The organism is Psychrobacter sp. Choline-02u-9 (genome assembly GCF_002836505.1).
Lineage (GTDB): Bacteria > Pseudomonadota > Gammaproteobacteria > Pseudomonadales > Moraxellaceae > Psychrobacter.
In genome coordinates, this window is the sequence record NZ_PJBF01000048.1 from 1 (window position 1) to 56,167 (window position 56,167).

At 42.7% G+C, this 56,167-nt stretch carries 66 protein-coding genes and 1 tRNA gene; 53 read left to right on the top strand and 14 right to left on the bottom strand.

Going from position 1 to position 56,167, the window contains the following annotated elements:
• The 5 genes from CXF69_RS06420 to gatC form a co-directional block, all read right to left on the bottom strand.
• Positions 1-911, bottom strand: a 911-nt coding sequence (locus CXF69_RS06420) for a hypothetical protein (RefSeq protein ID WP_145990074.1), incomplete at its 3' end; no start/stop codon positions are given.
• Between the two features lie 216 nt (positions 912-1,127).
• Positions 1,128-1,204: transfer RNA gene (locus CXF69_RS06425), tRNA-Pro, on the bottom strand.
• Positions 1,205-1,318: 114 nt separating this feature from the next.
• On the bottom strand, positions 1,319-2,845 hold the full coding sequence (gene gatB / locus CXF69_RS06430; RefSeq protein ID WP_101204875.1) for an Asp-tRNA(Asn)/Glu-tRNA(Gln) amidotransferase subunit GatB: 1,527 nt from the start codon (positions 2,843-2,845) through the stop codon (positions 1,319-1,321).
• Positions 2,845-4,341 carry an Asp-tRNA(Asn)/Glu-tRNA(Gln) amidotransferase subunit GatA gene (gatA, locus tag CXF69_RS06435; RefSeq protein ID WP_101204874.1) on the bottom strand — a complete coding sequence of 499 codons (1,497 nt, stop codon included), beginning with the start codon at positions 4,339-4,341 and terminating at the stop codon, positions 2,845-2,847. Before gatA ends, gatB begins: the two co-directional genes overlap by 1 nt.
• Positions 4,342-4,422: 81 nt before the next feature.
• Positions 4,423-4,737: an Asp-tRNA(Asn)/Glu-tRNA(Gln) amidotransferase subunit GatC gene (gatC, locus tag CXF69_RS06440; RefSeq protein ID WP_057758683.1), complete on the bottom strand. Its 315-nt coding sequence runs from the start codon at positions 4,735-4,737 to the stop codon at positions 4,423-4,425.
• 681 nt (positions 4,738-5,418) lie between these two features.
• On the opposite strand from gatC, the gene CXF69_RS06445 reads away from it, so the two are divergent.
• From CXF69_RS06445 to CXF69_RS06610, 34 genes are all read left to right on the top strand, one after another.
• The gene (locus tag CXF69_RS06445; protein WP_057758685.1) at positions 5,419-6,456 is read left to right on the top strand and encodes a rod shape-determining protein; all 1,038 of its coding nucleotides are present in this window, start codon (positions 5,419-5,421) and stop codon (positions 6,454-6,456) included.
• A 313-nt stretch (positions 6,457-6,769) separates the two neighbouring features.
• The gene (gene mreC, locus CXF69_RS06450; RefSeq protein ID WP_102077941.1) at positions 6,770-7,630 is read left to right on the top strand and encodes a rod shape-determining protein MreC; all 861 of its coding nucleotides are present in this window, start codon (positions 6,770-6,772) and stop codon (positions 7,628-7,630) included.
• 120 nt (positions 7,631-7,750) lie between these two features.
• Positions 7,751-8,236 carry a rod shape-determining protein MreD gene (gene mreD, locus CXF69_RS06455; protein ID WP_102077940.1) on the top strand — a complete coding sequence of 162 codons (486 nt, stop codon included), beginning with the start codon at positions 7,751-7,753 and terminating at the stop codon, positions 8,234-8,236.
• A gap of 105 nt (positions 8,237-8,341) precedes the next feature.
• Complete coding sequence (locus tag CXF69_RS06460) at positions 8,342-9,025, top strand: Maf family protein (RefSeq protein WP_180952609.1); 684 nt, start codon at positions 8,342-8,344, stop codon at positions 9,023-9,025.
• A 120-nt stretch (positions 9,026-9,145) separates the two neighbouring features.
• The gene (locus CXF69_RS06465) at positions 9,146-10,747 is read left to right on the top strand and encodes an Rne/Rng family ribonuclease (RefSeq protein ID WP_102077938.1); all 1,602 of its coding nucleotides are present in this window, start codon (positions 9,146-9,148) and stop codon (positions 10,745-10,747) included.
• Positions 10,748-11,157: 410 nt separating this feature from the next.
• Entirely contained in the window at positions 11,158-11,469 is a 312-nt protein-coding gene (gene rpsJ, locus CXF69_RS06470; RefSeq protein WP_010196670.1) for a 30S ribosomal protein S10, read from the top strand.
• A 49-nt stretch (positions 11,470-11,518) separates the two neighbouring features.
• Positions 11,519-12,157, top strand: coding sequence for a 50S ribosomal protein L3 (gene rplC, locus CXF69_RS06475; protein WP_057758696.1), 639 nt, complete (start codon positions 11,519-11,521; stop codon positions 12,155-12,157).
• Between the two features lie 14 nt (positions 12,158-12,171).
• Entirely contained in the window at positions 12,172-12,774 is a 603-nt protein-coding gene (gene rplD / locus CXF69_RS06480; protein WP_057758698.1) for a 50S ribosomal protein L4, read from the top strand.
• Positions 12,771-13,121: a 50S ribosomal protein L23 gene (gene rplW / locus CXF69_RS06485; protein ID WP_057758700.1), complete on the top strand. Its 351-nt coding sequence runs from the start codon at positions 12,771-12,773 to the stop codon at positions 13,119-13,121. The genes rplD and rplW overlap by 4 nt, the downstream gene beginning before the upstream one ends.
• An 11-nt stretch (positions 13,122-13,132) precedes the next feature.
• Positions 13,133-13,960, top strand: a complete 828-nt coding sequence (rplB, locus tag CXF69_RS06490; RefSeq protein WP_057758702.1) for a 50S ribosomal protein L2 — start codon at positions 13,133-13,135, stop codon at positions 13,958-13,960.
• Between the two features lie 12 nt (positions 13,961-13,972).
• Positions 13,973-14,248, top strand: coding sequence for a 30S ribosomal protein S19 (rpsS, locus tag CXF69_RS06495; RefSeq protein ID WP_010196682.1), 276 nt, complete (start codon positions 13,973-13,975; stop codon positions 14,246-14,248).
• A 10-nt stretch (positions 14,249-14,258) separates the two neighbouring features.
• Positions 14,259-14,588, top strand: a complete 330-nt coding sequence (gene rplV, locus CXF69_RS06500) for a 50S ribosomal protein L22 (protein WP_021813373.1) — start codon at positions 14,259-14,261, stop codon at positions 14,586-14,588.
• A gap of 3 nt (positions 14,589-14,591) precedes the next feature.
• Positions 14,592-15,314 carry a 30S ribosomal protein S3 gene (gene rpsC / locus CXF69_RS06505; protein WP_057758704.1) on the top strand — a complete coding sequence of 241 codons (723 nt, stop codon included), beginning with the start codon at positions 14,592-14,594 and terminating at the stop codon, positions 15,312-15,314.
• Between the two features lie 3 nt (positions 15,315-15,317).
• On the top strand, positions 15,318-15,731 hold the full coding sequence (rplP, locus tag CXF69_RS06510; RefSeq protein WP_025644399.1) for a 50S ribosomal protein L16: 414 nt from the start codon (positions 15,318-15,320) through the stop codon (positions 15,729-15,731).
• Positions 15,731-15,928, top strand: coding sequence for a 50S ribosomal protein L29 (gene rpmC, locus CXF69_RS06515; RefSeq protein ID WP_025644397.1), 198 nt, complete (start codon positions 15,731-15,733; stop codon positions 15,926-15,928). The genes rplP and rpmC overlap by 1 nt, the downstream gene beginning before the upstream one ends.
• On the top strand, positions 15,925-16,200 hold the full coding sequence (gene rpsQ / locus CXF69_RS06520) for a 30S ribosomal protein S17 (RefSeq protein ID WP_021813375.1): 276 nt from the start codon (positions 15,925-15,927) through the stop codon (positions 16,198-16,200). Before rpmC ends, rpsQ begins: the two co-directional genes overlap by 4 nt.
• Positions 16,201-16,383: 183 nt before the next feature.
• Positions 16,384-16,752 (top strand): 50S ribosomal protein L14, encoded by a 369-nt coding sequence (gene rplN, locus CXF69_RS06525; protein ID WP_010196702.1) that lies wholly within the window; start codon positions 16,384-16,386, stop codon positions 16,750-16,752.
• 8 nt (positions 16,753-16,760) lie between these two features.
• Entirely contained in the window at positions 16,761-17,078 is a 318-nt protein-coding gene (gene rplX, locus CXF69_RS06530; RefSeq protein WP_101204866.1) for a 50S ribosomal protein L24, read from the top strand.
• A gap of 21 nt (positions 17,079-17,099) precedes the next feature.
• On the top strand, positions 17,100-17,636 hold the full coding sequence (gene rplE / locus CXF69_RS06535; protein ID WP_101204865.1) for a 50S ribosomal protein L5: 537 nt from the start codon (positions 17,100-17,102) through the stop codon (positions 17,634-17,636).
• 12 nt (positions 17,637-17,648) lie between these two features.
• Positions 17,649-17,954, top strand: coding sequence for a 30S ribosomal protein S14 (gene rpsN, locus CXF69_RS06540; RefSeq protein ID WP_010196705.1), 306 nt, complete (start codon positions 17,649-17,651; stop codon positions 17,952-17,954).
• Positions 17,955-17,965: 11 nt separating this feature from the next.
• Positions 17,966-18,364, top strand: coding sequence for a 30S ribosomal protein S8 (rpsH, locus tag CXF69_RS06545; protein WP_101204864.1), 399 nt, complete (start codon positions 17,966-17,968; stop codon positions 18,362-18,364).
• Positions 18,365-18,540: 176 nt separating this feature from the next.
• A complete protein-coding gene (gene rplF / locus CXF69_RS06550; protein WP_057758710.1) occupies positions 18,541-19,074 on the top strand; it encodes a 50S ribosomal protein L6 in 534 nt (177 codons plus the stop codon).
• Between the two features lie 11 nt (positions 19,075-19,085).
• Positions 19,086-19,436 (top strand): 50S ribosomal protein L18, encoded by a 351-nt coding sequence (gene rplR / locus CXF69_RS06555; protein WP_057758713.1) that lies wholly within the window; start codon positions 19,086-19,088, stop codon positions 19,434-19,436.
• A gap of 2 nt (positions 19,437-19,438) precedes the next feature.
• Positions 19,439-19,954: a 30S ribosomal protein S5 gene (gene rpsE, locus CXF69_RS06560; protein ID WP_057758716.1), complete on the top strand. Its 516-nt coding sequence runs from the start codon at positions 19,439-19,441 to the stop codon at positions 19,952-19,954.
• Between the two features lie 20 nt (positions 19,955-19,974).
• Positions 19,975-20,154, top strand: a complete 180-nt coding sequence (gene rpmD / locus CXF69_RS06565) for a 50S ribosomal protein L30 (RefSeq protein WP_057758718.1) — start codon at positions 19,975-19,977, stop codon at positions 20,152-20,154.
• Positions 20,154-20,594, top strand: a complete 441-nt coding sequence (gene rplO / locus CXF69_RS06570; RefSeq protein WP_102077937.1) for a 50S ribosomal protein L15 — start codon at positions 20,154-20,156, stop codon at positions 20,592-20,594. Before rpmD ends, rplO begins: the two co-directional genes overlap by 1 nt.
• Before the next feature lie 19 nt (positions 20,595-20,613).
• Positions 20,614-21,945 carry a preprotein translocase subunit SecY gene (secY, locus tag CXF69_RS06575; RefSeq protein ID WP_166739245.1) on the top strand — a complete coding sequence of 444 codons (1,332 nt, stop codon included), beginning with the start codon at positions 20,614-20,616 and terminating at the stop codon, positions 21,943-21,945.
• 31 nt (positions 21,946-21,976) lie between these two features.
• Entirely contained in the window at positions 21,977-22,093 is a 117-nt protein-coding gene (rpmJ, locus tag CXF69_RS06580; RefSeq protein ID WP_010196721.1) for a 50S ribosomal protein L36, read from the top strand.
• 247 nt (positions 22,094-22,340) lie between these two features.
• Complete coding sequence (rpsM, locus tag CXF69_RS06585; RefSeq protein WP_102077936.1) at positions 22,341-22,697, top strand: 30S ribosomal protein S13; 357 nt, start codon at positions 22,341-22,343, stop codon at positions 22,695-22,697.
• A 20-nt stretch (positions 22,698-22,717) separates the two neighbouring features.
• The gene (rpsK, locus tag CXF69_RS06590) at positions 22,718-23,107 is read left to right on the top strand and encodes a 30S ribosomal protein S11 (RefSeq protein ID WP_010196728.1); all 390 of its coding nucleotides are present in this window, start codon (positions 22,718-22,720) and stop codon (positions 23,105-23,107) included.
• A gap of 48 nt (positions 23,108-23,155) precedes the next feature.
• Positions 23,156-23,797 carry a 30S ribosomal protein S4 gene (gene rpsD / locus CXF69_RS06595; protein ID WP_102077935.1) on the top strand — a complete coding sequence of 214 codons (642 nt, stop codon included), beginning with the start codon at positions 23,156-23,158 and terminating at the stop codon, positions 23,795-23,797.
• Positions 23,798-23,877: 80 nt separating this feature from the next.
• On the top strand, positions 23,878-24,885 hold the full coding sequence (locus CXF69_RS06600; protein WP_021813386.1) for a DNA-directed RNA polymerase subunit alpha: 1,008 nt from the start codon (positions 23,878-23,880) through the stop codon (positions 24,883-24,885).
• A gap of 19 nt (positions 24,886-24,904) precedes the next feature.
• Positions 24,905-25,264 carry a 50S ribosomal protein L17 gene (gene rplQ, locus CXF69_RS06605; RefSeq protein ID WP_021813387.1) on the top strand — a complete coding sequence of 120 codons (360 nt, stop codon included), beginning with the start codon at positions 24,905-24,907 and terminating at the stop codon, positions 25,262-25,264.
• 160 nt (positions 25,265-25,424) lie between these two features.
• Positions 25,425-26,176 (top strand): IS5 family transposase gene (locus CXF69_RS06610; protein ID WP_145990073.1). Its coding sequence is split into 2 segments (ribosomal slippage): positions 25,425-25,653 and positions 25,653-26,176, totalling 753 coding nucleotides; the frame shifts between segments, so codons are not numbered across the junction.
• A gap of 40 nt (positions 26,177-26,216) precedes the next feature.
• On the opposite strand, the gene CXF69_RS06615 is transcribed toward CXF69_RS06610, so the two are convergent.
• Both CXF69_RS06615 and CXF69_RS06620 read right to left on the bottom strand, forming a co-directional pair.
• Entirely contained in the window at positions 26,217-26,837 is a 621-nt protein-coding gene (locus CXF69_RS06615) for an L-threonylcarbamoyladenylate synthase (protein ID WP_102077934.1), read from the bottom strand.
• Positions 26,838-27,069: 232 nt separating this feature from the next.
• Positions 27,070-27,813, bottom strand: coding sequence for an elongation factor P hydroxylase (locus CXF69_RS06620; RefSeq protein WP_102077933.1), 744 nt, complete (start codon positions 27,811-27,813; stop codon positions 27,070-27,072).
• A gap of 182 nt (positions 27,814-27,995) precedes the next feature.
• On the opposite strand from CXF69_RS06620, the gene CXF69_RS06625 reads away from it, so the two are divergent.
• From CXF69_RS06625 to lysM, 6 genes are all read left to right on the top strand, one after another.
• Complete coding sequence (locus CXF69_RS06625; RefSeq protein WP_102077932.1) at positions 27,996-28,589, top strand: YceD family protein; 594 nt, start codon at positions 27,996-27,998, stop codon at positions 28,587-28,589.
• A 318-nt stretch (positions 28,590-28,907) separates the two neighbouring features.
• The gene (rpmF, locus tag CXF69_RS06630; protein ID WP_057758809.1) at positions 28,908-29,090 is read left to right on the top strand and encodes a 50S ribosomal protein L32; all 183 of its coding nucleotides are present in this window, start codon (positions 28,908-28,910) and stop codon (positions 29,088-29,090) included.
• Between the two features lie 425 nt (positions 29,091-29,515).
• Entirely contained in the window at positions 29,516-30,484 is a 969-nt protein-coding gene (gene fabD / locus CXF69_RS06635) for an ACP S-malonyltransferase (protein ID WP_101204861.1), read from the top strand.
• A complete protein-coding gene (gene fabG, locus CXF69_RS06640) occupies positions 30,481-31,209 on the top strand; it encodes a 3-oxoacyl-ACP reductase FabG (RefSeq protein ID WP_057758813.1) in 729 nt (242 codons plus the stop codon). Before fabD ends, fabG begins: the two co-directional genes overlap by 4 nt.
• Before the next feature lie 270 nt (positions 31,210-31,479).
• Positions 31,480-31,716, top strand: a complete 237-nt coding sequence (gene acpP, locus CXF69_RS06645; protein ID WP_057758815.1) for an acyl carrier protein — start codon at positions 31,480-31,482, stop codon at positions 31,714-31,716.
• A gap of 283 nt (positions 31,717-31,999) precedes the next feature.
• Positions 32,000-32,509 carry a peptidoglycan-binding protein LysM gene (gene lysM / locus CXF69_RS06650; protein WP_057758817.1) on the top strand — a complete coding sequence of 170 codons (510 nt, stop codon included), beginning with the start codon at positions 32,000-32,002 and terminating at the stop codon, positions 32,507-32,509.
• A gap of 178 nt (positions 32,510-32,687) precedes the next feature.
• On the opposite strand, the gene queG is transcribed toward lysM, so the two are convergent.
• Entirely contained in the window at positions 32,688-33,845 is a 1,158-nt protein-coding gene (gene queG, locus CXF69_RS06655) for a tRNA epoxyqueuosine(34) reductase QueG (protein ID WP_227522897.1), read from the bottom strand.
• Positions 33,846-34,089: 244 nt separating this feature from the next.
• Here queG and CXF69_RS06660 point away from each other — a divergent pair, with 244 nt between their 5' ends.
• Positions 34,090-35,913, top strand: a complete 1,824-nt coding sequence (locus CXF69_RS06660) for an NAD(P)H-hydrate dehydratase (protein ID WP_101204859.1) — start codon at positions 34,090-34,092, stop codon at positions 35,911-35,913.
• Between the two features lie 22 nt (positions 35,914-35,935).
• On the opposite strand, the gene CXF69_RS06665 is transcribed toward CXF69_RS06660, so the two are convergent.
• A complete protein-coding gene (locus tag CXF69_RS06665; protein WP_101204858.1) occupies positions 35,936-36,433 on the bottom strand; it encodes a DUF4124 domain-containing protein in 498 nt (165 codons plus the stop codon).
• 976 nt (positions 36,434-37,409) lie between these two features.
• Between CXF69_RS06665 and CXF69_RS06670 the strand changes: the two genes are divergently transcribed.
• The 8 genes from CXF69_RS06670 to CXF69_RS06705 all read left to right on the top strand — a co-directional run bounded on the left by CXF69_RS06670 (position 37,410) and on the right by CXF69_RS06705 (position 45,210).
• Positions 37,410-39,122 (top strand): acetolactate synthase 3 large subunit, encoded by a 1,713-nt coding sequence (locus CXF69_RS06670; RefSeq protein WP_198551526.1) that lies wholly within the window; start codon positions 37,410-37,412, stop codon positions 39,120-39,122.
• Positions 39,122-39,619 (top strand): acetolactate synthase small subunit, encoded by a 498-nt coding sequence (ilvN, locus tag CXF69_RS06675; RefSeq protein WP_057758828.1) that lies wholly within the window; start codon positions 39,122-39,124, stop codon positions 39,617-39,619. Before CXF69_RS06670 ends, ilvN begins: the two co-directional genes overlap by 1 nt.
• Before the next feature lie 134 nt (positions 39,620-39,753).
• Positions 39,754-40,770 (top strand): ketol-acid reductoisomerase, encoded by a 1,017-nt coding sequence (gene ilvC, locus CXF69_RS06680; protein ID WP_101204856.1) that lies wholly within the window; start codon positions 39,754-39,756, stop codon positions 40,768-40,770.
• 297 nt (positions 40,771-41,067) lie between these two features.
• A complete protein-coding gene (locus CXF69_RS06685; RefSeq protein ID WP_101204855.1) occupies positions 41,068-41,499 on the top strand; it encodes a hypothetical protein in 432 nt (143 codons plus the stop codon).
• A gap of 363 nt (positions 41,500-41,862) precedes the next feature.
• Entirely contained in the window at positions 41,863-42,075 is a 213-nt protein-coding gene (locus tag CXF69_RS06690; RefSeq protein WP_057758834.1) for a cold-shock protein, read from the top strand.
• Between the two features lie 267 nt (positions 42,076-42,342).
• Complete coding sequence (locus tag CXF69_RS06695) at positions 42,343-42,915, top strand: DUF421 domain-containing protein (RefSeq protein ID WP_101204854.1); 573 nt, start codon at positions 42,343-42,345, stop codon at positions 42,913-42,915.
• A gap of 445 nt (positions 42,916-43,360) precedes the next feature.
• On the top strand, positions 43,361-44,110 hold the full coding sequence (locus CXF69_RS06700) for an electron transfer flavoprotein subunit beta/FixA family protein (RefSeq protein WP_101204853.1): 750 nt from the start codon (positions 43,361-43,363) through the stop codon (positions 44,108-44,110).
• A 167-nt stretch (positions 44,111-44,277) separates the two neighbouring features.
• A complete protein-coding gene (locus tag CXF69_RS06705; protein ID WP_057758839.1) occupies positions 44,278-45,210 on the top strand; it encodes an electron transfer flavoprotein subunit alpha/FixB family protein in 933 nt (310 codons plus the stop codon).
• 206 nt (positions 45,211-45,416) lie between these two features.
• Here the strand turns inward: CXF69_RS06705 and CXF69_RS06710 are convergent, their stop codons facing one another.
• Both CXF69_RS06710 and CXF69_RS06715 read right to left on the bottom strand, forming a co-directional pair.
• Positions 45,417-46,211: a TrmH family RNA methyltransferase gene (locus CXF69_RS06710; protein ID WP_101204852.1), complete on the bottom strand. Its 795-nt coding sequence runs from the start codon at positions 46,209-46,211 to the stop codon at positions 45,417-45,419.
• Positions 46,212-46,316: 105 nt separating this feature from the next.
• Positions 46,317-47,300 (bottom strand): class 1 fructose-bisphosphatase, encoded by a 984-nt coding sequence (locus CXF69_RS06715; RefSeq protein ID WP_101204851.1) that lies wholly within the window; start codon positions 47,298-47,300, stop codon positions 46,317-46,319.
• Between the two features lie 389 nt (positions 47,301-47,689).
• Between CXF69_RS06715 and CXF69_RS06720 the strand changes: the two genes are divergently transcribed.
• Genes CXF69_RS06720 through CXF69_RS06730 form a run of 3 tightly spaced genes read left to right on the top strand, consistent with a single transcriptional unit; the run spans position 47,690 to position 50,574 of the window.
• Positions 47,690-48,763, top strand: a complete 1,074-nt coding sequence (locus tag CXF69_RS06720; RefSeq protein WP_101204850.1) for an aspartate carbamoyltransferase catalytic subunit — start codon at positions 47,690-47,692, stop codon at positions 48,761-48,763.
• A gap of 58 nt (positions 48,764-48,821) precedes the next feature.
• Positions 48,822-50,033, top strand: a complete 1,212-nt coding sequence (locus tag CXF69_RS06725) for a dihydroorotase (protein ID WP_180952607.1) — start codon at positions 48,822-48,824, stop codon at positions 50,031-50,033.
• A gap of 55 nt (positions 50,034-50,088) precedes the next feature.
• On the top strand, positions 50,089-50,574 hold the full coding sequence (locus tag CXF69_RS06730) for a DUF2127 domain-containing protein (RefSeq protein ID WP_371548220.1): 486 nt from the start codon (positions 50,089-50,091) through the stop codon (positions 50,572-50,574).
• A 78-nt stretch (positions 50,575-50,652) separates the two neighbouring features.
• Here the strand turns inward: CXF69_RS06730 and CXF69_RS06735 are convergent, their stop codons facing one another.
• The 3 genes from CXF69_RS06735 to CXF69_RS06745 form a co-directional block, all read right to left on the bottom strand.
• The gene (locus CXF69_RS06735) at positions 50,653-51,927 is read right to left on the bottom strand and encodes a cation:proton antiporter (RefSeq protein ID WP_101204848.1); all 1,275 of its coding nucleotides are present in this window, start codon (positions 51,925-51,927) and stop codon (positions 50,653-50,655) included.
• A gap of 154 nt (positions 51,928-52,081) precedes the next feature.
• Positions 52,082-53,698: a DUF2254 domain-containing protein gene (locus tag CXF69_RS06740; RefSeq protein WP_101204847.1), complete on the bottom strand. Its 1,617-nt coding sequence runs from the start codon at positions 53,696-53,698 to the stop codon at positions 52,082-52,084.
• Positions 53,691-55,274, bottom strand: coding sequence for a YihY/virulence factor BrkB family protein (locus CXF69_RS06745; protein ID WP_101204846.1), 1,584 nt, complete (start codon positions 55,272-55,274; stop codon positions 53,691-53,693). Before CXF69_RS06745 ends, CXF69_RS06740 begins: the two co-directional genes overlap by 8 nt.
• Before the next feature lie 256 nt (positions 55,275-55,530).
• On the opposite strand from CXF69_RS06745, the gene wrbA reads away from it, so the two are divergent.
• Positions 55,531-56,148, top strand: coding sequence for an NAD(P)H:quinone oxidoreductase (wrbA, locus tag CXF69_RS06750; RefSeq protein WP_101204845.1), 618 nt, complete (start codon positions 55,531-55,533; stop codon positions 56,146-56,148).
• Positions 56,149-56,167: the final 19 nt, after the last annotated feature.

A 56,167-nucleotide genomic window follows, 5' to 3' on the forward strand; every position in this document is an offset into this window, starting at 1 on the left:
TCATGGGCAAGTTTTAACCAATCTGCAATAACATCTTTACTAACTGTATTACCTTGTTTCTCAATGGCCGCCATTATTTTCCCATTACTGTCATTAGCAAATGGCTGTGTTAAGTCCATATGTAAAAGTTCACTAGCAAGAGCTGCTATTATTTTGCTAGCATTATTAGCAGTTCTAGGGTGCATGGGTTTATCATTAAGTGATATGGGTTTTTGCTCTAACAGCTCCACTTTACTGATTAAATCTTTGATCTCATCATCTTTTTTTGCTAACTGATCAATAGCAATATCATGCATATTAGGATCAATACTTTGACTTCTAGAAGCTTTTTTTTGTTCTGCTGCTAATCTTTCTTTAAATTCCTTTCTTTCTCTAATATAGCGAAGTGTAGCACTAGGAGAGCTATTTAATGCTTCGTAGCATTCTTCAAAAGCATTAAAATCTAACCCTATTTTGGATATACAATCTAATGATAGGACATCTTCAATTTTCCAATATTTGTTATCGAAGATGTTTTCTACATGGTCATCTAAAACTTGCTCTAAAAAAAATTCTGTTGGATATTGCTCTTCATTGCCACAGTCATCATATTTTTGCTTATGAAATCCATATTTACTAATTAGCTCGTCTAAGTTTGGGATCTCATGTAAAGAGAAACTTCCATCTTTGTTATACGGTATTTTAGGATTTGCTACTTTCGAAAAAAAGGAGTCGTAAATATAGTAATCTAGCTTCAAAAAATCATCATCGCCTATAAGGTAGTTAGCAACCATTTTTTCGCTATCATCTCCATATAAAGCAATAATAATTATGAACTCGTAAAATAGAACGTAGCTTTCGTGCTCATTATCATCAAAGACTTCTTTTTCACTTTCTTCCATTTTACGCATCATTTCGTAAATAATACCCACAGCACACACCTCTACACACTATTAAATCAAAGTAGATATAAGACAAGCTAGCCTAAAGCTATATGAACGACTGGCTTTCGATTGTTTATCATGCCTTGCAAGATTTTTATTATTATTTGCTCAATCAAAACATCATACAATTACCAGCCAAATTTAGCACAAAAAAAAGCCAACCATTGAAAACAATGATTGGCTTTTCTCTATTACTGCTATGTTTGGTCGGAACGGCAGGATTTGAACCTGCGACCACTACACCCCCAGTGTAGTGCGCTACCAGACTGCGCTACGCCCCGAGTGACTGACTATTTTACGCAAAATTATGTATATTGCAAGGGCTATTTATAGCAGCCAAACTCTACAATATTATTCTGCATAGCATAGTCAGTATAATCGCTTAGCAGCCAATATTAACCCAATAATTCTTTTAGAATTTGGTTCACTTGCTGTGGGTTAGCACTACCGCGACTGGCTTTCATGACCTGACCGACCAGACCGTTAAAGGCTTTTTCTTTACCGCCGCGATATTCTTCGACCATCGATTCATTTTTTGCGATGACTTCTTCAACGATGGCTTTGATAGCGCCAGTATCGGTTTCTTGTTTGAGGCCTTTATCTTTGATGATTTTATCTGCTGCATCATCGCCATCGCCGCCTTCGCGCTCATATAGAGCACTAAAGACTTTCTTGGCCAGTTTGCCAGATAGCGTGTCATCTTTGATACGCTTGAGCATGCCAGCCAATTGCTTGGCGCTGATAGGGGAGTCGATGATGTCTGTGTCATCTTTGTTCAGGGCGCCGAGCAAGTCGCCCATGACCCAGTTGCCAGCCATTTTAGCATCTTGCTGACCGATTTCAGCCACCACATCTTCGAAGTAATCAGCAATTTGACGACTACCAGTCAAGATACGAGCATCGTATTCTGACAGACCAAGCGCTTCTTCAAAGCGTGCGCGACGAGCCACTGGTAGCTCTGGCATCGCTGCTTTGATCGCATCAACCGTATGCTGCTCGATACGGACAGGTAGCAGGTCAGGATCAGGGAAGTAGCGATAGTCGTTGGCGTCTTCTTTGGTACGCATGGTACGCGTTTCATCACGCTCTGGATCATATAGCATCGTCGCTTGAACGACTTTGCCGCCATCTTCTAGGATATCGATTTGACGTTCGATTTCACGATTGATAGCACGTTCGATAAAGCGGAACGAGTTTAGGTTTTTTAGCTCAGTACGCGTACCGAGATCAGCGCCTGGCTTGCGCACAGAGACGTTACAGTCACAGCGGAATGAGCCTTCGGCCATCACTGCGTCTGAGATACCTAGCCACGTGACTAGCTGATGGATGGCTTTGATGTAGGCAAGTGCTTCGTGAGCTGAGCGCATGTCTGGCTCAGAGACGATTTCGATTAGTGGCGTACCAGCACGGTTCAAATCCACACCAGTCATACCGTCGACTGCGTCATGGACAGATTTACCCGCATCTTCTTCTAGATGCGCGCGGGTGATACCCATACGTTTAGGGTATTCGTTCTTTTCGCCTTCATTGACCACGACATCGATATAGCCTTCACCCACGATAGGATTAGCCATCTGAGTGATTTGATAGCCTTTAGGCAGGTCAGGGTAGAAGTAGTTTTTACGGTCAAACGTATTAAACAGCCCCAGCTCAGCATTGACACCGATACCGAATTTTAATGCACGATCGACCACACCAGCATTTAGCACTGGTAATACGCCAGGCAAACCCAAATCGACGATGCTAGCTTGGCTGTTTGGCTCATGACCGAAATCAGTCGGCGCACTTGAGAAAATCTTACTTTCCGTATTTAGCTGACAGTGAATCTCGATACCGATGACCACTTCATAGCCATCGACAAATAGCTCTTTACGCACGGCGTGTTCACGGACGGCATTGTTATCAGTAGTAGCTGTACTCATTATACCGTCTCCTTTGCGATGGTAGAGTGTTGTAGGTGATGGTCGGTATGCTGCTGGAACAGGTGCGCAGTCGTGAGCAGTTGACTCTCTTGCCAATGCTTACCGATTAATTGCAAGCCAATAGGGAGGCCTTCTGTCGTCAAACCAACTGGCTGACTAAGTGCAGGTAGACCCGCTAGGTTGACCGCGATGGTATAAACGTCACCCAAATACATCGTTGCAGGATCTAGGTCTTCACTGAGCTTATAGGCCGCAGTCGGTGCAGTTGGGCTAGCAATCACATCACAGCTAGCAAATGCTTCATCGAAGTCTTTAACGATCAAACGGCGAATCTTCTGTGCTTTAGTATAGTAAGCATCGAAATAGCCAGCAGACAGTGCATAAGTCCCTGTCAAAATACGGCGTTGTACTTCAGGGCCAAAGCCTTCAGAGCGTGAGCGCGTGTATAGATCGATAAGGTCCGTTGGGTTTTCACAGCGATAGCCAAAGCGTACGCCATCGAAGCGTGACAGGTTCGATGATGCTTCAGCAGGTGCTAGCATGTAGTAAGTGGCAAGTGTGATCTCAGGATCAGTGATGTTTACTTCTACAATCGTTGCGCCTAGCTCTTCGTATTTCTTGAGCGCAGCACGTGCTGCTTGCTCGACTTCACTATCAAGGCCTGTACCAAAGTATTCTTTGGCCACACCAATACGAAGACCTTCAAATGGCTTATCACCAGCAGCAGCTTGGGCATCATTGATGTCTTGTACGTAGTTAGGCATCTCGTACTTGATAGAAGTGGCATCGCGTGGATCATGACCAATCATCGGCTGGAGCAGATAGGCGCAATCTTTAGCGCTGCGTCCCATGCTACCCGCTTGATCCAAACTTGAGGCGTAGGCAATCATACCAAAGCGTGACACACGGCCATAAGTCGGCTTAATACCTGTTAGGCCGCAGAATGAAGCAGGCTGACGAATAGAGCCACCCGTATCACTACCGGTAGCAACAGGGACAAAACCTGCGGCAACAGCAGCAGCACTACCACCTGACGAGCCACCAGGGACGCGCTCTAGGTTCCAAGGGTTTTGTACCGTACCGTAGTAAGAGCTACTGTTGTCTGAGCCCATCGCAAACTCATCCATATTGAGCTTACCTAAGCTAATCATGCCAGCTTTGTCGATGTTAGAAACGATAGTCGCGTCATATGGTGAGACAAAGTTATGTAGCATCTTAGAGCCACAAGTGGTCAGTACACCTTGGGTACAAAAGATGTCTTTGTGCGCCATTGGTACACCAAGTAGTGGACGCTGATCTCCCTGAGCACGCATCTCGTCTGCCGCTTTTGCTTGTGCGCGTGCTGTCTCAGAAGTATGAGTGATAAAACTGTTAATCTTGCTGTCTAGCGCATCGATACGCTTGATGTAGTGTTCGGTTAATTCGGCGCTGCTAAATTGTTTGTTTTGCAAGCCAGTAATGAGCTGCTCGGTACTTAATAAATGAAGTTCAGACATAAGGTGTCGTCCGTCAAAATGTTAATAGCATAAAATAAAATGAGATAATGGCAAATGCGTGATTATATTATTCAGCCACTATTATTCAATCACCTGAGGCACTAGATACAAGCCTTCTTCTACGGCAGGTGCGACTGACTGATTACGCTCACGATTGATGTCGTGTTTTGCCACATCAGCACGCAACTCTTGGCAAGCTTCATGGATATTGGCTAGTGGCTTGATGTCTGTGGTATCAACGTTAGATAGCGTATTCATCAGTTTTAATACTTTACTGATATCATCAGCATAGCTATCGGCTGTACTTTCATCGACACCTAAGCGGGCAAGGTTGGCAACTTCTAGGATTTCTTCACGGCTGACGTTGCTGTCAGACGTTGCTGGCTGCTGAGACATAGTTTCTCCAGTTAAGGACAGTTTTTGTTAGAGTAGTTGATTACGAAAACGAAAATACGTAAGCGCTAAAATAGAAACAACTAAAATACAAACAAATAGTAAGTGGGCTTATTATAAAGCATCTGACTCAAGTTTACAGAGCATGACGCTTGATTGATGCACAATCTCAACCAAGAGACTGAATTGATAAAGACGTAATATTAAATAAGATATAGTGCTAGCCGAGCCATAATGCCAATTAAGACACAATGATTTACAGAGAATTGCAAAACTGACCCCCTAATTCATCATTGTTCCTTAATTGCTCTCCAATTAGCTTCTAAAATACGTTACAGTATGCATCTGCTATTAAGCAAAACATTCATCTGCCTGTAGAGCCTTGTTAGTTATCAGATTAAATGATGTTTCATTGAGTTGAATGATATTCACTACTATTTCAAACTTTGTAACAACTTTTGGCGTCTAAGACAAAAATCCTTACTTACTGATGCAAATATCTATGTTTTTTTTGAGCTAAATCGGTATAATTTAGCTCAGTTTTTTCATATCATCATTATTGTTTGAATTTTGACTTGTTGGAATGATAACTGTTGCCACAAGTAATGTTTAACGACGACCTGCTCAACACTGACGAGTAACACCTCAGTCAATCTCATTCGCCTCATTCGTAAGACGCTGGATATATTAGTCATGAACCTGTTTGGATTTTTATCAAATAATATCGCTATCGACCTCGGTACTGCGAACACCCTAATTTTTATTCCTAATAAAGGCGTCGTGCTTGACGAGCCTACGGTGGTCGCGTTACGAAGCAATCGTACTCAGAACCCGACCGTCGCCGCTGTTGGTATCGATGCCAAGCAGATGCTAGGTCGTACGCCTGCGAACATCACAGCGATTCGCCCGTTGAAAGACGGTGTGATTGCTGATTTTGAAGTGACGCAAAAAATGCTTAAGCACTTTATCGCTAAAGTAAAAGCCAAGCGTTTTATGGCACAGCCTAACGTCGTGGTTTGTGTACCATGCAAGTCTACTCTAGTTGAGCGCAAGGCGATTCGTGAGGCAGTATCATCAGCAGGCGCGAGCAAAGTACTATTGCTAGAAGAGCCGATGGCTGCGGCTATCGGTGCTGGTATGCCAGTTCATGAAGCCAGTGGTTCTATGGTTGTAGATATCGGTGGTGGTACGACTGAGATTGCCGTTATCGCGCTATCTGGTTGCGTATATGCTGAGTCTATTCGTATCGGTGGCGATATGTTTGATGAAGCGATCATCACTCATGTACGCCGTACGCATGGTTGTGTCATCGGTGAGACGACTGCTGAACGCATCAAAAAAGAAGTCGGTTCTGCATTGAATGAAGATAGCCAACTAGAAGTAGAAGTTCGTGGTCGTAGCATGGCAGAAGGTGTGCCAAAGACCTTTACTGTCAATTCAGAAGAAGTGCAAAAAGCGTTGACTGATCCATTGAGCGGTATTGTTAGCGCTGTAAAAGTAGCGCTTGAGCAGACTCCGCCAGAGTTGTCATCAGACATCGCTGAGCGTGGCATTGTATTGACAGGTGGCGGCGCACTATTACGTGACTTAGACAAACTTATCTCACAAGAGACCGGTTTACCAGTGACGGTAGCAGAAGACCCATTAACCTGCGTTAGTCGCGGTGGTGGTATCGCGCTTGATTTCATCAATAATAAAAGTTTAAACATGATTTTTGTTTAAGTCATCTTTATCCTTAATTGCCCTATAGTCTTGGCAATATATGATGATTTATGTGAAAGATGAAACTATAAATATAGTCGGTTCAATATAATTTGGATACAGGGAAGCCGAGCGAAAGTACTATAAGTATTAGGCTGAGCGAGACTGACACCTTACCTAATTTATAGAAAATTGACTATATATAAAATTAAAGGTAGCCGATTGTGCTACCTTTAATTGCATTCATTTGTGCTAGAACCCAATATCCTCGATAAACACTCATGCTGTAAATAAGTGCTATTGTTCATTTTAGAATCCTTAAATCAGACGACTTATGACTCCAAGTATTTTTGCGCGCCAGCCGTTATCACTTCGTAAGACTGTTATCGTATTGATAGCAGCCTTAATTTTGATGTGGTTTGATAGCAAAAACTCTGATTGGTTTAAGCCAGTACGTAGCACCAGTCATGCCGCCATGCAGCCAATCTATGAGCTGTCTCTATTACCAAGCTATGCCAAGCATTGGGCTGGTGGCAGCCTGCAATCAAAAGAAGCACTGCGTCGCGAAAACATGCAGCTAAAATCGCAATTGATACACGCGCATGCCAAGTTACAACAGCAAGATTATATCTTGGCACAGAATGCACGCCTGCAAGGTATTTTATCTACCACCAAGCCTGAGCAGTTTGATCTTAATTTGGCGCAAGTCATCGGCACAGATACCAACTTGCTCAGACAGATTGTCGTGCTTAATAAAGGGGAGCAAGATGGCGTACAAGTTGGGCAAACGGTCATCGATGAAGACGGTGTGTTAGGACAGATTATCAATGTCTACCCGAATACTAGCCGTCTGTTGTTGATTACAGATGAGCAGCAGTCAGTTGCGGTCACTGTCAAGCGTACCGGTCAGCGCGCCATTGTTACAGGCCAAGGCATTCCATCTTCATTAAGTCTCAATTACGTCTTCAAAACATCAGATGTGCGAGTAGGTGATGAGCTAGTGTCGTCAGGACTGGGCGGTCGTATTCCGGCAGGTTATCGAGTAGGGCGTATCGCGCATGTCAAAGATGAGCAAACCGATAACTTTAGAACGATCGAAGTTACTCCAGCGGCCAATTTTATCGATAATGCCTATGTCTTAATACTTCAAGACAAGCTGTTAAATGAGAACAATGCTGCTGCTATTGCTCCATAGATAACAACGTAAGTCACAGTATTAACGTTTTAAAGCTCTTTCCACTTATGGTATTCACCTTGCCAATATCCAATCAACAATATAACAGCAACCATCAAACACTCGCTAAGGTAAGTACCCATGTCGTATCCTGATTCTGAGAATGCCACGGTACTATTGATAGTTGTGATTGTTCTAAGTTTCATCGCTGCATCATCACTCAATGTCTATCCATTAAGCCCAAGCATGGCCACACTGCGCCCCATGGTCATGATTATGGTGCTGATTTATTGGTTGCTGTTTCAGCCGCGCTATGTCGGAATTTTCACCGCATTTACGGTTGGGCTAATTGCTGATTTATTGATGGATACCCATTTAGGGCAGCAAGCGTTCGCCGCTGTTGTTGTTGCACTGGTTATCAAAATTACCAGTATCTATGTCAGACAGTTGAATACCGTTAGCGCTTGGTTAATTGCTAGTCTAGGGTTGATTGTCTTTCAGTTAAACCTATGGATACTACAGATGTTTATTCAAAACGTCTTTGTCGCCCAGTCTGCTGTGTCATTGTTTATGAGTATCATTAGCTGGCCACTCGTGCTGTTTGCTTTGCGCAAGTTTTCGCGTTAATGAGTCACTAGCTATAGCTATTACTCTGATTGATAGATTAGTTTGCTCGGCCCACAATGCTGTATGACTACATACATCATAAATTTATAAATGAAGAGAATATCGATGGATATCGTTTTGGCATCTGGCTCTCCGCGTCGTCGTGAGCTACTAGAAAGAGCGCAATTAGATTTTACTATCTTAAGTATAGATATCGACGAGACGCCGTTAGATAATGAGTCGCCAACAGACTATATCGAACGCATGGTCGCAACCAAAGCCGATGCCGCGATACAACAATTAAGCGACACCTCTCAAGCAAATCACGATAGCCTTACATCACCGTTTATTATTTTGACTTCTGATACCATCGGTGTACTGTCGGATGGTAAGACAGTATTGGTCAAACCCGTCGATCGCGAGCACGCATATAGTATGTGGCAGCGTATGTCTGATAACGTCCACGAAGTATGGACTGCCGTTCAAGCGACTCAAGTACAGCTATTGCCCAAAGTAGAACGAAGCCCCTCAGAACCTACACAGTGCTTGCAAATTATCAACCAACAGCGAATTACTGAGCGTACGGAAGTGACTTTTATACCTCTGACGACACAGATGATGAGCGACTATTGGGACAGTGGCGAACCCGCTGATAAAGCTGGTGGATATGGCATTCAAGGACTGGGTGCTGCGTGGGTCAGTCGTATCAATGGTAGCTACACCAATGTTGTTGGTCTGCCACTGGCGCAAACACTGGCACTAATCAAAGAAATGACAGAAGGCAGTATGGACACAGTCAACCCGTTATAATGGGATATGCACATAATGACACGGTAGGGTAATGGGCAAGAGCAAGTCGCATTTGTTACACTGTCAATCTAATAGGCGATGACCGTCTAATAAGAAAGCTGAGAGATAAGAGAAAAAACTATGTCCGAAGAGCTGCTGATTAATATTAGTCCAATGGAATCCCGTGTTGCGGTTTTAGACAATGGTATTTTGGGCGAGATTTATATTGAACGACATCACAAACTGGGGTTGGTCGGCAATATCTATCTGGGGACGGTCGTACGTGTCCTTCCTGGTATGCAAGCAGCCTTTGTGGATATTGGTCAATCACGGACCGCATTTCTACATGTCAACGATATGCAGCGTGAAACACGACCCGTTGTAGAAAAAAACAAAGCGGCTAAGGCCACTAAGCGCGAGATAGATGAGGACGATGCCACTGCCAACGCTTCTGCTGATAGTTTGGCTGTGACACCGCCTATTGTCAGTGCACAAAGTACAGAGATCGTACCAGCGTCTAAAACATTGATTCAGCATCGCTTGCATGAAAGTCAGCGTATTTTGGTACAGGTAACCAAAGACCAGTTAGGAAGTAAAGGTGCTCGTTTAACGACCAATATCTCGCTGCCATCACGTTATCTAGTATATTTGCCATCGAGTGATCATATTGGTATATCGCAGCGTATTGATGGCGAAGAAGAGCGTAGCCGATTAAAGACCGAGCTTAGCAGCCTGATGCAGAAAGTCAATCTAAAAGGTGGACTGATTGCCCGTACCGCTGCTGAGCGTGTGCCTGTCGATAAGCTAGAAGAGGACATCTATTATCTATTGCAGCTATGGCGTACCATCTGTGCTCGCCGCCAAGAGATTAACCATCATCAGAGCTCAGAGCTGATCTATCAAGAACTGTCGCTACCATTACGTTCTATCCGTGACTTGGTTCACGCTGATACCGAAAAAGTCATTATTGATAATACACAGATTTATGAGCAAGTCAGATACTTTGCCAAAGAGTTTGTTCCATTCGTCTATGACCGAATCGTGCATTATACCGCTGAGCAGTCGCTATTCGATGTACACCGTGTAGAAGATGACTTACGTGACGCACTAAAGCGCCGTGTCGATCTAAAGTCTGGCGGTTATCTGATTATCGATCAGACCGAAGCTATGACCACGATCGATGTCAATACAGGTTCTTTTGTGGGTGGTCGCTCATTAGAGGATACGGTCTATAAGACTAATCTAGAAGCCACACATGCTATCGCTCGACAGTTACGACTACGTAACCTAGGCGGCATTATTATTCTAGATTTTATCGATATGCTTGAGCAACAGCACAAAGATGACGTGCTTGAGAGCTTACAGGCGCAGCTTACTCAAGATTATGCAAAAACTAAGATTACGCAGGTTAGTGAGCTTGGCTTAGTAGAGATGACACGCAAACGCACGCGTGAATCGTTGGGTCAGCAGCTCTGTGAGCCGTGCTCAACTTGCCAAGGTCGCGGGTTTGTCAAAACCGCAGAAACCGTTTGCTTTGAGATCTTCCGTGAGATTATGCGCTGCGCCCGCACTTATAACTCTCCTAAGAAATTCACAGTGGTGGCTCATGCAGCAGTCATTGATTTACTACTTACAACAGAGTCAGATACAGTGGCTGATTTAGAGTATTTACTGGGTAGGGTGATTACTTTTGATGTAGAGAACCTATATACCCAAGAGCAGTATGATATTGTTTTAGATTAATATTATTTAAAATAAATAATAATTTTAGATGAAAATATTTGTGTGATTAGTAGCCAGTATAAGATGGATCATCTCTAATGATACTAGAGATTGCTCTTGCAATACCTAAAATACTATGTATAATATACACCACTGAATTATATATGCGCAGCTGAATAAAAAAAGCTGGCGCTATGACAGCTAGAGCATCGTTTCTAGCACTATTTCATTATGCCTTTGCTACTTTCCATTTAATAGGAGGGTTGGCGGGGCTTTAAACTATTTTGCTTTTGGCACGCTATAAGTTCGGATAAAGAACTCATTCTGGTTAAGAACAGAAGGCCGCTTTAAGTGAATATTTAACCAAACTGCTTTTGATCATGGTCTTGCGACGCAAGAATGACAAAGGCACATATTAGGAGCTTGCTGGCATGGCTAACCAGAGAATCCGTATCCGTCTTAAGTCTTTTGATCATCGTCTGATTGATCAATCTGCACAAGAGATTGTTGATACTGCAAAGCGCACCGGTGCGCAAGTTTGTGGTCCTGTACCGTTGCCGACTCGCATTGAGCGCTTCAACGTTCTAACCTCACCACACGTTAACAAAGACGCTCGTGACCAGTACGAAATCCGTACTCATAAGCGTATGGTTGATATCGTTCAACCAACTGACAAAACTGTGGATGCGCTAATGAAATTAGATTTAGCGGCGGGTGTTGACGTTCAAATTGCTTTGGGTTAATGCACATTAAACACCCAACCCATTAATATAAGATATAAAGAGGTCTAAAATGGCGATCGGTTTAGTCGGTAAAAAGTGCGGCATGACCCGTGTCTTCACTGAAACAGGCGCATCTATCCCTGTAACAGTTGTTGAGGTCGATGCAAACCGCATTACTCAAGTAAAAAATACTGATGTAGATGGTTATCAAGCCATCCAAATTACCACAGGTACTCGTCGTGACAGCCGCGTAACAGCTGCACAAAAGGGTCACTTCGCTAAAGCTGGTGTTAAAGCTGGCCGTGGTGTTTGGGAGTTCCGTGCCAACGAAAGCGATCTTGAAGGTCGTGAGATTGGTGGCGAGATTCTAGCTGACTTGTTCGAACAAGGTCAGATGGTTGATGTGACAGGACAGAGCAAAGGTAAAGGTTTCCAAGGCCCTGTTAAGCGTCACAACTTTAGTATGCAAGATGCTACTCATGGTAACTCAGTGTCTCATCGTGCGCATGGTTCAACTGGTCAAAACCAGTCACCAGGTAAAGTATTCAAAGGCAAGAAGATGGCGGGTCAGATGGGTAACAAACGTGTTACCGTTCAGGGCCTAGAAGTGATTTCGGTTGATGCCGAAAAAGGGTTACTTGTCATCAAGGGTGCTATCCCAGGTGCCACCGGTGGCGATGTTATCGTACGTCCGTCAGTCAAAGCCTAAGCAAGGGGATTAACGTGGATTTAAAAACAGTTACAGGTGCGGCGGTTGAGCTTTCTGATACGGCATTTGGTCGTGAATTCAACGAAGCACTAGTGCATCAAGTCGTCACCGCTTATTTAGCTGGTGCTCGCCAAGGTACACGCGCACAAAAAACACGTGCCGAAGTTTCTGGCGGTGGTATTAAGCCATGGCGCCAAAAAGGTACTGGTCGCGCTCGTGCGGGTTCTATTCGTAGCCCAATCTGGCGTTCAGGTGGTCGTGCATTCGCTGCAAAACCACAAGATTGGTCACAGAAAGTAAACCGTAAAATGTATCGCGGTGCGATGCAGTGCATCCTAGCAGAATTGATTCGTCAAGAGCGTCTGATTTTGGTAGAAGAGTTGAGCGTTTCTGGGCCGAAAACCAAAGAACTGATTGCTAAGTTAAATGATTTAAATGCACCTCGTGCACTAATCGTTACTAAAGAAGTTGATGAAAACTTATACTTAGCTGCTCGCAACATTCCACACGTCAATGTACTTGGTACAAATGAAGTGGACCCAGTGAGCTTGATCGCATTTGATAAAGTGATCATGTCAGTTGAAGCTGCGAAACAATTTGAGGAAGCACTAGCATGAATAACGCAAGACTTTATCAGGTCTTAAGAGGGCCTGTATTCTCAGAAAAATCTCAAATGCTTGGCGACTCACTTGGTGTGCAGGTATTTAAAATTGATTCTAATGCTACTAAGCTTGAAGTCAAGAAAGCAGTTGAGTTGATGTTTGAAGGTGTTGAAGTCACTAAAGTAAACACTTTGAATGTTAAAGGTAAGACAAAGCGTTTTGGTAAAAGCATCGGCCGTCGTAACGACTACAAAAAAGCCTATGTTACCTTAAAAGCTGGTCAAGATGTACAAATGGCTGATGCTGGTGAAGAAGTAGCGAATACTACTGATTCTACTAGTGAAACAGCGAATAACGAATAAGGATTACACTCATGCCTATCGTAAGAGCAAAGCCAACATCACCAGGCCGTCGTTTTGTTGAAAAAGTAGTGCATCCACACCTGTACAAAGGTCGTCCGTTTGCAGCACTTCTAGAATCAAAAAGCAAGTCAGGTGGTCGTAACAATAATGGCCGCATTACTACTCGTCACATTGGCGGTGGTCATAAGCAACATTATCGCATTATCGATTTCAAACGTACTAAAGACAATATCCCAGCAACGGTAGAGCGTATTGAATACGATCCTAACCGTACTGCTCATATTGCTCTACTTAAGTATGCTGATGGCGAACGTCGTTACATTATCGCTGCTAAGAAACAAGTAGTTGGTGATACAGTAATGTCAGGCGAGACTTCTCCAATTCGTCCAGGTAACTGCTTACCGCTAAAAAACATCCCATTGGGTACTGTGATTCACAATATCGAGCTTAAAATCGGTAAAGGTGCACAGATGGCTCGTTCTGCGGGTGCTAGCGTTCAGTTACTAGGTCGTGACGGTGTTTATGCTATTCTACGTATGCGTTCTGGCGAAACTCGCCGTGTACACGTAAATTGCCGCGCTGTTATTGGTGAAGTTTCTAACACTGAAAACAACTTGAAATCACTTGGTAAAGCCGGTGCTTCACGTTGGCGTGGTGTTCGTCCTTCTGTTCGTGGTGTCGCTATGAACCCGGTTGATCACCCACACGGTGGTGGTGAAGGTCGTAACAAAGGTCGCCATCCAACCAGCCCTTGGGGTCAGAAGTCTAAAGGACTTAAAACGCGTCACAATAAGCGTACTGACAACATGATCATCCGCCGTCGCGCCAAGAAGAAATAAAGGAAGAATTTCATGCCTCGTTCATTGAAAAAAGGTCCATTCATAGACGCGCACTTGTTTGCTAAAGTTGAGAATGCATTAGACACCAACTCACGCAAGCCAATTAAGACTTGGTCGCGCCGCTCGATGATTCTGCCACAAATGGTTGGCCTAACTTTATCTGTTCACAACGGCCGTACTCATGTACCGGTTATCGTGAGCGAGCAGATGGTTGGTCATAAACTAGGTGAATTTGCCCCGACTCGTACGTATCGTGGTCACGGCATTGACAAAAAAGCTAAGAGATAAGGTGCTTACCATGGAAGTAACTGCAAAATTACGCGGTGCCGCCATATCGGCACAAAAAGTTAGACTCGTTGCTGATGAAGTTCGTGGCAAATCTATTGAGCGTGCTTTGGATATCCTAACGTATAGCAATAAAAAAGGCGCTGTGTTTGTTAAGAAATGCCTTAACTCAGCCATCGCCAATGCCGAACATAATCACGGCTTAGATATTGACGACCTAAAAGTCGCTACTATCTATGTTGATGAAGGCATTACGCTAAAACGTATCCTACCACGTGCCAAAGGCCGTGCTGATCGTATCAGCAAGCGTACTTGTCACATCACTATAAAGGTAGGAGAATAAGTTATGGGTCAAAAAGTACATCCAATCGGAATTCGTCTTGGTGTTGTAAAAAAGCATAACGCAAACTGGTATGCTAACCCTAAACAATACTCAGAATACCTAATCAACGACATTCAAGTTCGTGAATATCTACGCAAGAAGCTAGATAACGCTATGATCAGTAACATCATGATCGAGCGTCCTACTGGTGCTGCTAAGATTACCATCGCCACTGCGCGTCCTGGTATTGTTATCGGTAAGAAAGGCGAAGATATCGAAAGACTTCAAAAAGAATTGACCAAAATTATGGGCGTACCTGCTCAGGTCAACATTGAAGAAATCACGTCACCTGACCTTGATGCACGTTTGGTAGCAGACGGCATCGGTAGCCAGCTTGAGCGTCGTGTTATGTTCCGTCGTGCGATGAAACGCGCGGTACAGAACAGCATGCGTTCTGGTGCTAAAGGTATCAAGGTTGAGCTGTCTGGCCGTTTAGGCGGTGCTGAGATTGCTCGTAGTGAATGGTACCGTGAAGGTCGTGTGCCATTGCATACACTCCGTGCTGATATTGACTACTCGTCAATTCGTGCAGAGACAACTTACGGCACCATCGGTGTTAAAGTTTGGATTTTCCGTGGCGAAATCCTTGACGGTATGAACAGTGTATATAATCCCGTCAAAGAAGAGCAGACTCGTGCGCCAAAACGCCGTGGTCGTGGAAACCGTCGAAACTCAGACAGAGGTTAAACTATGTTACAGCCAAAACGTACCAAGTTTCGTAAAATGCACAAAGGTCGTAACACTGGGCTAGCTCATCGTGGAAGCACCGTTGCATTCGGACAAATTGGTCTAAAATCATTGACGCGTGGTCGTATGACAGCTCGTCAAATCGAAGCAGCACGTCGTACCATCACTCGTAAAATTAAGCGTGGCGGTAAGATTTGGATTCGTGTATTCCCTGACAAACCGATTACCAACAAACCATTAGAAGTACGTATGGGTAAAGGTAAAGGTCCAGTAGAATATTGGGTATGCGAAATCAAACCTGGTAAAGTGCTATATGAAATTGAAGGGGTATCTGAAGAGCTTGCTCGTGATGCATTAACGCTCGCTGCAGCAAAATTGCCCTTTAAAACTACCATTGTTAAGCGGACGATAATGTAATGAAGATCAGTGAATTACGTGATAAATCATTAGAAGAACTGACCCAGTTACTTGATGAAAAGCAACTTGATGCTTTCCGTATTCGTATGGCTAAAGCAACTGGTCAGTTGGGTAATACCCATGAAGTTAGAGCCAATCGTCGCACGATTGCTCAGCTTCAGACTTTGATTAACGAGAAACAACGAGGCGACTCATGAGCGATAACAATCAAACAGCTACCAATGCTAGCGTATTGACAGGACGAGTTGTCAGCGACAAGATGGACAAGTCCATCACAGTTTTGATTGAGCGTCTGGTTCGTCATCCTTTGTATGGCAAGCAGCTTCGTCGTTCTACGAAAATCAAAGCTCATGATGAGAATAACGTTTGCCAACAAGGCGACCTTGTCCGCATCAAAGAAACGCGTCCAATCTCAAAAACTAAGTCTTGGACTTTAGTTGATGTGGTTGAAAAAGTAGAAAAAATCTAAGTAAATTGCATTAAAAGCCAGAAGCTGTTAAAATAGCCGCCTTTTTAAGGATGCTGATTGCGCCGAGCGTATATCACTCACATTAAGAGTAAGTCGCGGTTATTTATATTAAAATGCCGTCCTACTCATTCTGTGCTAGCGGCAGCAACTGGTTTTTATTGCTCATACGTGTGGAGTAACGCTATGATTCAGGTTGAGTCAATGCTGGAAGTTGCAGACAATAGCGGTGCAAGGCGAGTTCAGTGCATTAAAGTACTGGGTGGTTCTCATCGTCGTTATGCATCAGTTGGCGACATTATTAAAGTAACGGTTAAAGAAGCCATTCCTCGTGGTCGTGTTAAAAAAGGCGACGTGATGAATGCAGTAGTTGTACGTACCAAAAAAGGCGTTCGTCGTCCAGATGGTTCTGTGTTACGTTTTGACGACAATGCTGCGGTATTGTTGAACCAAAACAAAGCGCCGATTGCAACTCGTATTTTTGGACCGGTAACTCGTGAACTACGTGGTGATCAGTTTATGAAAATTGTATCACTAGCACCAGAAGTATTGTGAGGTAATCCATGTCAAAATTACGTAAAGGCGATACAGTTATCGTGATTGCTGGGAAAGACAAAGGCAAGCAAGGTACTGTACAAGCTGTAAAAAACGATCGTATTAAAGTTGAAGGCATTAATATTGTTACCAAACATCAGAAGCCAAATCAGGCAACTGGCGTTGAAGGTGGCATTCTTAAGCAAGAAGCTTTTCTGCATATCTCAAATGTCGCAATCTTAAATGCGCAAACCCAAAAAGCAGACCGTATTACTTATCAGTTTGGCGAAGACGGCAAGAAACAACGCGTCTATCGTTCAAGCGGTGAAGTAGTGGCGACTGCGTAAGACACTAAGGGTGTAATGGTAATGGCAAGATTAAAATCTTTATATAACGATGAACTAAAGCAGCAAATCAAAGAAGAGCTTGGTTTGGCAAATGTGATGCAAGTGCCTAAAATCACTAAAATCACACTTAACATGGGTGTAGGCGGCGCGTCTCAAGACAAGAAATTGTTGGAAGGTGCTGTAGCTGATATGACCGCGATTGCTGGTCAAAAACCTGTTGTCACCAAAGCGCGTAAATCAGTTGCTGGCTTTAAGATTCGTGAAGAATGGCCAATTGGCTGTAAAGTAACGCTACGCGGTGAGCAAATGTACGAATTTTTAGATCGTCTTGTTGCCATTGCAATTCCTCGTATTCGTGATTTCCGCGGTTTTTCACCTAAAGCCTTTGACGGACGTGGTAACTACTCATTGGGTATCAAAGAACAAATCGTATTCCCAGAAGTAGATTTTGACAAGATTGATCGTATCCGTGGTATGGATGTGACAATCACCACGTCAGCTCAATCTGATGAAGAAGGTCGTGCGTTGCTTAAAGCATTCGGCTTCCCATTTAAATAAGGTAAAGACGTTATGGCAAAGAAGAGCATGATTAACCGCGAATTAAAGCGCGAAAAAATGGTTGCTAAATATGCTGAAAAGCGTATCAAGCTAAAAGAAACTATCAGTGATATGACTGCAAGTGACGAAACTCGTATGGAAGCGATGTTAGAGCTACAAGCTCTTCCACGCAATTCATCACCAGTACGTCTGCGTAATCGTTGTGCTATCACCGGTCGTCCTCACGGTTACTTCCGCAAGTTTGGCTTATCACGCAATATGCTGCGTGAGCGTGTCATGCAAGGCGATGTGCCTGGTGTTCGTAAAGCAAGCTGGTAAGGAGTAACTATATGAGTATGCAAGATACCGTTGGGGATATGCTAACCCGTATCCGTAACGCACAAATGGCTAACAAAGTATCGGTAGCAATGCCGAGCTCTAAATTACGTAAATCAATTGCTGATTTATTAGTTAGCGAAGGTTATGTGGCTAGCGCTGTTGTTGCTGAAGAAGAAAACAACAAAGCAACCCTTACTATTGAATTGAAATATTTCGAAGGCCGTGCTGTCATCGAAACTATCCAACGTTATAGCCGTCCTGGTTTACGCCAGTTCCGCGGTAAAGACGCTATCCCTACTGTTAAGCAAGGTATGGGTGTTGCTATCGTATCTACTAGCCAAGGTATCATGAGCGATCGTGCTGCACGCGCTGCTGGTATCGGTGGTGAAATCGTCGCATTTGTAGCGTAAGCTATACGACGATGAAGTCTATTTGATGGTTGTTAGGCTTCTATTGGTTGAGTAATATTAAATTATTTTGAATTGATAGATGTCTAACACAGTCAACTATGCTAAACTAACACGCTTTTTAGCCTGTTAGTTTTTTCGCTAATATAAAGAAGTTAAATTTTTTAAGGAATATTCCTATGTCTCGTGTGGCTAAAGCCCCAGTGACGCTGCCAAACGGCGTAAGCGTTACTTTGAACGATCGGCAGGTCGAAGTTAAAGGCAAGAACGGTTCTATGTCTTTACGCCTGCATGAATTGGTCGAGCTGAAACAGGAAGATGATGCTATCATTTTCTCACCTACAGTCGATTCAAAAGAAGCTATGATGCACACTGGCACCATGCGCGCTCTTGTTAACAACTATGTTACTGGCGTGAACGAAGGCTTTGAAAGACGTCTTCAGTTAATTGGTGTTGGTTATCGCGCGCAAGTTACTGGCAACAAAGTAACCTTGAACGTTGGTTATTCTCATCCAGTAGAGTATACGTTACCTGAAGGTGTATCAGCTGAAACGCCAACGCAAACTGAAATTGTTTTGAAATCAAACAATAAACAGCAGCTTGGACAAGCAGCCGCCAACATCCGTGGTTTCCGCCCACCTGAGCCTTACAAAGGTAAAGGTATTCGTTATAGTGACGAGCATGTGATTCGCAAAGAAGCTAAGAAAAAATAAGGTGAGTTGAAATGTTTGATAAAAAAGCAGCTCGTCTGCGTCGAGCTAAGAAAACACGCGCGCATATCCGTTTCTTAGGCGTTCATCGCTTAACGGTTAACCGCACGTCAAAACATATTTATGCCCAGATTATCTCTCCAAATGGTGGTGAAGTGATTGCTCAGGCATCTACCTTAGACAGCAGCTTGCGTTCAGGCGCGACTGGTAATGCTGATTCAGCAACGTCTGTAGGCCAAATGATCGCAGAACGCGCAAAAGCAGCTGGCATTACTAAAGTTGCCTTTGACCGTAGTGGTTTCAAATATCATGGTCGAGTTAAAGCTTTAGCAGAAGCTGCTCGCGAAAACGGATTGGAGTTTTAATCATGGCTAGAAATGATAAAAATGATAAAAATGAACAGACTGACGGTCTAGTAGAACGCTTAGTTACCGTTGATCGCGTAGCGAAAGTTGTTAAAGGTGGTCGTATTTTCTCTTTCACTGCATTGACTGTAGTGGGCGATGGCAATGGTCGTGTAGGTTTTGGTCGTGGTAAAGCACGTGAAGTGCCAGCTGCTATCCAAAAAGCACTAGAAGCTGCCAAACGTAATATGATTACTGTTGAGCTAAATGATGCAACTTTGCATCATCCAATCAAAGCACGTCATGGTGCTAGTAAAGTCTACATGCAACCTGCATCTGAAGGTACTGGCGTAATCGCTGGTGGCGCAATGCGTGCTGTATTAGAAGTTGCTGGTGTCAAAGATGTTTTGACTAAATGTTATGGTTCTACCAATACTGCTAACGTTGTTCGCGCAACGTTTAACGGTTTACGTGATATGTCAACTCCAGAGAAGATGGCAGCTAAACGTGGTAAATCTGTAGACGAAATCTTGGGTTAACTTAGACTAGGTGAGTTACGATGAAAAAAATGAAAGTCACTCAATTTAAATCGGGTGCCCATCGCCTAAAGAGCCACAAAGCGAGCTTGAAAGGATTGGGTTTACGCCGTATTAATCATACTGTAGTAGTAGAAGATACTCCTTCGACTCGTGGTATGGTCAATCGCGTTAACTACATGGTAAAAGTGGAGGAAGCGTAATGGGTCTTAGATTAAATGAATTATCACCAGGTATTGGCGCAAAGAAAACTGCCCAACGTCGTGGTCGTGGTATCGGTTCAGGTCTTGGTAAGACTGGTGGTCGTGGTGTAAAAGGTCAGAAATCTCGTTCAGGTTCTAGCATTCGCTCAGGATTTGAAGGTGGCCAAATGCCTTTATATCGCCGTCTACCAAAATTTGGTTTTACCAGTAAACTGGCTATGAAGACTGCTGAAGTACGTCTTTCTGAACTGAATAAAATTGAAGGCGATGTAGTTAGCCTTGAAACACTTAAAGCTGCTAACCTTATCCGTCACGATATGAAACGTGCTCGTGTAATGCTATCAGGCGAAGTCACTAAAGCTTATACTTTCAAAGGTATTAAAGTGACTAAAGGTGCTAAGCAAGCTATCGAAGCTGCTGGTGGTAGCATCGAGGAGTAGTAACGTGTCAAAACAATCAATGTCATCGGCTGGTATACCGCTTAATCCATTCGCATTTATACGTAAGTATGATGAGCTATGGACGCGTTTATTATTTTTAATCGGCGCATTGATTGTTTATCGTTTAGGGTCACATATTCCAGTTCCGGGTATTAACCCAGTTAACTTGGCTGATCTGTTTTCGCGCAACGAAAACACCATTCTGAGCATGTTTAATATGTTCTCAGGTGGTGCGCTAGAGCGTATGTCTATCATGGCGCTTGGCATTATGCCATATATCTCAGCATCGATTATCGTACAGATGATGTCTGCAGTATTGCCATCGCTTGAAGCCCTTAAAAAAGAAGGTGAAGCGGGACGACGCAAGCTAAACAAGTATACCCGTCAGGGAACGCTTGCTTTGGCCCTAGTACAGTCATTAGGAATGTGTGCCGGCTTAATCAGCCAAAACCTTACTTTATCTACTGGTCTTACCTTTTATATTCCAGCTGTTACTTCTTTAGTAGCAGGCGCAATGTTCTTAATGTGGCTTGGTGAGCAGATTACAGAACGCGGCGTAGGTAATGGTATTTCAATGCTCATTTTTGCGAGTATTGTGGCTGGTACGCCAGGTATGATTTCGCAGTCTATTGAACAGGTCAATCAAGGTCAGATGAACTTGATTGTGCTATTTATTTTTGTACTGCTAGGTATCGCGGTTACTGCGGGTATCGTTTATATTGAACGTGCTCAACGCCGTGTTCCTGTGAACTATGCTCAAAAGCAGCAACAAGGCCGCAAAATTTACGCTCAGCAGCAATCACATTTGCCGTTGAAGCTAAATATGGCAGGGGTTATCCCAGCTATTTTTGCCAGTTCTTTGTTATTGTTTCCTGCAAGTTTAGGGCAGTGGGTTGGTCAATCGACTGATCCCACCTTTGTACAGAAAATACTTCAAAATATGGCATTGGTACTGTCTCCAGGACAGCCGCTATATTTAGTACTGTTTGGCGCAATGATTATCTTCTTCTGTTATTTTTATACGGCATTGGTATTTAGTCCGCGTGAAGTAGCAGAGAACCTTAAACGTAGTGGTGCGTATATCCCAGGTATTCGCCCAGGACAACAAACTCAGCGTTACCTCGATCATGTATTAAACCGACTGACCTTTATTGGCGCGATGTATATGACGGTTATTTGTTTAATGCCAATGGTCGTCCAGTCATCGTTTGGTGTGCCGTTTCAACTCGGTGGTACGTCTTTACTGATTATGGTGGTTGTGGTAATGGACTTCATCTCGCAGATTCAAGCGCATTTGATGACCCATCAATATCATGATCAGACGTTAATTCAATCGCCCACTCAACCTTAAATGAGCGGTACGATATTTCAAGGAGCATGCTATGAAAGTTCAAGCATCAGTTAAAAAGATTTGTGGTAGCTGTAAAGTTGTGCGCCGTAAAGGCCGTGTACATATTATTTGTACAGCAGAACCTCGCCACAAGCAACGTCAAGGTTAATATTTAGTATTGGAAAACATCTAGTTTTCGCTGCTAATTAAATTAATACTTGAAAAATAACGGCGGATGCGATATCATCCGCCACTTGCCGTGTTTATACAAAATCTTTTATAATAGAATCGATGAGCAGACTTATAGTCAAAACATCGATAATGACTATAAAAGCTCTAGTATTAACAGCAACAAATCTGAAGAGTAAAGCCTTATCGCTAGATAACGCTTATTTTTCTTTAATGGAGAGAAATCAATGGCTCGTATTGCCGGCGTAAACATTCCGGATAATAAGCATGCTGTTATTTCACTAACTTACATCTTTGGTGTAGGTCGTACCACTGCTCAGAAAATCTTAGAAGCAGTTGGCATCGCCCATACTACTAAAGTCAGTCAGTTAGATGATACACAGTTAGATGCTATCCGTGCACAAGTTGCAAACTACATGACCGAAGGTGACCTTCGTCGTGAAGTTTCAATGAACATCAAGCGTTTAGTTGATCTTGGTTGTTACCGTGGCATCCGTCATCGTCGTAACCTACCAGTTAGAGGTCAGAACACCAAGAACAACGCTCGTACTCGTAAGGGTCCGACACGCCCTCTCAAAAGATAATTAACTTAGGAAGCTAAAAGATGGCAAAAGACACTCGCAGTCGCAAAAAGGTGGCTCGTCGTTCAGTATCGGAGGGCATTGCCCATATCCATGCGTCTTTTAATAACACCATTGTTACGATTACCGATCGTCAAGGTAATGCATTGGCTTGGGCCACTTCAGGTGGACAAGGCTTCCGTGGTTCACGTAAATCTACACCATTTGCAGCTCAGGTTGCAGCTGAAGTCGCTGGTAAAGCGGCCCAAGAATATGGTGTTAAGAATATCGATGTTTTGGTCAAAGGACCAGGACCGGGTCGTGAGTCTGCGGTAAGAGCACTAGGTGCATTGGGTTATAAAGTTAACAGCATCTCTGATGTAACCCCAATCCCACACAATGGTTGCCGTGCGCCGAAAAAGCGCCGCGTCTAATATTAAAGACGAAGCTTTTTATACTAAAAGCTTATAGGAGACATAACAATGGCCCGCTATATTGGACCAAAACTGAAATTATCACGTCGTGAAGGTACGGATTTAGGCCTTAAGTCTGGCGTTAAACCGTATGACGTAAAAACGAAGAAAGCTGGTCGTCCACCAGGTCAGCATGGCGTAAGCCGTAACAAGACCTCAGAATATGCTCTACAGTTGCGTGAAAAGCAAAAAGTTAAGCGTATTTATGGTGTACTAGAGCGTCAATTCGCGAATTACTATAAAGAAGCTGCTCGTAAGCGTGGCGCTACTGGTGAAAACTTGCTAGCAATGCTTGAGAGCCGTCTAGATAACGTTGTATATCGCATGGGCTTTGGCTCAACTCGCGCAGAAGCACGTCAGCTAGTCAGTCATCGTACTGTTATGGTAAAAAAAGCTGGCCGTGATGAGTTTGTTCGTGTGAACATTCCTTCAATTCAGCTTCAAGATGGTGATGTCATCGCTATCCAAGAGAAATCTCGCGAACAACTACGTATTAAAAACGCTGTCGAATTAGCGACACAACGTGGTATTCCAGAATGGCTTGATGTTGACCACAGCAAACTACAAGGCACGTTTAAACATGCGCCTGATCGTATTGATCTACCTGCTGAAATCAACGAAAGCTTGATCGTTGAGCTATACTCTAAGTAATGACGTAATGCTCAATGTTATGAAAATGGCATTGAGCAATTAACGTTAATTAAACCAGTTTAATAAATCGAGGTGACATCATGATGCTAAATGCAACTGAGTTTCTAACGCCGAATGCCATTAATGTGGATACGGTTAACGAAACGATTGCGAAAGTCACGCTCGAACCGTTAGAACGCGGCTTTGGGCATACCCTAGGTAATGCTCTGCGTCGCATCTTGTTATCTTCATTACCTGGTGCTGCAGTCATTGAAGCTGAGATTGATGGTGTTGATCATGAATACTCAACGCTTGAAGGCCTGCAAGAAGACGTACTTGATTTGCTTTTGAACCTAAAAGGCTTAGCAATTACGCTTCATGACCAAAATGAAGTATTTTTGACCTTGGATAAACAAGGTCCAGGCACTATTACTGCTGCAGACATCGCGTTGCCGCACAATGTTGACATCATCAATCCAGAATTGGTCTTGGGTACATTGAGCGATCGTGGTCATCTTAAGATGCGTTTGCGTGTAGTGATGGGTCGTGGATATGAGCCAGCAAACCAGCGCCGTGAAGATGGTGATACTAAAGCAATTGGACGCTTAAAGCTTGATGCAAGTTTTAGTCCTGTGCTTCGTGTTGCTTATCAGGTTGAGAACGCTCGTGTAGAGCAGCGTACTGATCTTGATCGTCTTATCATTGAGCTTGAAACTAATGGCACTATAGATCCAGAAGAAGCAATTCGTAAAGCAGCCACTATTTTACAACAACAGATTTCTATCTTTGTTGACCTAGAAGCTGAAGAAGCGCCTGAGCCTGTGAAAGAGAAAGAAGAGGTTGATCCGGTGCTATTACGCCCTGTGGACGATCTTGAACTAACGGTTCGCTCAGCCAACTGCTTGAAAGCTGAAAACATTTACTATATCGGTGATTTGGTACAGCGTTCAGAGACTGAACTTCTAAAAACCCCAAATCTTGGTAAGAAATCATTGACAGAAATCAAGGACGTATTAGCGTCTAAAGATTTAGAGCTCGGTATGCGCCTAGATAACTGGCCACCAGCTGATTTACGTGTTGATGATCGCTTTTCTTATCGTAGCCGTTAAACTTTAAGGATTTTTGACTATGCGCCATCGTAAGAGTGGAGTCAAGCTGGGTCGTACCGGCAGTCATCGTAAGGCAATGTTTCAGAACATGACTAACTCATTATTTGAGCATGAACTGATCAAAACAACTTTACCAAAAGCTAAAGAACTACGTCGCGTTGCCGAGCCATTGATCACTATGGCTAAAGAAGACAGCGTTGCTAACCGTCGTTTAGCATTCAGCCGTATGCGTAGCAAAGCTATGGTAGGCAAATTATTTGGCACGTTAGGTCCTCGTTACCAGACGCGTCCAGGTGGTTATTTGCGTATCGTAAAATGCGGTTACCGTGATGGTGACAATGCGCCAATGGCTTATGTAGAATTGGTTGATCGTGACTAGTTTTACACCTAAGACATATTCCATAAAAAAGCTCCAATGCAATTGGAGCTTTTTTTTGTCTTAAATTTGACTAGATATACTAGGGCGTGTCCCTAATCTGTAAAAGTAAGTATAAAGGCTTTAAAATAAAGAGACTATTTCAAACAGGGCTCTCTAAATTATGGCAAGAACAGTGCTCACCGATAATACATGGGAACAACTCCAAAGTACCATGAAGGCTCATGGCTGTCATACTTGGAAAAACGACAAACAAGTCATGGAAGCCATATTGTGGAAACTTCGTACAGGCGCGCCATGGCGTGATATACCGAGTGAGCTATGTCCATGGAAAACGGCCTACAACCGTTTTAATAGGTTGTCAAAAAAGGGGTTGTGGGAACAATTTTTTTTGACCTACGAGCAAGTATTGATGAAGAATGGGTATTCGCAGACGGAAGCTATATCCGCTGTCATCAGCATTCAAGCGGCGCAAGACGAGGAGAGCTTCGAGCTACTGGAAAGTCACGAGGTGGAACCACTACCAAGATTCATCTCGCCGTCGATTCGCATGGAAACCCGATTGATTTTAAAATCACTGGGGGTGACGTCCACGACAGCCAAGCGGTAGATGATATTATAGAGATGCTAACGGATGCGACCTACTTTATTGCTGATAAAGCTTATGATTCTGAAACCATTAGAACTAGGCTAAAGCAAGATAACATAAGCCCTGTCATCCCTAAAAGAAAAAATGCTAAACAACCAGATGTAGCGTTTGATCATTATTTATATAAACTACGACACTTAGTTGAAAACACGTTTGCAAGGCTAAAGCACTTCCGTAGTATTGCGACTAGATACGAGAAATTGGCTCGTAATTATAAGTCTATGCTGTATCTAGCTTGTACTATGATTCATTGCAAACTGAATTAGGGACACGCCCTAGTAGTTGTTTAAAGCAATAACTAGCTGTTTAGAGTAACAACGAATCGACATTGGCCGCACCTTGTCTGATAACTTCAGGAACGCTACTAGTCATATCCACGATAGTAGTAAGCTTGGTTGTCTTTATACCTGCATTGATGAGACCGTCGATTTGATTGCCTAGCAAATCTTCAATCTCAAACGGGTCATCCAAAATATCGTCTCGATTGGGCAAAATCAGTGAGCTGGTTAAGATAGGTTCATCCATCGCTTCTAATAATGCTTGAGCAATGGGGTTACTAGGTACACGAATACCAATGGTTTTTTTCTTTGCATGCGCCAGTTTTTTTGGTACGTCTTTGGTGGCAGTAAGAATAAAAGTAATTGGGGCAGGTGTGTGGGCTTTCAGCTGTTTAAATTGCACATTATCAACTGTTGCATAATTGGCAATTTCGCTCAAGTCGCGGCATAGCAAGGTAAATTGATGCTTATCATCGAGTTCACGGATTTGCTTAAGCTTAGCTAGGGCATCCTTTGCACCCAAACGGCAACCAAAAGCATAACTGGTATCAGTTGGGTAAATAATTAACTGATCTCTGCGCAATAGGTCAGCGGCTTGCTCAATGAGACGTGGTTGCGGATTATCGGGATGAATATAGAAGACTTCCATAATGGTTCCTTATTTTATAATTATTGGTTTTTAATTGAGACAAATTTTTCATTAGTTAGATGTGGTTCAATCACTGGATATATTAGAAAAACTATTCTAGAACTAAAGCAGATCGATATCTTCGACATACTACTTCAGTCACTAGTATAGCTCAAAGCAGATATAAGTTTAGTGGCAAGGCGTTACCAACCGTAGAAAATCGTTAATAAGTAGGGAAGCTAAGTAATTTAAACTAAGCGCTGATCTGAGATGAAGAAGTGCAAGCGCTAAGTAACGCAGTCAGCAAAGTCTTAGCGTCACGCGGCAGAGTATGAGGTTTGGCTATGTAGCTTTGAACTTGCTGATAGACATCAATAGCAAAGGTGCTACTACTAGTGTCGAAGTCGGCAAACAAGTTATCTTGTGAGACTTGGAAATTTCGTCCACACGCCAAGGTAAATAAACACTCTAATGCTTGAGGTTTGATTTCTACACGCTCAAATGCCTGCTGCTGAGCCGCTGATCGTCCATCTGGAGCATACCAGTAGCCAAAGTCAGATAGTTGTCTACGAGCGTCACCAGCTACGCACCAATGGCTAATTTCATGTAAAGCACTGGCAAAAAATCCATGAGCGAATTCAATTCGAGCGGGTTCATTATTTTGAGCTGGAAAATATTCGGGTTCATCATTGCTACGAACCAATATAACTTGCTGATCAGCGAATAAAGTATTAAATAACTGTATGAGCCAGTCGGTAGCTAATCGTTCGCTATCAATTATTAATTCTGCTGACAAAGGATTGTCAGATTGAGTACTAGACAATTTTTGCCACTGACTTCTCCATTCTTTTAAATACTCATTTTTATCATGAGAGAGCATATTGCTAGATGACTTTTCAGTATGACTCTTTAATTGAATAAGCTGTTGTAGCAACGAACTTGCTTCAGTAGAAGAAAGTAAATCAGAAAAATTCATTTTATTATCGGATAGATTCATAGAGAAGACATTGACTTAATAAATACTAAAGACAAAAAACTTTAGGTAAAAAGGTAAGTAGTAAAAGAGCTTAAACAAATTTACTATCAAAAAATCTTAACATACTAGCGCTAGCAGAATATGGCACTTTCCGTTAGTATGGCAGGCAATATTATACACCGTTTTTATGAATGAGGCCGCGCATGTCAAGCACTCCAGAAACTAAACCGTCAGCACCTCACGCTGACAATAAAAAAGCGCCTGTATCTACTGGCATGCCTGAGCACATCTCTTTAGATAAGTGGGCAGACACTGGTTATGAATGGTCAGGAGAGGTCAAACCAAGCTCGTTTGATCGTCTGGCTACTACTCTGAGCACTGAACATGAGCAGTCAGATATACAGCTCAACGCTAACTTGTATCGTCGCAACAACGTCTTGCATTTAGCATTTACTTTGACAGGTGATGTTTGGTTAACTTGTCAGCGCTGTTTACAACCAATCGCTATAGACTTGTCTGATGATTATGACATCGCGCTACTCGAAAACGATAGTCAGGTTCGCCTAGTTAAAGATGAACAAGATTATTTATTACTGGATGAAATCGTCACTGAGCAATCTCCAGAGCGTCTGTTACCATTTAAAAAGTTGGTAGAAGACGAGATCTTGCTCAAAACGCCTATGGCACCAAAGCATGACGATTGTGAGATGTCTGTTGAGCAGTTTGGCGAGATACCAGAAGAAGAGGAAGGTGAAAATCCTTTTGCTGCTTTAGCCTCGCTAAAGGGCAAGCTATAAGCACCAAAATTATCTACTCAATGCATTTAAAAAACCTTTTATCAGCTTTGTACAGAAGAGTGCGAGGCAGGGCTTTATTAATTTAATAAACATGCGTATAATGTCCGGTTTATTGCATTCGAGCAACCTGTTGCTTGCTGATAGAAACTGACTGGGTAAATTTTTTATAGAATTCAGCCTTGGTCAGTGCTTTATGTGAGTGGCAATCTATTTAACTAATGATGCTTAAGACTTAGGTTGTTGTGATTATATAGCCTCTGTCAGTATCGACTTAAGCTGAATTTCAAGCTTATCCCTTTTAAGTATAGGAGCTATATCATGGCTGTTCAAAAAAGTCGTAAAAGCCGTTCTCGTCGTGACATGCGCCGTTCACATCACCGTATGGAAATTGCTGAACTAAGCGTAGATGCTACTACTGGTGAAAAACATCGTCGTCATCACATGACTAAAGATGGTTTCTACCGTGGTCGTCAACTGTTCAAAGTCAGCCAAGACGCCTAAGACATTGGCTCTGTGATAGCTTAGGCGAAAACAATAATAGTACTGGTGACTATTATTGTTTTTGCCTAGTTATTACTAGTCAATAAGCTTTGAGCTAAAAAAAGCCAAGTTATTTCGCTATCATATATTATGTGGCTGGATAACTTGGCTTTTTGTTATTTATAACTAGACTTATTGCTTAATTCGCTTGTTATTTTTAGTAGATTTAAAAATGTGCTGATATAATCTGCTCGTTTAATTTGGGCAGCGTTACTCTTGCTGTTTGGTTTGCATCCGCTATGATAATAGTGTCTGTCAGTGTATAGTTTACTGACAATCCGTTTTCTTGCATAAATACTTGAAGTAGCGGCTTTGTATAACATCTAATAATATAATACACCCCATTGTTTTTAGGGATATTTCTAATCAGATAAGGAATATTGGTTATGGCTTCTGTACCCGATATGGTAAAAAAGCAACCCGCTCGTATCGCGGTCATTTTTCCTGGACAAGGATCTCAATCAGTCGCGATGACGAGCGAGCTTGCCGAAATCTATCCAGAGATACGTGATACATTTACCGAAGCGAGTGATGCGCTTGGTGAGGATTTGTGGGCAATCTGTCAGGACGAGGAAAAACTCAATCAAACCCAATATACTCAGCCTGCGCTTTTGACAGCTAGTATTGCTATTTGGCGTGTCCTACAACAAAAAATAGAAGAGACGCCTTGTTATTTAGCTGGTCACTCTCTAGGCGAGTACAGTGCCCTGTGTGCTGCCAATGTGATATCGCTGGGTGATGCCGTCACTTTAGTACATAAGCGCGGTCAGTTGATGCAAGAGGCCGTTGTAGGTGTCGATACTGCTATGGCTGCAGTATTAGGACTAGAAGATAACAGAGTCGAAAACCTGTGTGAGCAAGCAACCGAACACGTAGAAGATGCAGTAGTCGGTGCAGCCAATTTCAATAGTCCAGGACAAGTGGTTATCTCGGGTAACGCCGCTGGTGTTAATGCTGTTATTGATAAAGTCAAAAATACTGGTAAAAAATCTGTCCCTCTAAAAGTGAGTGTACCGTCTCACTGTGCCCTTATGGAACCTGCCAGCAATGCGTTGGCTGAAATACTAGCGGGTATCAAGTTTGATCAGGCAACCATTCCTGTTATACAAAATCGCTATGCGCGTGTCGAAACCAGTGCGGTCGGTATTAAGCAAGCATTGACTGAGCAGCTGAGCGAGCCAGTACTATGGTCAAAAACCATGCAAGAGCTAGCTGACAAGCAAATTAATATCTTAATCGAATGTGGCAGTGGTAATGTACTGAGCAATTTGGCGAAGCGTCAGGCGCAGCCAATTGCCAGCTATCCTACTGACAAGCCTGCCCGTCTAGAAAAATTATTGGAGGTGTTATCATGAGCCGTACGATTACATTAGTGACTGGCGCTAGCCGAGGTATTGGCAAGGCAGTGGCCAAGCGTTTTGCCAAAGAAGGACACTTTGTCATTGGAACTGCGACCACTGAAAAGGGCGCAGAGCTTATTGATGATTACCTTCATGATACTGGCGGTATTGGTCGCGTTTTAGACGTACGTGATACCGCTCAAATTGACAAATTATTTGAAGAGATCGAAAGCGTTTATGGCGCGGTACAAGTATTGGTTAACAATGCAGGTATCACTCAAGATGGTCTACTGATGCGCATGAAAGATGAAGATTGGGAAAATGTCATCGATACCAATTTGACCTCAGTATATCGCATGAGCAAACGTGCTGTACGCGGTATGATGAAAGCACGCCGTGGCCGTATTATCAACATTACCTCTGTCGTGGCTCAAATGGGCAATGCAGGCCAATCTAACTATGCGGCGACCAAAGCTGGCGTAGAAGGGTTTAGCCGTACGCTTGCACGTGAGATTGGTTCACGCCAAGTGACCATCAACTGCGTGGCACCAGGCTTGATCGAAACGGATATGACAGATGAGCTTGATGAGCGTCTATTGAACTCTATGTTAGATGCTGTACCTATCAGCCGTCTTGGTCAGCCAGAAGACATCGCTGCAGCGGTACATTTCTTGGCTAGCGACGAGGCCAGCTATATTACAGGTGCTGTGATTCCTGTCAATGGCGGCATGTATATGTAGTCAATATACGAGCGTTACATAGTTATAATAAAAAACTGTGTGAACGAGTGTAAACTATAATAAAGGGTGCTATAATGACGGATACTTTTGAGTCAAAGCCCTGTATGATAACAGGGCTTTATTAGACATCAGACAAACTGTATAACATGTCATAGAGTACTCAGACAGCATTGCTAGTCTGGCAAACGCATTTTATATACCATGCTATAGCGTTAAATAAGGCGCTATAGCAGTTTATTAAAAATAATAGATGATAACGGAGTGAGCTACATGAGTAATGATATCGAGCTAAGAGTAAAAGCAGCAGTAGCTGAGCAACTAGGTATGAATGTTGAAGACATCAACAACGATGCTTCATTCATGGAAGACCTAGGTGCAGATTCTTTAGACCTAGTTGAATTGGTTATGTCATTTGAAAGTGATTTTGGTATCACTATTCCTGATGAAGATTCTGCAGAATTGACTACTGTTCAAAAAGCAATCGATTACGTACAAGCCCAACTATAATTTGCTACTTATTTAGCAGATTTATAATGCCGCTTATCTGATTAGATAGGCGGTTTTTTTATGGGTGCGTGATTGTTATTTTTCAAATGCAGCAATCGAATTTAACATTGACTACGTCAATTCAACATTATTCAACATACTATTACTATCTACATCGACTCCTTTTATCTATACTCATAACAGTAAGTCGTAGAAAAAGACGCCAGTTAGATTTTCAGTATATTGTCTGACTATGTGTTTTATTAAAAGAATGATAAATAATAATATTTCAAGGAGTAGATATATGGGTATGTTTAGCTTTGCAAAAGATATCGGTGATAAGATTTTTAACCGTGATGACGAAAAGCATGATGCTAAGACAGAAACGAAAGCAGATGCCAATACACCAGTACAAAGCAGTGAGCCGAGTGCACAATCAGTGGCCAATATTTTATTGCGCCGTATTCAGCAGCAAAACCTCAATATCAGTAACCTGAAAATTAAATATAATGGTTCTACAGATACTGCAGAAATTAGTGGTAATGCTAAAACTCAAGCTGATCGTGAAAAAGCCATTATCGCTATCGGTAACGTGCAAAACGTTGCAAAAGTTATTGATAACATTGATATTGAAGAAGATGCACCTGAATCTACAATGTATACGGTAAAGTCTGGTGACAGTTTATCTAAAATCGCTAAAGAAGTGTATGGTTCATCTGGCGATTACATGAAGATATTCGAAGCGAACAAGCCAATGTTATCTGATCCAGATAAAATCTATCCAGGTCAAGTACTACGCATTCCTAAGCCGTAATGCTAGAAGAAGCGTATAGAAAAATAATATTTTAAATATGACATTCTAATCAAAAAAGCCTCTTATTATTAAGAGGCTTTTTTTATGTTGTACACTTCAAATAAACACTTTATCTCAGGAATATTTGATAGTCATAAAATAATTGGTTAATTGGTTAATTGGTTAATTGGTTAATTGGTTAATTGGTTGAGTCTAGCTTATTGTGCTGCTCAATTAGGGCCCATTCGATATGCTCATCTAGCATATCATTATGTAAGGTCAATTTAGATTTTAACTGTTCGACCACTTCTAAGCTGGCATTAGCATTGCCAAGTCCGATAGCAATATTACGTAAAAAATTCACATAGCCGGTGCGTCTTAGCGGGCTACCTTGAGTGTTCTTCATAAAGTCGGCTTCTTGCCACTGCCATAGTTCAAGCAAGCTACTATTATCCAATCCATGCCTTGGTGCGAAGTCATCAACGGTAGTTAGATTGGCATAACGATTCCATGGACAGATTAACTGGCAATCATCACAGCCAAAGACCCGATTGCCAATTGCGCGTCGATATTTGGTATCGATGACACCATCATGTTCGATAGTCAAATAAGAGATACAAGCAGAAGCGTTGAGCTCATGGGGCGTTACAATTGCTTGAGTAGGGCATATGTCAATACAAGCGCTACAACTACCGCAATGCTCCTTGACTGGTTTATCGTCGGGTAGCTCAAGGCTCAAAAATAGCTCACCAAGCACAAAAAATGAGCCTGCTTGCTTATTGATAAGTAGTGTATGTTTACCTGTCCAACCAAGACCTGCTGCATCTGCAATCGGCCGCTCAAAGATAGGCGCCGAATCGCTAAAAGGTCTAAACACAAATTCTTTCTCTGAACCGATATCTAAATGTTGCCATTCAGGAAGCATTGTTTCTATCTTTAAAGCCAATTGCTTTAAACGACTACGCATTGTCTTATGGTAGTCGCGCCCTCTTGCATAACGCGCGATGATGCCTTTATTGGGATGATCGTTATCAGTGACAGCACGCGGTGTGGGTGCTTGAGTTAGATAGTCCATACGTACGCTGATGATGGTCTTTGCGCCCTCAACTAACTGATCAGGATGAGCGCGCAGATCATGATTATTATGCATAAACTGCAGCTGGCCCTCATAGCCTTTATCTAGCCACTGCTGTAGTTGTTCAATCTGCTGAGTAAACAAAGGATGATGCACAGATAAAAAACCACAATCAGCAAATCCTAGTGCCTGTGCTTGTGCTTTGATCCATTGCTTAACATCAGCTGTGGTTGCAAATACAGTTGGGTTCGTAATGGCAATTCTGTTTTTATCAGTAGGCATAGAGAGTAGGTGCTTATTAGATGTTTTCTCGTTTGTTTTAATCAGATTATTCATATCTGACAATAAGAGATAATGTAAATACCGCTATGATAAGCCAGTGAGCAATGAGTGCAAGTATAAAAGAAAATAAACTCACATTCATATTGATACATAAGTCGAGGTAAGCTTTTGCTAAGCTGATATGAGAAATGAGCAATCAAATTTAAATAGAATAAAAAATGAGTAGAAACACCAAGGATAAGTTATGAGAAATAATACCAATTTGTCACCTATAAAAAATACAAAACCTATTGCGCTATATAATAGTGAGCAGGTTTATGCGATGGAGCAGGCTTGGTTTGCAGAGGGATACGACAGTTTTGGTTTGATGAAACAAGCTGCTTGGCAAATGACACAGCAAATAGAGCAGATTTATGAGCGAAAAACCGTCAGTGCCAGCCATTCTACCAATACTAACGTTTATCACCGTAGTGCTCATCCACGTCGAGCAAGTATCTGGGTAGGGAAAGGTAACAATGGTGGTGATGGTTGGCTTATCGCTCATTATTTACAGCAAGCTGGCTGGCAAGTAGAAGTAATGACGGTTGGTTTTAGCGAAAATGATTTTGTTATCGATGATCAACCAGTAACTTCTAAAAATCCTAGCGATAAACAAAGCGATAGTAGCAATATTACTGACGCGACAAAGGCATTACAGATAGCCCTAGCTAGCAGCTGCAACTATCAACGATTTGAGGGCATTATTAGTCACGATGATGCGGATAAAATAAACTTGCCAGCTGATGTTTATATCGATGCATTATTTGGTATTGGCTTAGATCGTGCACCAGAAGGTATTTATGAATTAGCTATTAACGCTTTTAACAACGCTACTCAGCAAAATAACGCCCTAGCAATAGCAGTTGATATTCCAAGTGGGTTAGTGGCCTCTACCGGTGAAGTTTTCGAACGCATAGCAATACAAGCCGACGTGACTCTATGTTTGATTGCGCGTAAGTTTGGTCTACATACCAAAGATGGTACAGACTATAGCGGAGACGTAGTCGATATACCGTTGATACCTTATCAAATGGCATGTCCGCAAACAGCTAGCCATCATATGGTAGCTGAGAAAAATGCCAGTCAAGCATTTGAGCCAGTTGCTACGCTGCTGACGGCTGCACATAGTATGAAGCCACGTCGCCAGAACAGCTACAAAGGTAGCTATGGTCATGTGCTAGTCATTGGCGGAAATCGTGTTGATGGCTCTCAAGGTATGGGCGGTGCTGCCATACTGTCTGCGGCCAGTACGATGGCGACAGGTGCCGGTAAAATAACAGTTGCCTGCCATGAGGCTTTTCATGGGTCGTTACTGACCTCATTGCCAGATGCGATGACCATTAATTTGCATGACGCAAGCGGCGTAAAAGGTCTGATTAAGCAGGCTAGTGTCGTTGCTATTGGGATGGGACTTGGCCGTGACGAAAAAGCCAAAGCATTATTTATTGATTATGTACAGGCTGCTATAGAGAATGAAAAATCAATTGTGATCGATGCAGATGGACTTTATCACTTGGCATCGCTGCACATGGACAATCATGAGCTAATAGCAGAGCTACGAGAATATAGTACTAATCATCGGGTTTGCTTGACGCCACATAGTGGGGAAGCAGCTAGACTACTTGATCAAAAGATAAGTAAGATTGAGTCAGATAGACTACAAGCTATAAAACAGTGCGCTGCAACATATGGTGGTGACTGGGTATTAAAAGGGGCTGGATCGTTAGTGCTAGAACAAGAAGAGGGAAAAGAGCAAATATATGTCTGTGATATAGGGAATGCTGGCATGGCAACCGCTGGCATGGGTGATGTGTTATCTGGAGTAACCGCTGGACTATTAGCACAGCAAGACTTATCAGCAGAGGCGCGTAGCTTACATCAAGCGGTTCTTATACATGGGTTTGCAGGAGATGTATTAGTCAATCAAGCGAATAGCAACACCAATACATTGCTAGTAGGGCAACGAGGGCTACAAGCTCAAGATATGCCAGCAGCCATTCGTCACGTAATGCAGCTTATGATAATTTGATATTTGCTTTCAGTAGGTCTGACTAGGTAGAAGGGTTGGAGCAATACTGAGTAATCGCTTGCTGAACGCGCTCGCGCTTAAGCTCAATCTCACGACCATCTAGATACTGACGTTTACCGTTAGCATCCATCTCATAGATACGGCCGCCTACATTTAGGTTGGTCAAGTTATTACGTAATGATTGGCAGCGCTGAGCATTAGCCTGAGCTTCTTGTTCTTTAATACGTGCTTCAAGTGCTGCTACTCGTTGTTCTTCTGCCGTTTGAGCATTGCTGCTTTGGTTAGGATCTGTTTTCCCTGCCATTTGTCCTGCGTTGTTCTGTCTACCGTCACTACGAAACTCAATCAGTTCAATATTTTTACCGACTTGGGGCGCATGTTGGCTATATTTTACTTCACCATGTGCACCAATAGATTTATAAACTTGAATGGCTTGACTGGCATTCATGGACAGCATTAGCATACACGCGGTACTCATCAACAGTTTGGCAGCGGTATATATCTTAGACGCATATGCCATAGTAGCAATCCTCTTATTTAATAAAAATCAAATGTATATGGGTGTAAATATAACACTTGAACGTTTTATTGGTAGTAATAATGTATCGACTATCGATTCTAGCAAATAATACTTATCAATGTGTATTATTTAATAACTATTAGTTTGGGATAGGCTTTAGAAGTTTTTCTTGACAATAACTCGTAAACCATCGAATATAATAGCAGTTGATTGGTCAGTGAGCGGCTTTTACGATGTTGCCGTGGCACTTGAGAAAGAAAACGACGAGTTACTTATCGGTAGCTTACGCAGTTTTATTTCCTTTGTGATAATGATATAGCAAGTATAGTGGCATAACGACCACTGTTGATAGCGATACATTGTCTCCGGACTTATCTGTCTACAATGACTAAGATAAACTTATTATTTGAAATGTGCTAAATGTGTTTTTAGCAGTTGTATCAAACGCGATATAGTATGCTGTTAAGAGATTTCCCCAAAGCCTATTGTAAGTTCTAAACATCTTATAATTTAGCATTGGCTATGAAGTTTTTTTGCTTGTGTATATCGATGCATCTGTACAAATAAAGTCACAATAGGTACTTGCTAGTATCGAACCTCAATAATAAGCGCCTTCTTTTATAGATGCACTCGCATCTTGTCACTGTATATCGATAAACATCCATCACAAAGCTGACCTAAAATACACTGCTATGTTTGATTAGTATTGTCCTATGAGACAGTTTTAATTAAACCTATTGGGCAGATATTCTTGATATGGACAAGAATTAGCGATCATTCAGTAAGTAGAAATAATGACGGTAAGTAATTATTTTTACTCATAGAATCCCGCAAATTCTCGCCGCAAAAAAAGGTGATGACAGTGACGCAAACCACGCAAAGTCCGAACATGACGGGACATACCCAGACGGGTAATGCCGCCAAAAATTTTGAACAAAAGCAACAACGTCTTGCAGAAGGTAGTGCACAGCCTGTGATGCTATCGGGCGCTGAAATGCTGGTGCAAGCACTGACTGACGAAGGTGTCGAATACATCTTTGGCTATCCAGGTGGCGCGGTCTTACACATTTATGATGCGCTGTTTCAGCAAGAAAATATTGAGCACATCTTAGTACGTCATGAGCAAGCAGCGGGCCACATGGCCGATGCTTATTCGCGAGTGACTGGTAATACTGGTGTCGTGTTGGCCACATCAGGCCCTGGTGCGACCAATACCGTGACAGCTATTGCTACTGCCTTTATGGATTCTGTACCAATGGTTGTAATCGCAGGTCAGGTACCAAGCAGCCTAATCGGTGAAGATGCTTTCCAAGAAACAGATATGGTAGGTGTATCACGTCCTATCGTTAAGCATAGCTTTCAAGTACGCCATGCTAGCGAAATTCCAATGATTGTAAAAAAGGCATTTTATATTGCCCAGACTGGTCGCCCAGGCCCTGTTGTCATTGATGTGCCAAAAGACATGACTGCGCCTAGCGAAAAGTTCGCTTACGAATATCCAGAAGAAGTATTTATACGCTCGTATCAGCCTTCACTCAAAGGTCATAGTGGTCAAATCAAAAAAGCCATTGAAGCGCTATTAGCAGCGCAGCGTCCTGTTGTATATGCAGGTGGCGGTGTGATTTGGAGCAATGCGCACGAAGAATTAACCGATCTTGCACATCGTCTGAATTTACCAGTGACCAATACCTTGATGGGTCTTGGTACGTTCCCTGGCTCTGATCGTCAGTTCTTAGGTATGCTTGGCATGCACGGTACTTACGAAGCCAATATGAGCATGCATCACGCTGATGTGATTTTAGCTGTCGGCGCGCGTTTTGATGATCGTGTGACCAATAACGTTAAAAAATTCTGCCCTAACGCAACCATCATTCATATCGATATCGATCCTGCGTCAATTTCAAAAACGATTCTTGCGCACATTCCTATCGTAGGTGATGTGAAGTCGGTCTTAACGGACATGCTAGAGATTGTTGGTCAAGACAAGCAGTTAGAGCAGCACGCATTGCTCGATTGGTGGTCACAAATTAATGAGTGGCGTAAGCGTCATGGCTTACGTTATGACACCAGCACAGATAATGGTATTAAGCCACAAAGTGTCGTACAAGCTCTAGATAAAGTGACTAACAGTAACGCTATTATCACAAGTGACGTCGGTCAGCATCAGATGTTTGCGGCACTTTACTATACTTACAATGAGCCACGTCAATGGCTGAATTCAGGTGGTCTTGGTACCATGGGTGTTGGTCTGCCGTATGCAATGGCTGCCAAACTTGCCAACCCTGAGCGTGATGTGGTTTGTATTACTGGCGAAGGCTCTATTCAGATGAATATCCAAGAGCTATCGACCTGCTTGCAATATAACTTACCAGTTAAAATTCTGAACATTAACAATGCGCAGCTAGGTATGGTGAAGCAGTGGCAAGATATGCTGTATGAAGGTCGTCATGCCCAGTCTTATATGAATTCCTTACCAGATTTTGTCAAATTGGCTGAAAGCTATGGTCATGTCGGTATCAAAATTACTGATCCTGCGACTATGGAAGCACAATTGGCTGAAGCAATGGCTATGAAAGACAAACTGGTATTTATCGATGTTTACGTCGATCGTAATGAGCATGTATATCCAATGCAAATCGCTGGACAAGCCATGCGTGATATGTGGTTAACAAAAGGGGAGCGTACCTAATGCAACAACAACATCTGATTTCGGTATTGATGGAAAACGAAGCGGGTTCGTTGTCGCGGTTAGTCGGCTTGTTCTCACAACGTGGCTACAATATCGAAACTTTGAACGTCGCACCTACTGATGACCCAAGTATCTCACGTCTAACGGTTACGACCATTACTTCACCAGAAAGAATTGAGCAAATCACCAAACAATTGCATAAATTGATTGAAGTGGTTAAAGTGCTTAATCTGACGGAGAACGTACACGTTGAGCGTGAATTGATGCTTATTAAAGTCCGTGCAACAGGCGGTGTTCGTGAAGAGATTAAACGTAGCGCAGATATTTTCCGCGCACAAATCGTCGATGTAAATTCGAACTTATATACAATTCAAATCGTGGGCGACAAAGCCAAACTTGATGGTTTTATCGATGTGATTGGCCGTGAGCGCATTATGGAAGTGGTTCGCTCAGGTGTGATTGGTATTGCCCGCGGTGAAAAGACTCTAAGTATTTAATTATTTATCAAAACCAGTTTAAACCAATATTTATTTATCTAATCAACAAAGCGCTTATCTTAGTTATTATATAGACTACAGCATAAGCGCTTACTATCCATGGCAAGCCATGCTTGAGAACAAGGACTCTATTTATGAACGTTTATTATGACAAAGATTGTGACCTATCTATTATCCAAGGTAAAAAAGTTGCCATTATCGGTTACGGTTCACAAGGCCATGCACACGCGCTTAACCTACAAGACTCAGACGTCGATGTAACTGTTGGTCTACGTGCAAACTCAAGCTCATGGAAAAAAGCTGAAAATGCTGGCCTAAAAGTTGCTGAAGTAGAAGAAGCGGTAAAAGCTGCTGACGTTATCATGATTTTAACGCCTGATGAGTTCCAAAAAGAGCTTTATAACGATGTGATCGAGCCAAATATCAAAGAAGGCGCTACACTAGCTTTTGCTCATGGTTTTGCAATCCATTACAACCAAGTGGTACCACGTGGCGATCTTGATGTCATTATGGTTGCACCAAAAGCACCAGGTCATACTGTACGTTCAGAATTTGCTAAAGGCGGCGGTATCCCTGATCTTATCGCTATCTATCAAGACGCTTCTGGTCAAGCCAAACAGTTAGCATTGTCGTATGCTGCTGGCGTTGGTGGTGGTCGTTCAGGCATTATTGAGACAACGTTTAAAGATGAGACTGAAACGGATCTATTCGGTGAGCAAGCCGTACTTTGTGGTGGTGCAGTAGAGCTGGTTAAAATGGGCTTTGAGACACTAACAGAAGCGGGCTATGCACCAGAAATGGCTTATTTCGAATGCCTACATGAGCTAAAGCTTATCGTTGACTTGATGTATGAAGGCGGTATCGCTGACATGAACTATTCAATCAGTAACAACGCTGAATATGGCGAATATGTTACTGGCCCTGAAGTTATTAATGAGCAGTCACGTGAAGCCATGCGTAATGCACTAAAACGCATCCAGTCTGGTGAATACGCGAAAATGTTCATCTCTGAAGGCGCAACCAACTATCCATCAATGACTGCGCGTCGTCGTAACAATGCTGATCATCAAATCGAAATCACTGGTGCTAAGCTACGTGGCATGATGCCATGGATCGGTGGTAACAAAATCATCGATAAAGACAAAAACTAAGTTTTATACAGATAAAAGTCTTATTCAAATAAAAATCTGATTTAGATGAAATAGCCCATGTTATCACTTGATAGCATGGGTTTTTTTATGCAAAGTATTTGATAGATACTTTTCGCTTTGATTTGAATCTGGGTTATCGGTTGAAAACCATTAATTGCTACCCAATATAAGCAGGCACCTTAACATTGGCCAAAGTGCCTTTGCGATTAACATCCGTCATTATTCCAACCCGTTTCTAAGTATTCGAAGCGGGTGAATGCTTCATTCTCACTTTCTATAGATAATAGGTTGTATGCTGTGCAAATATCTTATTCAGACTGGCTAACGCCGCAATTCGTATATATTACTCTTAGCGCTGTGGTAGCGGTTTTAATTTGGATAGAAGGGGAGATGCTCAAACAGACCGATGGTAAACTGCCTCAATCTAAATTTTTTAAAGTCAGTTCATTGTTAGATACTCTATGGTTCTTTATATCGGTAGTGATTTTATACGTTATTGATTTGACCCCATTAGCTATCGCAGTGCCTGCAGCATATGGCATATACACGACCTTTGGCTGGATATATGGTACCAAACTGCTGAAGCGCAAAGGCATCCCTGACTCTCCTAAAGACTTGGTCATTCCAGCCAAGTATATTGCCTATAGTCAGTCATTTTCATTGGTGTTTTTTGCGTTATGTTTGCTTGTATTGAGTTCAGCATGGCTACCAACATCACCATTGCAATGATTGATATTCCAACCTACCATTAACTATGTTGCCTTATATAATTAGTGACCTACTGATGAAGTTGTAGTACATCTATAAATAAAAACTATTTTATATCAATAAGATATAGAGCTGATTACTATCGATGTTAGCTTGCAACAATAGTTAGTATTTATTTACAAAAATCAGCAATTTAGACTGTTCCTACCATGGAAAACTGTTATAATCAGACTGTACTCAAAATATTTGAGGCAAAAAATGCAAATTTTCTTTAAGATTATTTAGCATTTTTGGCCGCCGCATTTAGCAGAAAATATTAGGGTATATATCAATTAATCGGTGATGACACAAGTCTCGCCAACAGTTAAAGAGTCAGGAAAATTTATGTCAGATAAAGTTGAAGGCACTGTAAAGTGGTTTAATGAAGCTAAAGGTTTTGGTTTTATCGCTCAAGACAACGGCGGACAAGACGTATTCGCTCACTACAGCGCTATCCAAGGTAACGGTTTCAAAACTCTAGCCGAAGGCCAAAAAGTGTCTTTCATCTTAGGTGATGGCAAAAAAGGCCCACAAGCTGAGCAAATCGAAGCTATCTAATCTCATTTATTATTAGGCTAACTGCTTGCCAGTAAACTTAATGACAATAAGATTATCAATACGCATTGATTACTTTGTTTGTTAAAACAATAAAAATACTGTATCGACTTTAAAAAGAAGCAACCTCTTATCAGGTTGCTTTTTTTATGGGAGTTTTTTGGTATGACAAAGTGTTGTCAATGTAAATTGCTATTGATTTTGACAGTCAACATCATCAGGTAATAACAAACAATGATTTAATAAAGATGAGATAGATAAGGTTGTATTATGAAGTGGGAAAATTGGCTTGCAATTGACTGGCAACAGATACTGGGTATTTCTATATCCGCAGTAGGTTTTTATTTGGGTCTAATGCTGTTTACACGCCTCATGGGTTTACGTAGCTTTTCTAAGCTATCAAGTCATGATTTTGCTATGACCGTCGGTATTGGTAGTATATTGGCCTCTACTGTATTGTCTGATGAGCCCTCTCTACTACAAGGGTTGTGTGCTGTTGCGGTGCTGTTCGTGATTCAAGGCGTGGTCTCAGTAGTAAGGCGTAAAATAAAGCCACTCAAAGCGTTAATAGACAATCAAGCTATCATATTGATGGCACATGGTGAGTATTTTCCAGATAATTTGCAAGAAGCTAACCTAAGTACGAGCGATGTCCAAGAAGTACTGCGTAAAAACGGTATCAAATCTAAAACTGAGGTATTTGCTGTCATAATGGAAACAACAGGGGATATGAGTGTTGTCAAAAACAGTGAAGTAACTCCTGATCGGTCATTATTTGATGATATACGTGATAGTGAATTGCTGATTGGTTCTAATGTCAGCTCTAACGAAGATAACCAGTAACAAGTGCTGAGTCCCTATCTATTAACGCTAAAGAGATAAATAATAACAAAATGTTAAGTAAGGCTAGGGCTGAGAATGCTATAAAGGTATCAGTAATTACGACTGTCAATTAAAAAAATCGTGGAATAACGTGCTTATAGACCAATTATTTTAGAATGGTGACAAATTTATGACGCATTATTCACGGCGTTGTCTTGACCTTATCTGCATGCTGACGCAAGATACATAGGTCTGATAATAACGGTTGGCTTAGCTTTAGCAGATTTATCGATAAAGTACACATTGCTAATATGATTGTTGATATTGGCTTGTATTTCTTGAGTAATCATATTCTGTTGATGTAGTAATAACCTTGAGTAGTATTTTGAACGACAATTTGAACCACAACGAAAATTGGGTTCTTAACTGATATTTTTAATTCATAACATTAATAAACGAGGAACGTATGAAAGCATTAGTAGCGGTCAAGCGTGTCATTGATTATAACGTAAAAGTTCGTGTAAAAGCCGACAACTCTGGCGTTGACTTATCAAACACTAAAATGTCAATCAACCCTTTTGATGAAATCGCAGTAGAAGAAGCGGTTCGCCTAAAAGAAGCTGGCGTCATTGATGAGATCATTGTTGCTTCAATCGGTCCAAAAGAATCACAAGAGCAGATTCGTGCAGCTTTAGCACTAGGTGCTGACCGTGGTGTATTGGTAGTAAGTGACGAAAAACCATATCCATTACAAGTTGCTAAGATCTTAAAGAACATCGCTGAAACTGAAAGCACTGATATTATCTTGCTAGGTAAACAGGCGATTGATGATGACAACAACCAAACTGGTCAAATGCTAGCGGCATTGATGGGCATCGGTCAGGGTACATTTGCATCAGAAGTGAAGGTTGAAGGCGATAAAGTAAACGTAACACGTGAGATCGATGGTGGCCTGCAAACAGTCGCACTTGATTTACCAGCGGTTATCACGACTGATTTACGTTTGAATGAGCCACGTTATGCTAAATTGCCTAACATCATGAAAGCGAAGAAAAAGCCACTTGATGAAAAAACGCCAGCGGATTTTGGTGTTGATATGGCATCTAAGCAAGAAATTATTAAAGTCGTGCCACCTGCTGAACGTAAAGCTGGTATTACAGTAGGGTCAGTTGATGAGTTGGTCGATAAGCTGAAAAACGAAGCAAAAGTTATTTAATATTTTAATGATTGGATACTTCGCTACGGCATATCCTGTACAAGGTTAAGAATTTGAAGGCTATAAGTTTGACTGCTTTATTTCATATTAAATGATAGTTGCTCAAATAGCTTTGTACACAAACAACCGCATGAATAGATAATACGAATATATAAAGGACTAAAACCATGGCAATTTTGGTATATGCAGAACATGACAATGCCAGTCTAAAAAAGGCAACTTTAAATACAATCGCTGCTGCTAAACAAATGGGTGATGATATCCATGTATTGGTTGCTGGTAGTGGTAGCCAAGCTGTTGCTGATGAAGCGGCAAAAGCAGAAGGCGTGACTAAAGTACTATTGGCTGACAATGCTGCTTATGAGCATCAATTGGCAGGTAACGTAGCGCTATTGGTTGCTGATATCGCTGGTGATTACAGCCATATCCTAGCGGCTGCGACCACGACTGGTAAAAACTTTATGCCACGCGTTGCTGCGTTACTTGACGTCAGCATGCTGTCTGAAATCTCAGGTGTGGTAGATGCGCAAACGTTTGAGCGTCCTATCTATGCAGGTAATGCGACAGCGACAGTAAAAACCACAGAAGACAAAGTGGTACTAACAGTACGTACCACTGCGTTTGACCCAGTGGCAAGCGAAGGCGGTTCAGCGACTGTTGAAACTATCGACAACGTACAAGAAACTGGTAAAGCTAGCTTCGTTAACGAAGAAATGGCTAAGTCTGATCGTCCAGAATTGACATCAGCTGGTATTGTTGTTTCTGGTGGTCGTGCCTTGGCAAATGGTGAAAACTTCACCAAGTACATTGAGCCATTGGCTGATAAGCTAGGCGCTGCTGTTGGTGCATCACGTGCTGCTGTTGACGCAGGATATGTACCAAACGATATGCAGGTCGGTCAAACGGGTAAAATCGTTGCACCGCAGCTATATATCGCAGCTGGTATCTCAGGCGCAATTCAGCATTTGGCTGGTATGAAAGATTCTAAAGTCATCGTTGCTATCAACAATGACCCAGAAGCACCTATCGCTAGCGTTGCTGATTACTTCTTAGAAGCTGATCTATTTGAAGCATTGCCTGAGCTAACTAGCAAGGTTTAATATATAGTCACAGAACTACTAAACGGCTACGGCGTTACCCTCCTTAGATATACTACTTGTACAATCTGCAGTTGGCTGCCTTGTATCCGTTTTAGAATTCTCTGACTATATCAGTAGTAGACAGATAATAAAAAACCCACTATCAATTGGTAGTGGGTTTTTTTATGCTTGATAGGTAGGGTTTTAATAGCAGGTATAAATGGACGCTAAGAGTATTGTCTTTGACGTAAGGTTTCATACAGACATAAAGAGCCTGCAATCGCTACATTTAAGCTCTCTTGACCATTTGGCTGCGGTAATGCTATCGGCGTGGCACATTGCATTAGCTCGTCGCTAACGCCTTGACCTTCATGACCCATAATCCATGCTACAGGTGCAGATAAATCGTGATTGTAAATGATAGTATCTGTATGTGAGCTAGTTGCCAAAAGCGGCACTTGTACTTGATCTAAAATATCTTGTGTACTCAAGCCCTCATAAATAGTCAGTGCAAACTGTGCACCCATACCTGCTCGTAGCGTCTTGGGAGACCAAGCTTGAGCGGTCGCACTGGTACATAAGATATTGCGGATACCAACGGCTGCAGCTGTGCGTAGTAGCGTACCAACATTCCCACTATCCTGTACGTCGTTCAAGATTAAGCAGTCTTCATTGATCATCGATAAGCTAGGCGTTGGTACTTTGATAATCGCCATGATATCGATGCCTGTACCCAAGCTACGAATACTCTCATAGAGTGAGTCTGACAAAGTAAGAATAGGCGTATAAGTGGGCAGGCGAGTCAATATCTGCTGAACTTCAGAGTGGCTACGCGCTGACTCAGACAGTAGTATTTGAGCGAAAGGATAATCACTACGCAGCGCAGCATCTATCAAATGGACGCCTTCTATGACTGTCTGACCGTTCTTTTTACGCTGGCGTGCTTGGGACAACAGTGCTTTTACAAGCTTCACGGTTGTGTTCTTATCTGAGGTAATCAGCTCGGTGGGATTTAATACCATAGTGGATCGCTTAGAGAAGAGTAAAGGAGTCGTTTAGATAACCAGCAAAATATCTATTATTAATTTAGCGTTCTGCTGACTGTTCTTAACAGGCGCGTCAATCAATTATTTCTCAGAATAATTGACGTGTAAGTCTTTCACGTAACTGACTTCGTTTTTGCTACCGAGTACTACTGGTACACGCTGGTGGATATCAGTCGGTTCGATATCTAAGATACGATTGACCGCGTCTGTCGCACCGCCACCCGCGCGTTCAATCAATAAGCTCATTGGGTTGGCTTCATACATCAAGCGTAGTTTACCCGCTTTATGAGCGTATTTGGTATCAAACGGATAAGTGAACAGACCACCGCGACATAAAATACGATGGACGTCACCAACCATGGCTGCTACCCAGCGCGTATTGAAATCACGTCCACGTACACCTGTTTCACCAGCGATTAACTCATCAATGTACTGCTGCATCGGCGCACGCCAGTAGCGATAATTTGAGCTATTGATAGCATACTCGCTCGTATCGGCATCGATTTGAACATTGTCTTCTATCAGCACATAGTCAGAAGTCTCTGGATCTAGGCTAAACATCACAACTTTATCAGCGACGGTTAACGCTAGGACAGTAGAGGTACCATATAGCAGATAACCGGCTGCTAGCTGTTTGTTACCTGCCTGTAGATAGTCGCTGTTTTCACTGGTTTGACCTTGACGTTCATACGGTAAGATAGAAAAAATCGTACCTACAGCCATATTGATATCGATATTTGATGAGCCATCTAATGGGTCAAACAGAACTAATAGACTACCATCGTCATTAGCAGGGGTCGCGTCATCGAGCTCTTCTGAAGCAACGCCTGCACAGTGCGTGTTTTTTGCCAATGCATCTAGCAATAAGTCATTGGCCAGTACGTCGAGCTTTTTCTGATCTTCGCCTTGGACGTTTTGATTACCTGCTTCGCCCAAAATATCTGCTAAAGCGCCTTTTCTGAGCAGTTGTGAAATCGTCTTACCGACATCAGTGACAGTGGTAATCACATCGTTAAGTGCAGGGCTAGTGTCATGTTGGTTTAGATAGTCTGCTAAGGTCGTCATAAGGCTTCCTAATAAATGGTATGGAAAGTAAAAGAACGGATAGGTGTCAAAGTAAAGAAGTAGGTGGCATTTAGCACACCTGAAATAGGTAAATTCTTAAATAGCTTATACGGTATCTTTGTCCCGACCACAAAATCGGCTACACTATATCTATTGTTATTCATTTATAGTTTTGTCAGAATTATTCTCTATGAGAATATAGCATGTCTACTCACGCTTTCTGATTGTCTGCTGAGGCTGTTTTTTGGTCGAATTTGATTACGGTAAATTGTAGCAAATAAGCGTCAAAATGTCCTTTGTATCTATGCCTATCAGTGATAAATGATCGAACAAAGATGAATAAGTGATTACTATAGACTCATATAAACCCACAATAAAGACTCGCCATTATGTCAAATTCTATCGATAGTAGCGCTACACAACCAGTCTCACCGACTGATTATGCAAAATTTGATCCCAATACGATTCATCAAAGGCTCAATACTTCACTAAGTCGTCCGCAGCTCAACACTGATGGCAGTATCCGGCATTTCTTAGGTGTTGAAGGTCTTAACAAAGCACAGCTCAAAGCTATTATCGCAAAAGCAGAGACTTTCTTTGATGAAAACGGACAGCTAATCAATCGTCCTGAGTTAGACGGCTATACGGTCATGAATTTGTTTTTTGAACCATCGACTCGTACCCGGACGACATTCGAGGTTGCCGAAAAACGCTTGGGTGCCAATGTGCTCAATATCGATATCGAACGTTCTAGTACCAAAAAAGGCGAGAGTCTGCGTGATACGCTGTGGAATCTACAGGCAATGACCGCGGATATCTTTGTAGTACGCCATTCAGCATCAGGTGCCGCGCATTTTATGGCGACAGAAGTGACGCCTGATATCGCAATCATTAACGGCGGTGATGGCTGGCATGCGCATCCTACTCAGGGAATGCTCGATATGTTGACCATTCACCGTGAGGCACCGCGCCCATTTGAAGAACTGTCTATCGCGATCGTTGGTGATATTAAGCACTCACGCGTCGCCCGTTCTGATATCAGTGCACTGCAAACGCTAGGTGTGACAGACATCCGTGTTTGTGCGCCGCGCACTTTACTGCCCAAAGGTATTGAGCGTTTTGGTGTACAAGTATATGAAAACATGGACGAGTGTGTCACCGACTGTGATGTCATCATGGGATTAAGAATACAAAATGAGCGTATCGGTTCGCCGCTATTGGCATCCTCAAATGAATACTATAAGCATTATGGAATCACGCCAGAGCGAGTAGCGCTTGCCAAGCCTGATGCGCTAGTTATGCACCCAGGGCCGATGAACCGCGGTGTTGAGATTGCCTCTAGTGTGGCTGATGGCGCGCAATCCGTTATCTTAAAGCAGGTAAATAACGGTATTGCCATTCGAATGGCGGTCTTGTCGCTTGCGATGGAAGGTCAACGTGCTCATCAAGCAGCTGGCAAGTAACAGCTTGCCGCGCGACTTATTCTCATTTATTTCATTTTATTGATACGGTAATAACGTTATGTCTACCATGCTTAATACTGATGCACCCATTCTTGACCATTTACCAAAAGCATTTAAAGATGCGCTTCCGCAAGCTGCAACAGAAAAATTATCTACACTTGATTCTGGCCGTGAGGTGTGGTTGTTGCCACCATTAGTAGATCTGTGCGCGCGCTTGCGTGAGCCAGGCCAACAGCAACACGGTACGCTAAAATCAGAAGGCAGCGCTGCCCGTGGTAATGGATTTTTGCATGTAGTCACACCGCCTGACACCAATCCTATTTTAGAAAATGGCTCACTTTTAAAGGGTTTACGTGAGCGCGCCCTGAGTGATGGCGGGATTTACTTGCATATTTTGGGTGCATTGACCACAGGGTTAGAGGGCGAACGACCGTCTAATATCGCAGGGCTTAAAAAGGGCGGCTGTATCGCAGTATCTAATGCGCGTAGACCTTTTCGCAATGATTTAGTATTGCTGCGTACACTAGAATACGCGGCGACTTTTGGCATGAAAGTATTCTTTTATCCTGATGAGCCAAGTCTGTCTGGAGACGGCGTAGCACATGAGGGCTATATTGCTTCTTATCATGGTCTGCAAGGGATTCCTTGGATTGCGGAAACTGTTGCGTTGTCTACGCAGCTATTGATGGTGGAAGAGACCGGAATCGCTGCTCATTTTAGCCAGTTATCATGTAAGTCTTCCATTGAGCTTATGCGCTGGGCAAAAGATAAAGGCTTGCCTGTTACGTGTGATGTTGCGATGCATCAGCTGTATTTAACTGATGACAATCTTGAAGGCTTTAATGCTCAGGCATATGTGTTACCACCACTGCGTAGTAACACGGACCAGCAGGCAATCCGCCGTGGGTTAAAGGATGGCACTATCGACGCTATCTGTAGTCATCACGAGCCACTGAATAGTACCGCCAAAAAAGCACCGTTTGCTGAGAGTACGCCAGGTATCTCAAACTTTGATACGTTTATGGCGCTGGCTTGTCAGCTGGTAAATGATGAGGTGTTAACACTCTCGCAACTGGTAGACAAAATCTGCCTAAATCCTGCAAAAATCGCAGGTATTAGCGAGCAGTATGAAGCTATCGGCGGTGCAGTATTAGTCGATCCTAACCTTGAGTGGCAAGTAACCGCGCAATCGATGCTATCGAGTGGTAAAAACACGCCGTTTTTCAATCAGCAGTTGCAAGGACGTGTTGTGGAGACATTCTTTGGCTAATTTGCCCCGACAGGATAACCGTCTGCCGCCATCCTCGAAGGATAAAGGGGTTACCATGAATGGTCAGCAAGAAAAATCGCGCAGTACGGCGAGTGAGTCTATCAAAGCGGTGGCCATTTATGAGGTAGTCAAAGGTGTTGGTGCGTTACTAGGAGCAGGGGCATTATGGTGGTGGCATACCAATCTTGAGCATTGGCTGACGACCGCAACCGTTACTTGGCAGCACAGTTTCGGCCATATGCTTGCCCCGCAAATTGACAGTGCCGTACGTATTGCTCAGCAGGCAAGTAAAAACTGGCCGATGTTTTTATTATTGATATTCGCTTATGCCAGTTTGCGTTTCCTAGAAGCCTATGGCTTATGGCATGACAAAACATGGGCGTATTGGTTTGGGGTATTAGGCTATGGGGTATTTATTCCTATAGAGATTTACTATCTGATCGTTAGCCCATTTGATTGGTTTAAGCTTGGGATATTGGTTTCTAATCTACTCATTATTATTGTGGTTTATCGCAATATGAAACGAAAGGGCTTGATATAGCGTTTAAATTTAAGTTAAAAAATCCAGCATAAGACAAGTATCTTATGCTGGATTTTTTGTGCCTGCTATATTTTTGGCTTATACGTCTACTGTTTTTTCATCCGTACGAATGCTTTTAGCGACTTTTCCAACGCTCAGGCCTTGTACCAAGATGGAGAATATTACTACTGCATAAGTGAGTGCCAATAAAATCTCTCGTTCAGCCCCGATTGGTAGCTGTAATACTAGCGCGACTGAGATACCTCCGCGTAAACCGCCCCACGTCAGAACTTTCCATGCGCCCGTAGGCAAATCAAGCTGACGATGAAAAGTCTTGGTCGTCATGCCTACCACGATAAATCTGGCAACAAGCGCAATCAAAATAGTCAAACCACTCGCAATAAATAAATTGCCTGAATAAGCAATCATCACCACTTCTAGACCAATAAGCACAAATAAAATAGCGTTTAAAATCTCATCAATCAATTCCCAGAACAAATCAATATAGTGCCGTGTCTTATCACTCATGGCTAGCTCGCGACCACGATTACCAACCATCAGGCCCATCATGACCATGGCGAGTGGCCCTGATAAATGCCAATGACTGGCCAGCGCATAGCCACCGATGACGCCTGCTAATGTTAATAGCACCTCTTCTTGATAGCTATCAATACTTTTAAGCAAGTAATATAAAATTGCGCCAAGTACCAGTCCGAATACAACGCCGCCACCAGCTTCAACCGCCAAAGTATGTGCGACGTAGTTGGCAGTAGGGATATCACCGCTAGATAAAATCCCCAGCAGTAAGACGAAGATAACCACTCCGATTCCATCATTGAACAATGACTCGCCAGCGATGACAGTCTCGATACTCTTTGGAGCACCTGCTGACGACAGGATACCCATGACGGCAATAGGATCGGTAGGGGAAATAAGCGCCCCAAATAACAGGCACCAGAGAAACGGTAGGCCAAAACCAAACAACGGCAGCATAAAATAAATCGCGGTCGCAATAAGCATCGCCGATATGATCGTACCAAGTCCGGCAAGGATGCCGATAGGTAACTTGTAACGTCTTAAATCACCAATATTGACGTGTAATGCACCTGCGAATAGCAACATCGATAGCATGCCGTCTAAGAGTACTTCGGTAAAATCAAGCTGCTCCAATAAACTGACTTCGTAATCGATCAGCTGATCAAACCCTAAGAAGCCCAAAAATATCGCACCGATTGACAGTAAGATAGAGATGACCATGACACCGATAGTGGTCGGCAGACCAATAAAACGGTGATTAATATAAGTTAACGAAGCAGTAATCGACAAAAATATGGCGCTGATTTCTAGAATGGTGAGGCTGGTTGCAGATGCCATAAAAAGTAGGTCTCATATGAATATAAAAAGTATCTAAAGCGCAGGGCTTATAGGGACGTTATAAGTGTTGCTAGCTATAGGTATTGTGCTTATAAGTAATGTGCTTATAAGGGCTGATACGGCCGTTTATTTAAACAGTTAATTGGTCATGTCGTTAACTAGACTGTGTCTGTAACGCTTGACGAATATCGGCTTCAAAATCACTGACATAATTAAAATGCTTGTGCTGAGCATCGTTATCAAGAATAAACTGCTTGGCTTGTTCGCACATAGCGACCAAGTCATCGACTAGCTCCTGATAATTTAAATTCTCTTCACCAGCTCGCTGAATTAGATGCAATTCATGTAATAGCGTTTGCTGCTGTGCACTGTTTACCCGTGCATAGTTCAGATTGACCATTGCCTGACATAATGCTTTTAAGACCATTAGGTCAGCAGCTGCATAACGACGTATCTCACCGAGTGACACATTGATAAAGTCAGAAATTTTGGGGATATGAGTGACTAGTGCCAATATGGCCAGTCGCTTCTGTTTGATAGTGGTTTCAGAGCTATCGTTAGTATCTGACTGCGGTATGTGAAAATGATAAGGGCTTGGTGGCTGACGACGCATCATGATACTCAGGCAGCTGGTTAGAGACTGGACGCAATTGACCGCAGTCTTTGGATCATTGATACCAGGGGATAGTGCGCGTACAGCAATCTCTGTCATCTGACCTAAGCTATAGGCAATGTCGTTAGAGTGCGCCAATCGTTGCTCAAGTCGTAGGCAACCTGCAAGACGTTGCCAAAACAGTCCATCAGGTGCTCGCGGTATTACTGCCAGATGCGGTGTTGCTGTCCTTTGGCAATTATTCGGATGAGATGCGGGCCGCTGATAAAAGTAACCAATGACGTTTTTGTCAGTGACGTAATTACCGAGGTTGACATGCATTTGTACTACGCCACCATAATCTTGTGACAGCGCAATCAATGACTCAAGATAAATCTGCTGTAGATAACCTGAATTTGGTGAATAAATCGGCATAGCAGGCCAGTTTTGGAACTGCTCGATATCATGGTGCTCAGCATCGCGTTGATGTTGAATATCACATCGATCGTTATACCAATAGTAAATGTTTGCAATCGCATCGTTGCTGGCATTTTGGATGACGTGAGACGCTTGAATGGCATGCACCATATGCTGTACAAAATAAACTAAAAGCAGCGCACAGATAATTGCCATGATAATGGCAAAAGTCACTGCCAATTGCGGCACACCAAAAGCTACGTCAGACTTATGAATAGATTTTAGTACCAATAAGCTATAGCTAAATGTACCGATAAAAGCGCCAAGGACAAATTGGTTTGGAGTGTCAGTCAAAAAGTTACGTAGCAGTCTTGGACCAAACTGTGAGGATGCCATCGACAGGACGGCGATTGTAATCGAAAATGTCGTACCCGCCACGCCCAGTACCGCACCAGCGATGGCGGTCATGATAGCGCGCGCCGCCTCGTCATCACCAGTAAAAGCAAAGGAGATCTCTTTTACGGTTTCACGATCAAAATGCTGATCAATCGCGACTAGTAAAGGAGCAAGCAAAATACCGACGATGACACAAGCGGTTGGAATAAACCAATAAGAGCCAATCAGCCACTGCCACAAATTATTTAAGCGATCAGGCAAGTCAGTCAGCGTTTGTATTGACCACAAATTAGTGAACTGCTTAAGCCTGTTTTGACCTGCATTGATCGTACGTGTCCAGATGCTGTCTCCATCATTTTTATTCACTGTGTTGAGCCTTAGGGTTGTCTGCTTCTGTAATAATAGCGTTTTTGTGCATACGTCTGATCATATCTGTCTCAGCATGACTCTCACTAGTCCCTAGAGGTATGATGGCTTCATTGTCGTGATCGTCATATTCAATAGCGCTGTCTTTGTCGTAAGCCATAGGCTCTAGGTGTGGTGAGGCTTCAAGATTTGGACTATTACCGTTATAAGCACTCTCACCATGTCTATCTAGATTATCATGTCGTTGTACATTTTCAGTGGCGGCAGAGGTTTTTCTAAATAATTTATGGTCATCGCCATGCTTGCTAGTAGATTGTTTTCGCGGTTCGCTATTGGCAAAAATAGCATTTAGCGGTAAATGCAGTTGCTGTTTGGCATACGCTTCAGTATTCTCAAAACGTTTTACTAGCAAACTTAGCCAAGGTTTTTGACCTTCCAATTTCATCTCATCCAGCTCGTCTTTGATAGGAAGTGGGTAGGGCAAGGTACGATAAAAGTCCCATAACGTCATCCTACTCAAATCTCTTTTGAGCACGTAGTCATCATCATCTGTCATGGTAATCAGATTGCTGTCTTGTAGGTAGTTGATATAGGTATACCATTTCGGCAGCTCTTTGCGACCTAAGACATTGCGCAGTGCTTGTTCGCTAACGGCTTCACCTTTTAAGTGGTGGGTATAAACCAAATTCAACATGTCTAACAAGCTGAGTAACGGGTGACGAGGGTAGACTTCTTCTGTCTCAAAAATCGTCAAGGTATAGCTGATTTCAACGCCTAATAAAATCAAATTCCACGACAGATAAATCCATAGTAGAAAAATAGGCAAGGCAGCAAAAGCGCCGTAAATCGCTTCATAGCTAGTAAAGTTAGCCATCACTGTACCAAACAGATGCTTCATTAATTCAAAGACAATGGCCACGAACACGCCAGCGATGGCTGCATTTTTTGCTGGTACGCGCGCCTTTGGAATAAACCAGTACATACCGATAAAACCCGCCATCGTAATACCAATCGATGCCATTTGTACCCAAAAGCTCCAGTCGATACCGTAGCCAGCAATTTGACGATTAAGAAAACTCAGACTCTGTACAGTACTTGAAGCGATAAAAGCGGTGCCCAATACCAATGGTCCCAAAGTAACGATAGTCCAATAACGCAGCATGCTTTTGATGCCACCCGAGCGATCTTCTACTCGCCAGATTTGGTTAAACGCGCGCTCAATGGTGGTCAAGGTCATGATAGTCGTAAAGAACAAAATCATGGCACCGATAATGGTTAGGTTAGATGACTTTTCGGCGAAGTCATTAATGTACTCACTAACTTGCAGGCTGGATTGTGGCAATAGATTGCTATAGATGACATCATAAATCTGCGCTCTAACCGATGCGAGTGCTGGTACGGATGACAAAATCATCAGTAATACCGTTAATACAGGCACGATCGACAGCATAGTGGTGTATGTCAGTGAAGCCGCCTTTTGCTGGCAATTATCTTCAAAAAAATGCCGAGTCAAAAACCGTAAAAACTGAAACCAGCGCTGTTGTAAAAACGGGAGTTTTTGAGATAATTTTTCCATGTCGACCATTAAGCAAAAGTAAGAGTGACAATAGTGTAACAAAAATGAACGGTTATCATCTGCGGTTTAATTGTGTAAAAATGCACCACGTAGCACATCAGATACAATATAAGTCAGGTTATCAATCATGGTTATTTGCATGACAGTGAATGACTCGGGCATAATGTGCACATATTCTACAATGCCAGTTAGTCGTATATTTCGCCGCATCTTTGCTGGCCAGTATGACTGACGTTTTTATAAGGAAGCTTTGCTAATGAGTCAGACCGACCCTTATGTTTTGGTGCTTTATTATTCTAATTACGGTACGACTAAGACATTAGCATATGCTATCGCTCAAGGTATTGAAGATGCTGGCATGACCGCGCGTATCCGTACGGTACCGACAGTGGCACCTGAAACCACGTCAAGTAAGCCTGCGATACCTGATGAGGGTGATTTATATTGTACGATGGACGATCTAAAAGACTGTAGCGGTCTTGCGCTTGGTAGCCCGACGCACTTTGGTAATATGGCCGCACCCATGAAGTATTTTTGGGATAATACCGTGACTTTATGGCTGGCAGGGAACCTACAAAACAAACCAGCCTCAGTATTTACGGCGACAGGCTCTATGCATGGCGGTCAAGAAACGACGCTGTTGACGATGATGTTGCCGTTGATGCATCACGGTATGGTCATCGTAGGTGTGCCCTATGCAGAGCCAGCACTGAACCGTACGCATCGCGGTGGCACGCCTTATGGTGCCAGCCATGTCAGCGGTGCATCGCATGATCAGCCAATATCTGCTGACGAGCGAGATTTGGGTATTGCGCAGGGTCGCCGTTTAGCGATTACTGCGGCTGCATTAGCACAGGCTAATTGGAACCGATAAGTAACTTTTATAAACCTGC

Bases quoted from the DNA above. Each gene is read 5' to 3' on its own strand.
- gatB (WP_101204875.1), bottom strand. From the start codon at position 2,845: ATGAGTACAGCTACTACTGATAACAATGCCGTCCGTGAACACGCCGTG.
- gatA (WP_101204874.1), bottom strand. From the start codon at position 4,341: ATGTCTGAACTTCATTTATTAAGTACCGAGCAGCTCATTACTGGCTTG.
- gatC (WP_057758683.1), bottom strand. From the start codon at position 4,737: ATGTCTCAGCAGCCAGCAACGTCTGACAGCAACGTCAGCCGTGAAGAA.
- mreC (WP_102077941.1), top strand. From the start codon at position 6,770: ATGACTCCAAGTATTTTTGCGCGCCAGCCGTTATCACTTCGTAAGACT.
- mreD (WP_102077940.1), top strand. From the start codon at position 7,751: ATGTCGTATCCTGATTCTGAGAATGCCACGGTACTATTGATAGTTGTG.
- CXF69_RS06460 (WP_180952609.1), top strand. From the start codon at position 8,342: ATGGATATCGTTTTGGCATCTGGCTCTCCGCGTCGTCGTGAGCTACTA.
- CXF69_RS06465 (WP_102077938.1), top strand. From the start codon at position 9,146: ATGTCCGAAGAGCTGCTGATTAATATTAGTCCAATGGAATCCCGTGTT.
- rpsJ (WP_010196670.1), top strand. From the start codon at position 11,158: ATGGCTAACCAGAGAATCCGTATCCGTCTTAAGTCTTTTGATCATCGT.
- rplC (WP_057758696.1), top strand. From the start codon at position 11,519: ATGGCGATCGGTTTAGTCGGTAAAAAGTGCGGCATGACCCGTGTCTTC.
- rplW (WP_057758700.1), top strand. From the start codon at position 12,771: ATGAATAACGCAAGACTTTATCAGGTCTTAAGAGGGCCTGTATTCTCA.
- rplB (WP_057758702.1), top strand. From the start codon at position 13,133: ATGCCTATCGTAAGAGCAAAGCCAACATCACCAGGCCGTCGTTTTGTT.
- rpsS (WP_010196682.1), top strand. From the start codon at position 13,973: ATGCCTCGTTCATTGAAAAAAGGTCCATTCATAGACGCGCACTTGTTT.
- rplV (WP_021813373.1), top strand. From the start codon at position 14,259: ATGGAAGTAACTGCAAAATTACGCGGTGCCGCCATATCGGCACAAAAA.
- rpsC (WP_057758704.1), top strand. From the start codon at position 14,592: ATGGGTCAAAAAGTACATCCAATCGGAATTCGTCTTGGTGTTGTAAAA.
- rplP (WP_025644399.1), top strand. From the start codon at position 15,318: ATGTTACAGCCAAAACGTACCAAGTTTCGTAAAATGCACAAAGGTCGT.
- rpmC (WP_025644397.1), top strand. From the start codon at position 15,731: ATGAAGATCAGTGAATTACGTGATAAATCATTAGAAGAACTGACCCAG.
- rpsQ (WP_021813375.1), top strand. From the start codon at position 15,925: ATGAGCGATAACAATCAAACAGCTACCAATGCTAGCGTATTGACAGGA.
- rplN (WP_010196702.1), top strand. From the start codon at position 16,384: ATGATTCAGGTTGAGTCAATGCTGGAAGTTGCAGACAATAGCGGTGCA.
- rplX (WP_101204866.1), top strand. From the start codon at position 16,761: ATGTCAAAATTACGTAAAGGCGATACAGTTATCGTGATTGCTGGGAAA.
- rplE (WP_101204865.1), top strand. From the start codon at position 17,100: ATGGCAAGATTAAAATCTTTATATAACGATGAACTAAAGCAGCAAATC.
- rpsN (WP_010196705.1), top strand. From the start codon at position 17,649: ATGGCAAAGAAGAGCATGATTAACCGCGAATTAAAGCGCGAAAAAATG.
- rpsH (WP_101204864.1), top strand. From the start codon at position 17,966: ATGAGTATGCAAGATACCGTTGGGGATATGCTAACCCGTATCCGTAAC.
- rplF (WP_057758710.1), top strand. From the start codon at position 18,541: ATGTCTCGTGTGGCTAAAGCCCCAGTGACGCTGCCAAACGGCGTAAGC.
- rplR (WP_057758713.1), top strand. From the start codon at position 19,086: ATGTTTGATAAAAAAGCAGCTCGTCTGCGTCGAGCTAAGAAAACACGC.
- rpsE (WP_057758716.1), top strand. From the start codon at position 19,439: ATGGCTAGAAATGATAAAAATGATAAAAATGAACAGACTGACGGTCTA.
- rpmD (WP_057758718.1), top strand. From the start codon at position 19,975: ATGAAAAAAATGAAAGTCACTCAATTTAAATCGGGTGCCCATCGCCTA.
- rplO (WP_102077937.1), top strand. From the start codon at position 20,154: ATGGGTCTTAGATTAAATGAATTATCACCAGGTATTGGCGCAAAGAAA.
- secY (WP_166739245.1), top strand. From the start codon at position 20,614: ATGTCATCGGCTGGTATACCGCTTAATCCATTCGCATTTATACGTAAG.
- rpmJ (WP_010196721.1), top strand. From the start codon at position 21,977: ATGAAAGTTCAAGCATCAGTTAAAAAGATTTGTGGTAGCTGTAAAGTT.
- rpsM (WP_102077936.1), top strand. From the start codon at position 22,341: ATGGCTCGTATTGCCGGCGTAAACATTCCGGATAATAAGCATGCTGTT.
- rpsK (WP_010196728.1), top strand. From the start codon at position 22,718: ATGGCAAAAGACACTCGCAGTCGCAAAAAGGTGGCTCGTCGTTCAGTA.
- rpsD (WP_102077935.1), top strand. From the start codon at position 23,156: ATGGCCCGCTATATTGGACCAAAACTGAAATTATCACGTCGTGAAGGT.
- CXF69_RS06600 (WP_021813386.1), top strand. From the start codon at position 23,878: ATGATGCTAAATGCAACTGAGTTTCTAACGCCGAATGCCATTAATGTG.
- rplQ (WP_021813387.1), top strand. From the start codon at position 24,905: ATGCGCCATCGTAAGAGTGGAGTCAAGCTGGGTCGTACCGGCAGTCAT.
- CXF69_RS06615 (WP_102077934.1), bottom strand. From the start codon at position 26,837: ATGGAAGTCTTCTATATTCATCCCGATAATCCGCAACCACGTCTCATT.
- CXF69_RS06620 (WP_102077933.1), bottom strand. From the start codon at position 27,813: ATGAATCTATCCGATAATAAAATGAATTTTTCTGATTTACTTTCTTCT.
- CXF69_RS06625 (WP_102077932.1), top strand. From the start codon at position 27,996: ATGTCAAGCACTCCAGAAACTAAACCGTCAGCACCTCACGCTGACAAT.
- rpmF (WP_057758809.1), top strand. From the start codon at position 28,908: ATGGCTGTTCAAAAAAGTCGTAAAAGCCGTTCTCGTCGTGACATGCGC.
- fabD (WP_101204861.1), top strand. From the start codon at position 29,516: ATGGCTTCTGTACCCGATATGGTAAAAAAGCAACCCGCTCGTATCGCG.
- fabG (WP_057758813.1), top strand. From the start codon at position 30,481: ATGAGCCGTACGATTACATTAGTGACTGGCGCTAGCCGAGGTATTGGC.
- acpP (WP_057758815.1), top strand. From the start codon at position 31,480: ATGAGTAATGATATCGAGCTAAGAGTAAAAGCAGCAGTAGCTGAGCAA.
- lysM (WP_057758817.1), top strand. From the start codon at position 32,000: ATGGGTATGTTTAGCTTTGCAAAAGATATCGGTGATAAGATTTTTAAC.
- queG (WP_227522897.1), bottom strand. From the start codon at position 33,845: ATGCCTACTGATAAAAACAGAATTGCCATTACGAACCCAACTGTATTT.
- CXF69_RS06660 (WP_101204859.1), top strand. From the start codon at position 34,090: ATGAGAAATAATACCAATTTGTCACCTATAAAAAATACAAAACCTATT.
- CXF69_RS06665 (WP_101204858.1), bottom strand. From the start codon at position 36,433: ATGGCATATGCGTCTAAGATATATACCGCTGCCAAACTGTTGATGAGT.
- CXF69_RS06670 (WP_198551526.1), top strand. From the start codon at position 37,410: ATGCTATCGGGCGCTGAAATGCTGGTGCAAGCACTGACTGACGAAGGT.
- ilvN (WP_057758828.1), top strand. From the start codon at position 39,122: ATGCAACAACAACATCTGATTTCGGTATTGATGGAAAACGAAGCGGGT.
- ilvC (WP_101204856.1), top strand. From the start codon at position 39,754: ATGAACGTTTATTATGACAAAGATTGTGACCTATCTATTATCCAAGGT.
- CXF69_RS06690 (WP_057758834.1), top strand. From the start codon at position 41,863: ATGTCAGATAAAGTTGAAGGCACTGTAAAGTGGTTTAATGAAGCTAAA.
- CXF69_RS06695 (WP_101204854.1), top strand. From the start codon at position 42,343: ATGAAGTGGGAAAATTGGCTTGCAATTGACTGGCAACAGATACTGGGT.
- CXF69_RS06700 (WP_101204853.1), top strand. From the start codon at position 43,361: ATGAAAGCATTAGTAGCGGTCAAGCGTGTCATTGATTATAACGTAAAA.
- CXF69_RS06705 (WP_057758839.1), top strand. From the start codon at position 44,278: ATGGCAATTTTGGTATATGCAGAACATGACAATGCCAGTCTAAAAAAG.
- CXF69_RS06710 (WP_101204852.1), bottom strand. From the start codon at position 46,211: ATGGTATTAAATCCCACCGAGCTGATTACCTCAGATAAGAACACAACC.
- CXF69_RS06715 (WP_101204851.1), bottom strand. From the start codon at position 47,300: ATGACGACCTTAGCAGACTATCTAAACCAACATGACACTAGCCCTGCA.
- CXF69_RS06720 (WP_101204850.1), top strand. From the start codon at position 47,690: ATGTCAAATTCTATCGATAGTAGCGCTACACAACCAGTCTCACCGACT.
- CXF69_RS06725 (WP_180952607.1), top strand. From the start codon at position 48,822: ATGTCTACCATGCTTAATACTGATGCACCCATTCTTGACCATTTACCA.
- CXF69_RS06730 (WP_371548220.1), top strand. From the start codon at position 50,089: ATGAATGGTCAGCAAGAAAAATCGCGCAGTACGGCGAGTGAGTCTATC.
- CXF69_RS06735 (WP_101204848.1), bottom strand. From the start codon at position 51,927: ATGGCATCTGCAACCAGCCTCACCATTCTAGAAATCAGCGCCATATTT.
- CXF69_RS06745 (WP_101204846.1), bottom strand. From the start codon at position 55,274: ATGGAAAAATTATCTCAAAAACTCCCGTTTTTACAACAGCGCTGGTTT.
- wrbA (WP_101204845.1), top strand. From the start codon at position 55,531: ATGAGTCAGACCGACCCTTATGTTTTGGTGCTTTATTATTCTAATTAC.